Raw genomic sequence first — 55,235 nt, 5'->3', positions numbered from 1 at the left:
CCCCCCCACGAACAAAACGAATCGGATTAAAGAATTGGTTATTGGTGGTATAACGGTTAATGACTCTGCGGGCGTACCCCCTTTGTCCACAAGCAAAAGCAGATAAGTTTTGCGCCCCCGCGGATACCCCTAGGAGTAGATCAAAAGGATCAAATTGAGAGCGCATAAATTCATCAAGAACACCGGCAGTAAAGATGCCTCGCTGTCCACCGCCTTCGCAAACTAATGCAACTTTGCCTTGTGGTAAGGATGATTGAAATTCAAGTGCAGTAATATTATTTAATGTAACCGGTATATACTTCCCCATAGAGTCTCCTTAATACAACCTTATAAGGATACTCGCACCTGTTTTCAAGGTCATTCTTTTTAATCACTAATTAAAATAAATTAAGTCGCTATTAAGTTAGCCTTGAATATTCACTGATGATTCAACGCTTTTTACACCATCAATTTTTTCAATGATCTGAATGATTTGTTTTTCCTGATCTGCATTTTTAACAAAGCCGGCAACTGTGACATGACCAAATTCAGTACGAACTGAAAGTGATCCACTGTCAATGGAGGGGTTAGGTAATAGTGTTTCTTCGATTTTTTTCGATATTGCCGTATCGCTTAATTCATTGTTAACATTACTGGTAGTTTTATCAATTTCGTTATACCACGATGTCTCCGCAATAGTTGCTGTACTTATCATTGTCACTGTCATACCCGTGACTAGCGCTAATACTAATTTTATTTTTTGTTGATTCATTGCTTCCCCCTGCTCATAAATTAATCATGACAGGAAATGTGTGTATTTTTTATCAAATTATTAACAAGTACTTCAGTTACACTACTAAGTTATGAGTAGCAAATAAAGTAATAAATAGTAAATAAAGATAACTTTTTGTAATTTTAATCTGAAAAATAGCCATTTATATGTAAAAAGTTTTTATTTTATTTATACAATGAGTATAAAAATATCATTATTAGGATAGCAGAGAATAGAAAGAGTAATAGCTGATTAAAGGGTAGTTTTTATTAGAATATCGACGGAATATAAATAGTATAGATAAGATTATTGAGTAAACCTAAACAGATACTGGGGTTGATTTTACAATATATTATTGTGAAAAAAGCCATAAAAAATATGGCTTTTTATATGATTTATAACAGAAAATTAGTGTTCACGCGTTTGATGGAACTCAATATCAGGATAGCGTTCACGGGTTAAATTTAAGTTAACCATCGTTGGTGCAATATAAGTTAAGTTATCACCACCATCTAATGCCAGATGTTGCTCATTTTTACGCTTAAATTCTTCGAGTTTCTTTTCGTTACTACATTCAACCCAACGAGCCGTCGATACATTCACAGATTCATAAATGGCTTCAACGTTATACTCACCTTTTAAGCGTGCAACCACGACATCAAACTGTAGCACCCCAACTGCGCCAACAATTAAATCATTATTAGCTAGGGGTCTAAACACCTGTACCGCACCTTCTTCAGATAATTGCACCAGACCTTTTAACAATTGTTTTTGTTTTAGCGGATCACGTAGACGAATACGGCGGAATAATTCCGGAGCGAAGTTAGGAATACCGGTGAATTTTAACATTTCACCTTGAGTAAAAGTATCTCCAATTTGAATGGTACCGTGATTATGCAGGCCAATAATATCACCAGGATAAGCATGCTCAACATGAGAACGATCCCCTGCCATAAAGGTCAATGCATCTGAAATCACCACATCTTTTTTCGTGCGTACTTGGTGCAGTTTCATCCCTTTATCATACATGCCTGACACCACCCGTAAAAAAGCAACACGGTCGCGGTGTTTGGGATCCATATTAGCTTGAATTTTAAAGACAAAACCCGTGAATGTCTCTTCAGCCGCTGTCACTTCTCGCATATCAGTTTGACGAGGCATTGGCGCTGGCGCCCACTTCACCAAACCATCAAGCATGTGATTAACACCAAAGTTACCTAATGCGGTACCAAAGAAAACCGGAGTCAATTCACCCGCTAAGAAAGCTTCATGATCAAACTCATGTGATGCACCTAACACCAACTCTAGCTCATCACGTAATTGAACGGCTAAATCATCACCAATCGCTTCATCTAACTCAGGATTATCCAACCCTTTGATTACTCGTGAGTTTTGGATAGTATGACCTTGGCCTGTTTGATAAAGATAGGTTTCATCTCTTAAGATATGGTAAACCCCTTTAAACAGTTTTCCACAGCCAATCGGCCAAGTAACAGGACTACAGGCAATTTTTAGCTCAGTTTCAACTTCGTCCATTAATTCCATCGGATCACGAATATCACGATCCAATTTATTCATAAAGGTCAAAATTGGCGTATCACGTAATCGAGTCACTTCCATTAATTTACGGGTACGATCTTCGACCCCTTTTGAAGAGTCAATGACCATTAAACAACAGTCAACGGCAGTTAAAGTACGATAAGTATCTTCAGAGAAGTCTTCATGCCCTGGGGTATCAAGTAAGTTAACTAGACAATCTGCGTAAGGAAACTGCATAACAGAAGTGGTAATGGAGATACCACGTTGTTTTTCCATTTCCATCCAGTCTGATTTAGCATGCTGATTTGAACCACGCCCTTTTACTGTTCCTGCACGTTGGATAGCTTGTCCGAATAACAACACTTTTTCAGTGATGGTTGTTTTACCCGCATCGGGGTGGGAAATAATGGCAAAAGTTCTACGACGAGCAACTTCTTGCTGAAAAATAGGATTAGACATCAATAGTGATCTTCTAGTTGATAAACAAGTGAATGCACTGCACTGAGATATTTCTATAACGACTTATTAAAGTGACTATAAAGCACATTCACCCGTAAGTTAATCTTAGTTGGCGCTTATTTTCGCCTATCTTGGCTTTATAAACAATCAATGGTTATCTATTTATTCTCAGCATTGTGCCAATGCTCTGTTGTCGTTGTTTGCAATCGTTGTTTTTTTAGCTGATGAACAACCTTTTAATCCTCCCCACAAATCAAGTAAACAAATTTTACACTTTTTAGTGTCATTTTTGTAAACTTGTTTCACAAAAAAACTAAGTGTACAATTATGACATGTTTAAGTGTTATTTTTGATAACTAAAGGTGTATTGTGAAAAAGATTGAGGCAATTAAAAAGCTCTTAGAATATGACAAGCGCGGTCGCTGCGTTTTTACTAATTCAGATCTGGCCAACATCTTTCATCAAGATAATGAACGAGCATTGCGTGCAGGAATTAAACGTTTGCAAGACGATGGCTTACTCACTAGGATCATTAATGGTGTGTACTTATACAATTTAGCGCAGTCAAAAGGCAGCGATACGTTGGAGCAAATTGCTAAAACTATTCGACGTGGGGAATATAACTACATTAGCTTGGAGTCTGCCCTTTCTGATTTTGGTGTTATTTCGCAAATTCCAGTAGATCGCTTAACTGTTATGACAACGGGACGTTCCGGTGAATTCAAAACGCCTTTGGGTACAATTGAATTTACACATACAAAACGAGCTCCAATCGACATTATAGAGAATACCACTTTAGTCGGCAGACCACTTAGATTAGCAACAAAACAAACTGCATACAGAGACTTAAAACGAGTCGGCCGAAATACACATTTAGTAAGCAAGGAGGAACTATATGAAAATTGATCAAGAAAATTTCGCGCTATTGGTGAATAAAGCAATGCAGGTCGGAAATGTATCTCACATGCGTTCCGTGATAGAGAAAGAACTCTTACACTACGATATTTTATTTGCGCTAGAAAAAGGTGGACTTCTAAACAAACTGACTTTTCAAGGTGGCACTTCATTACGTCTTTGTTATGGTGGTAATCGTTTCAGCGAAGATCTGGATTTTGCTGGCGGGAAGGATTTTAGCTCAGCAATGTTGGCAGATATGAAACATTGTATAGAAAAATACATTGGCGAACGATACGGGCTAGAAGTAACAGTAAAAGAACCAAAAGATCTAAAGCAAGATCCTAAATATTCTGAATTGAGCATTGATAAGTGGCAAATAGCAGTAGTGACTTCTCCTGAGAGAAAAGATCTACCAAAACAAAAAATCAAAGTAGAAGTGGCAAACATTCCAGCCTATACAAGAGAGCCCCAACCTCTGCAAATAAACTATGATTTTTTGCCTGATGGATACAGTGATATGCTAATTTTGACAGAAAGTTTGGATGAAATCATGGCGGATAAAATCATTTCTTTGCCAGCCACTACAAGGTATGTCCGCCACCGAGATATATGGGATTTAGCTTGGTTACAGCAACAAGGCGCGACACTCAATATGGACTTAGTTAAAAATAAGGTATCAGATTATAAACTTGAGCACTTCAACAAAATGTTGGAAAACTTTCTCGAACGACTTCCTAGTATTGTATCTAGTGAAGCATTCATTGCAGAAATGAAACGTTTCTTACCAACAGATGTATTTGATAGAACCCTCGCTCAGGATAAGTTTCAAGTTTACCTGCAAAATACTTTGGCGAAACTATTTAAAACTGTGAGTAACGAATTACTAGGCAAGGTCACTAATAGTGAATTTAGAATGTAAATTAATAAATGGCTCAACTTGATGGGATTCACTTCAGTATTTTCCTATCTTAATAGGCTTTTTATAAACTAACAATAAATTTAAGAACTAAAGTAAACATGCGTTTTACTTATTTTAACGCCCATCATATTGTCTTTATTATTCTCACAATATGTTTTACTAAATAACCCCTGTAACTAAAGTAAAATTATTTACCAAAATATCCATTAGGTAAAATTTAAATAAAAGAATAAAAGTCTACTCACTTCACATAAAATAAAAAAAGACGCCTAATAGAAGACGTCTTTAATTTAACTTAAATAAGTATTTAATTAGAATTTAATTGGATAAGCCATGATTATCGCATCTTCTTTTCCCGTTGCTGTTGGATAATAATTCTTACGTACAGATACTGAATTAAATCCTATAGATTCATAGAGATTAGATGCTTTTTGATTGGATTCTCTTACCTCAAGCCATAATGTAGCAATATCTTTTCTTTCAATATTATCAATAAGTTCTAATAACAATGCTTTTCCATAGCCTTTACCTTGATAATCAGGATGTATCGCGATATTAAAAAGCGTTGCTTCATCTAATATTAATTGCGTAATAGCAAAACCTACCATAATATTATCAATGCAAATTTTTAGATTAAAATAATGATCACCTTGGTTACTATAGAATGTTTCTTCGCTCCAAGGGAATGAATGACTTAGTTTTTCAATTTCCCATGCTAAAGGTAAATCAGCAGGGTTTAATGGGGAAATGGTCTTCATGTTGATAGATTTGTTTCCAAAGATCGCGTTTTGCATTGGCATCAAAATATAATTGATGTAATGAAGGGCTTCTCAGAGAAGTATATTGAGCAGGTAGAGTGATATCAGTACCTAATAGCCAACAGGCTGGTGTAAATGATCCTGTGAGCAGGCTCACATCCTCTGAGGTAATACAATAGATTTCACTTTTATCTATTCCCATAGTGCTAAAAATATCAGAGAAAAGCCCGTTATTTAGATCAACAACATCATCAGTAATGATAAGTAAACGAGTGGTATCCGGAAATTGCACAGAATGTTCGCCTTTTAATACAGCAGGCTTACGAAGTACCCATTGACGAATTCCAAGTTGGGCTAACATTCTGTCTTTACGGCTCATGATATTTACCTATCAAGTGTAGAACAACGGTACATAGTATCAGAGGGCATAAACTACGCCAATAAATAGCGTCAGTTTCTTTATATCTGATATCATGCGTTTTATGTTTTTTAAGGAGTAATAATCATAATGTCCTCATTGTCCCCTGCCAGCGAAGTTATTCTTCGTCATCTAGATCATTTCGCAGACAGGCACGTGCTCATAGCAGGTGATCTTCAAGACACGCTAGCATCACAAATTCAGGCCAAAAGTGTTAGAGCCTATACAAATCAATATCACCAGTGGCTACCGCTACTCAAATCCATGGGTGATAATGCATTTTTTGGTTTAGCGGCAGATCAATCATTCGTAAAATATTGCGACACTTTGATTTATTTTTGGCCTAAGAATAAGAATGAAGCAACTTTTCAGTTACGTAGCTTATGTGCAAGTTTATCTGTCGATACTGAAATCTTCATCGTCGGCGAAAACCGTAGTGGTGTAAAAAGTGCTACGGAATTAATGAATGGTATAGCAAAGCTAAAAAAAATAGATTCAGCACGTCGTTGTAGCCTCTTTTTTGGTTCACTAACCTATCAAACACTCTTTGATCGAAATAACTGGTGGCAAACTTATCGTTATGACGATTTAACGGTGATGGCATTACCCGGTGTTTTTAGTCAAACCGCATTAGATGAAGGCAGCCGATTATTACTCTCTACATTTGATGATGCAATGGTAGGTGACTTACTGGATATGGCCTGTGGTTGTGGGGTGATTGCCACGGTATTAGGCAAGAAAAACCCGATGTTAAAACTCACACTCTGTGACGTCAATGCAGCCGCTATTTCATCCAGTATTGCCACGTTAAACGTTAATGAATTAGAAGGACGGGTTATTGCAAGCAATGTCTATTCTGCGGTAGAAGAAACTTATGATTGGATAGTCTCTAATCCTCCTTTCCATGATGGCTTAGGTACCAGCTATCAAGCTGCAGAAGACATTATTCGTCTCGCGCCTAACTTTTTGAAAAAAGGCGGTAAACTGCGTATTGTTGCCAATGCTTTCTTACCTTATCAAGATATTCTTGATCACGTGTTTGGCTCTCATGAAGTGCTTGCATCAACAGGTAAATTCAAAGTTTACCAAGCAACCAAGAAATAGTAATCACCAGCACTATTATAAAAACCGCCAGTAATTGATTTTTCAACTACTGGCGGTCTTCTGTTTATAACTGAAAACAGTCATCTAATAGCAGACACTTTTATTTTCAAACGAAATTATCATTTTTTTGAACCAATAACCTGACCACTTTTATCTCTGTAGATGGTAGTACCATTACTGTCTGTACGAGCTGAACCTGTGACTTGACCACTTTTATTGAGATAGATGGTCTCACCGTTACTATTTGTACGGGTAGAGCCTGTGACTTGACCACTTTTATTTAGGTAGATGGTATTACCATTATTACTTCTACGGGCGTAACCAATAACTTGACCACTTTTATTTAAATAGGTGATCTGACCGTTATTACCTGTACGGGTTGAGCCAATAACCTGACCACTTTTATCTTTGTAGATTTCCGCATATACATTACTTGATATAATCACAGACAAGATAACAATCAATATATTGATTTTTTTCATAAAAAACCTCATAAACCTACTGCATAATCGGTTTTGTCATAATTATTTATCTTAGTTCTAAAAATAGAATCTATCTATTTTATATTATAACTCTCGCTGTTTTATTTTTATCTCCAAGATAATCTATTGATAAAAATAATTGACGCCAAAATTAAAAAGCATAAAATTCGCCGACTATCTATTAAGATATTGTGTTTTGCGAGAGTGGCGGAATTGGTAGACGCGCTAGCTTCAGGTGTTAGTGTCCTTACGAACGTGGGGGTTCAAGTCCCCCCTTTCGCACCAAAACAGACTGATGAGTTAAACCCTACTTTATTTACTTCCTTCCTTTTTATTATCAGCAGGTTATCGTGCCTTTATTTACGGTTATCTACCCATGATAGGTTAAAAAAAAGGTCATTAAGCTATAGGTGATCACAACGCCGGCGGGGATCATCACCCACATTTGTAATTTCTTATGAAATAACATAATGGTAGATAGCAACATAGAAATAACAAGAACCAATGTAAATGCTGCTGTTCCTGCAATAGAGTGGGTGATCACAGTAAATAACGAAGCAACGGCCAACATTTCCCATAAACTAATACGAGATGTCCAAGAAGAGACAGAGGAGATACGTGTTGATTTAGCCATGAGAGTCACCATTCGTTAATGATAATGATTTTCATTATTATATAACACATTGGTTAACTCAATGTCTATCAAGAAAAAAAAGTAGCCATAACCTTAATTTTAAAGAGGTTAAACAAAAAACGCTTTACCGCTGCCAACGATAAAGCGTTTTAGAGTCATCAAATGATGATGTAAAATAAGTGATTAATCTTCTTTATTAAAATTAAGCACTAAATGAATATCTTCAGGCTCTCTTTCATAAAGCTCAGTATCAGGCACATCAATTAAACGACAGCCCATATGCTGATAAAAATTAACACTATTTTCAGAAGGCGTTGAGGATATATATAATCCGCTAGCCCCTTTTTGCTTCGCATATTCCACACAATAATCAAACAATATACGGGCTAATCCTTGCCCACGCTGCTGGTGGCTAATATGTAAGAAAGAGAGCTGTAACAAGGTGTTATCTTGGCCTCGCCACTGTGGATCAACACTGGCAGCAGCGACTAACTTGTCATCTTCAAAGACTCCCCAAAAAGGGGCACCGCGCTCAGCGCTTTCAAGTAAAACAGGGGTATAATGTTCTGCCTCACCTTCAGGCCAGCCTTTCATATCAAAACGCTGTTCAGATAACACCAATTGCCCTTGTTGTAAAACATATAGCCTTTCAATCAGTTCTGTTCTATCAATTTCCCAAACGCGAGGGATTTCATTATGTGTTAATAGACGAATATTTTTTTTCATTGTTGAAGATTAACCTGTTCTGAAGAAGATCCGCTCCGCTCTAATGCGTGGTAAGCCACTGCACAGAATAAGGAGTTCAACCGTTTCATATCACCCAACAAACTGGTATGCAGCGAACTGGTTTCAATACTTTGCATATTATGCAAATGAAGACGTTCTACATGAGCAAACGAGTAACGTTGGTTGAGTAAACGGAATCGATGTTTTGCTCGGCGTAATTTACGCGCATGCTCCATATTGCCGGAAACAAACACCGACATCGCCAGATTCAGATTACTTTGCAGACGCTCAAGGAGTGTCTGTAATTCACGACGTCCTTCCTCCGATAAATTTAAGTGATGATCTAAACTTTTATTCACCACCTCACCAGACATACGCGCTATGATAGCGGAAGATTGTTGCAAATTCATCGCGGTATCAATAATTTCTGCCCAGCGACGAGAGTCTTCAGTACCAAGATCATGCTGCTGAATTTGTGCCATATACAATTTAATACTGCTATGGAGCAATTCCACTTCCTCTTCTAGCTGGCTAATCTCCCTTTTTTGCAGACGATCCCCTTCCATTAAGGCTTGAAAACGTTGCAACATCTGTTCAACCACATCCCCTAACCGTAATGTCTCTCTGACTGCATTAGCAATAGCTAAAGAGGGAGTATCAACGGCAGATGGATCTAAATAACGAGGTGCAACTTCTGTCCCAGTAACCGGTAATTCCGGCACTAATTTTTGACATAATTTCGCCATTGGCCCCACAAACGGCAACATCAACACACAGCGCACTAAGTTATAAATCACATGAAAATAGATAATCACTTCCGCAGGGGAAAAATCATATTGTTGGATTTTTGTCGCAATGATGGTGATCCACGGCAATACCAGCAAGGCGCCAATTAATTTAAAAAACAGACTTCCTATGACGACTTGACGTGAACTAATACTTTGACCACGGCTACTGATTAATGCCAACAATCCACTACCAATATTAGAACCAATAACAATACATAAACTAATATATAAAGGCATAAAGCCTGTTGCACTTAATGTTGCGGTAAGTAATACCGCCGCTAAGCTTGAATAACTGACCATCGCAAAAATAGCGCCGACCAGTAGTGCTAAAATCGTATCCCCGCTCAAAGAGGTAAAAATAGCTTGTACTGCACTGGCATGGGTTATCGGCTCAGCAGAAGTCACAATCAGTTGTAATGCTAAGATAATTAAACCAAGGCCTATTCCCACTCTACCCAGTTGCCCGATACGCTCTTTTTTACGACTTAAAAAAGTCATGACACCCAGTAAAATCAGTAACGGTGATAACCACGAAAGATCGAATGTCAGCACTCGCGCCATTAGCGCTGTACCTACATCAGCCCCTAACATAATCACCAAAGCGGGTGTAATAGAAATAAGACCTTGAGTGACGAACGAAATCACTAGCAATGCCGTAGCATTACTACTTTGTACTAAGGCAGTAACACCGACACCGGCAAGAAAAGCATTCGATTTTTTATTAATACTTTTACCTAAAATTCGGCGTAAATCAGAGCCGAACACTCGCATAATACCGGTGCGAACAATATGTGTTCCCCAGACTAAAAGTGCCACGGATGAGAGTAAATGAAGCAGTGTTAGCATAGAAATTAGTCACCTTATTTTTTATCGTTGTTTATTGGCTCATTTCTCCTTCAATGCCATAAAAGAGAGAGATCCTACGCAGATAACCATATCTGAAAAATGATTTTTATAGATAACGCCCTAATCAAAACGACGTTATTAGGCAAAAAGATATTGCGACTTAAGTGCAATAATCAATGGAGAAGTTAAGAATAGTATAAGAATATCATTGTAAATTCTGTTAATTATAGCAAACAAAAAGCAACTTTCAAAATCAGACTGTAAATAACGTCTTGATTTATTATCGTTTTCTTATTTTTTGTAAAGAAATCATAGAAAAAAACGCGACTTGAGGGTATCTCTCTAAGTCGCGTGAAAATACAACAATTTTAGTAAGACAATTCAACTACATTTCAGACAGACTACAATTCAGTCACCTTATCAAGGTTATTTCAATCCCATCGCATCGCGCATAGTAAAGAAAAGATCTGTTTGGTCTGTTAACCCTACGACATTAGCAGCATGTGGGCCATAAGCGGCAACGCGTAATTGCGCGCCAGTATGCTCTTGTGAATCCGTTTCTGAGTTACCATAATTCACCACCATGACAGCGCCATCTTTGGTAATCAATGCTTGTGTTAAGCCACTTGATTTCACATCAGCTTCAATAATTTGACTAGAGTGAGCGTGATCTGCGGTCACTATAATAAGCGTATCACCATTTTGTTTAGCGAAATCTAAACCAATTTGTACCGCTTCATCTAATGCCACCGTTTCACCAATTTGACCACAAGGATTAGCATTATGATCTTGTTTATCAATGGAGGCGCTTTCGACTTGTAAGAAGAAACCATTTTCATTCGTTTTCAGCAAATCAATCGCTTTTTTGGTCATTTGCGCTAATGTTGGTGCATTCGGGTCTAATTTTGAATTCGGTTTACACTCTAAAGGAGGATTCTTTAAATTACCTTGATAAGTGGCTTTTGGCCCTTCCCAAGCGACGGCCATATTACCATCATGAAATAGGCCTAACACAGGTTTATCTTGGTTTGCTAGCGTAATCGCCTCTAACGATTTAGCATCTTTCACAATTTGATAGCCACGCTCTATTGCTTGTTGCTCGAGCGTTTTCCCTTTATATTCACCGGCCGTTGCTGTTTGAGCAAAACTTTTCGCGCCTCCTCCCAGTGTAATATCGGCACGAGTCACTAACAATTGCTCAGAGATTGAACCTCTACCGCCATTTTCTAGCGCATTCGTTGAGCATTTTGCTAACGTTTCTACAGGCCCATAACACTTACGCCCAGTAACATGTGAAAATAGCGCAGCCGGTGTTGCATCTTGGATTTCAGAGGTAGTGACATTCCCCGTCGCTTTACCATTCGCTTTTGCTAATTCCAAAATCGTTTGGTGATCTTTACCAAATACATCAATCCCTAATGCCCCATTATAGGTTTTAACCCCTGAAGCCCATGCTGTTGCTGATGCGGCCGAATCTGTTACATAATTAGGTTTTTGTGTTTTTCTATCTAAAGAATAATGAGTATATTGGCCGGTCATCGGTAACGCATCAATTCCTTTAAAGAAGCCACCAGCCCCTTCGGCATAGTTACGTGCTACCGTTATCTCAGAATCCCCCATCCCATCACCGATAAATAGGATCACATTTTTAGCTTGATGATTATTAAGTGCTGCTTTTAATGCTTCAGTTTGATCTGAGGTTATACGACGAGCACCACCAAATTCCGTAATATTACCTTTTGCTGCGCGATCTTGCGCCAAAATAGTATCGGCAGTGACGGGGGCTGCAAAAGAAGAGAAACCCACGCTTGTAAAGAGTGTTGCGACGACTACAGATAACGCAGAACGTTGATAACGTAGAGACATAGCTTTTTCCTTGCACGCAAAAAAAATAAAGAATTTTGGGGTTTATGTTTTAAGTCACCAAGAGCTTACGAGAGTAAAATGACAAACAGATGAAAGAAAAAAGCGATTTAGATGACAGCTTTATGGCAAATAAATGACAAATTAGCCTAAAGAAAAAGGATGTGTGGTTCACCACCACTCACATCCCTTTAAGATAAAAAAGATGAATAATTAATCGTTAGTTAACGCTTTAGTGCCGATATAAAGCGCCTCACACCAAGAGATATAATCATGCCCGCTCGCCATCTCCAGCGATTGCACAGGATAGCCCCTTTGCTGTAAAACCTGCTTTAATTGGCGATTATTATTTAATATTCCTCCAGTGCCTTCACGAGACTCAAATAACCCAGCCTCTAAGAAAAACTGTAATGGTTTTTTATCCGCCTGTTGATATTGGCTAATTAACCATTCTGGGGCTTCGTTTTCTGGCGCCCACCAATAAGAGCCGGACATACTAAGCACTTTCCCAAAGCGATCAGGACGGTTAAATGCCACCCATGCAGAGGCTAACCCCCCATAGCTTGAGCCTGAGACTATAGTTTCCTTAGCGGCTACTTGCAGGCCTTTCTCTTGCTCTAACCAAACCAAAAGTTCATCCGCTAAAAAGCGGTGAAAATCAGGATTAGGTGGTAATTCAACACTACGACGATCACTATCGATACTATCGACAAATAAGATAGCAATAGGAGGTAATTTCCCCTCTTCAATCAACTTATCAAAAAACTGGTCTATGCCATATTGTTGGCGATAAATTTGTCCATCAAATAGCACCAATAGCCGCGGTGTCGTCATTTTCTGTGCGGGTAAATAAAGCGCAATCTCTCGATCATTATTTAAAATTTCACTATGAAAACGACTGATTGATGTATTGCCATTCATTGCCCTATCTAAGATATCTGGCAACTGGCATTCACGGGGATAATCAAGTGACAGCAATGAAAAGTAATTATAGCGATCGTCCGCTTTACTTGGTGAAGGGTGAAGATTAAAAGGATCGGCCTGTGCCGTCGTTAAAATAGCACGGCGCTGCTGTGCAGCTGTTGCATTTTCAATGACTGGCACATCTGGTGCTAATTTATATTGCATTAATGTATCGTTAGGCACGATATAACTACGATACCAAATATCACTATTGGCTAAACGCGTTAACGGATCATGATCACCTGCAGGCGATCCCAATAGATATACATTAGATTGCGCACCTTGCCATAAAAAAGTCACGCGCTTGTTATGATTATCGTAAGGTTCAACAAGGGGAGTTCCCTCTTGCTGTATCTGTTGCCAGAATAACTGTATATTGCTGGCGGTGAGATCTTGTGCCAGCATTTGCAATCTAGGGCTAGTTAATGCTATACCCGCATCTTTATCTAAAGGCTGATAAGGGTATGTTTTCAGTGTGATATGCCACTGTACCCCAACTTCTCCTTGGGCAATAAACTGATAATTTGCCGTTTCAGGTAATAGGAAGCGTATCTTTTGTTGTTGTCCATCAACGGGCACATCTTTTAATAAGCGACGAATATGAGTGCCATCTTGGTTTGCTAATTGCAGATTTTGTATACCTTTAACATCTAACTCAGCATAACGCTGGCTCTGTAAATGTGTAGTAAAACAGAGTGCCTTATCGTGATTAAACTGACCTGATATTTCTTTATTTTCTGTTATTGATAAGCAATTGGCAAAACTAGAAAAAGAGGCCATCAATGCGCAGATCATTAGAGGAGTTCTCACTGTATGTTCTCATTATAATTTAGGTAAGAACTTATAGTAATGATAATTGTTATCAATTCAATAAGGATTTATTAGTGTATGAATTTGATCACTTAGAATAATAAAAAAACTCCACAATCTTTTAGTTTTCTTGTGGAGTTTTAGTAGCAAAATAATATTCAAAAGGTCTATCAACGTTCTTCTAATGGATAACTACGGAAGCTCCATAATCCCAATACTTTTAAGCCATCGCGATAAATACCTTGTAAATCAGATTTTGATGTTTTTTGTAATTCAGCTAATGGCTTATCGGGGGCTACAACCGTTAAATAAGTGATATCACTGGGGCCACTTTGCCAACTCGCAACCGTAAAAATAACATCAGCACGACGAACATGACTACCAGAGCTAATAATCACCGCTGTTTTAATTCGGTGTTTAGTTAATGCATAACGGCTAAATAACGCATTCTCCACCGTTGAGCGTGCATAATTGTCTTGGAAAATTCGCTCTGCGGGAATACCTTTTTTAACTAACCAATCCGCCATTAATTTACCTTCAGTTTGATGTGCTTTCGGCACACCACCTGTCACAACAATCATTGCATCAGGTAACTGTTTTGCGACTTCAAGGGTTTTATTTAAACGATCAATCAAGATCTGATTCATCGTACCATCTGGATTAAGTGCATAACCCAATGTCACAATGGCATTATTTCCTTTGGTTTTATTTAGCGTTGCCAAATCTGCTGGCGTTAACTTATCACTTAATGGCATTTTGCTTACACGATCAACTTGAGCAAAAAAGCGGCTTAGCTCTTCAGCTTTTGCCGGATTAAGGGATTTTAACTTGTTAAAATAGGCTTCACTTTCTTTATCTTTACCTTCAAAACGCGTCCAAGAAGTCACATAAATTAATGCATCAATATCATCCGGTGCGGCTTCTAAAATTTGTTTATAAATCGTTACCGCGCGCTCTATTTGATTGTTATAGACATAAGCACTGGCGGCACTAAATAGTAAATCTAAGCGATAAGGCTCTAATTTATAAGCTTGTTGTAGCTTTTGTGCTACGACTTCCATATTAGAAGGTAGTTTTCCCGTAAATCCAGCGTCAGAAACACGCGCTGGCGATTTAAATGCCTCTAATGCATCTTGGATCAACATATCTACCGTTTGGCGCTGAGAAATATATTGCTGATAGCTATTATCGGGTTGATGGACTTTTTGATAAGCCAATGCAGAAGAGGAAGCCGTAAAGCCTAAAGCAGCAATGGCTAATGAAATAACTGTTTTTTTGATCTGAAGTGAAATACGGGAAGGTTGCGCCATTATCTTGTCCTTTTGCGAAAATAAATCTGTTTCTTCAATTGGTTAAGCTTATGAAGACAAAGTGTGTGACTCCTCACACTTAAGAGAAAAAGAAATACACACCGATATATCTATACCTAACTTTTATCATAGAGATCTACCATTAATTTGCAGTAATTATTTTCACTAATTTGAAAAAAATAGCATTATTATGCTAATCGCTTAATGAACAGCCGTTTTTATCCATACTTTAGGTTTAAACAAAAATTTCATTCTTATTGTGACTATATAGCTAGCTATAAATAAAAAACGCCAATTAATGGCGTTTTGAAAAATACTTATTCGATATGCTTTGATTGCATCATCAGCAATTCCCTGACTAATTCGACACAACGAAGAAAGCGCTCATCATAATCAGGAGGATCTACTTTGACATATTCAATATTGTTTTTATCTAACATCTCTATCAACAATGTTTGAAAACGACGGCGCTCTTTATCACTCCCTAAACTACGTAAACCATCGACAACCCATGGCGTATTGTTCTCTAGCAGAATAACTAAATCAAAACGATATTCATCAATCAATGCCTGTACAAAAGGATGTTCTTTTCCTTCATAACGTAAACAAAAAGCCTGTGTTGTTACAAAATCAGTATCGATAAATGCAACTTTATTAGCATATTTAACTGCAAAATCAATATATTGGGCATGACCTAAAGCGATTTTATCATAATCAGAATACTGCAATGCCATTTCGTCTCCTCCTAAATGAGAGAAGACATAATCACGGCCATATTCCCACGCACTGGTTGTATTAAAAATATTGGCAAGCTTATTTACTAAGGTCGATTTGCCACTCGATTCACCACCTAATATAGCCACTGTACGCACGAAAAAAGGTTTTACTTCGGTAGGAATATATTCCCAATATTTAAATGGCGCTTGACGGATTTGACTACCGCTAATATTCATAAACGAGCGCTCAGGATCGACCAGTACCGTTTCAATACCTAAAAATGCTTCATATTGACTGGCGTCCTCTCGTTCACTGGTATAGATAAAATCCGGCGCGATTTGTTTTTCTTGTAGAAAGGCTTTGATACCCTCACTCCACATTTCCCAACCATGAGGTTGAGGCTCTATACCATGTTCATTAAACTCATGAATACGAATATTTTTCTGATACTTAAAAGTTTGTAATAACCAGCGCAACCTATCACTTACCGTCGGCTGTTGTGACATCGCACTATTGATAAATAGCTCTTTATCACGAGGTTCGTCATGACATAAAATGACATGCAATTCATCCACTTGACTACAAGCTCGTTGAATTAAATAAATATGCCCAGTATGAAGAGGATAGAATTTACCAAAAATCACCCCAATGGTTTTCTGTTGTAATGGATATTCTAATCCCAAAAATTGGTGTAATGCGGACATTTTTTGTGCACTGGGGCTTTTGATTTTGTTATTAATAAGCTGGCTAAGATAGCCCTTTGTCATCTGACTTTCATCGGCAACTTGCTGTAAGGTATAGCCATTCTTTTTTATTGCCTGTTTGATATAATCAAAAGATCCCATGATTTACTCCTTTAGAAGTCGTCCAAATCATCAAGTACAGATAACGCATCTGATAGTTTCTTCACACCATACACTTTCATATCAGGTGGATTTTTCTTTGGCATATTCGCATTAGGCACAATAGCACGTTTAAAACCGTGTTTTGCTGCTTCTGCAATTCGCTCTTGTCCACTTGGTACAGGACGAATTTCTCCCGCGAGTCCTACCTCACCAAAAATAACTAAATCACGCGGTAAAGGACGATTACGAAAACTCGATACTAATGATAGTAATAAAGCTAAATCTGCACTAGTTTCGGTTACTTTGACACCGCCAACGACATTAACAAAGACATCTTGATCAGACATCTGTAAACCACCATGACGATGCAAAACCGCTAATAATATTGCTAAGCGATTTTGCTCTAATCCCACCGCAACACGGCGAGGATTTGATAACATAGAGTGGTCGACTAACGCTTGGATCTCCACCAGTAATGGCCGTGTTCCTTCCCACACCACCATAACAGAACTACCTGAAGTCACTTCATCACCACGACTTAAAAAGATAGCCGATGGATTACTCACTTCGCGTAAACCTTGTTCGGTCATGGCAAAAACACCTAACTCATTCACCGCACCAAAGCGGTTTTTATGACTACGCAATGTTCTAAAACGTGAGTCTGTTTCACCATCAAGCATCACTGAACAGTCAATACAGTGTTCTAATACTTTAGGTCCCGCTAATGTGCCATCTTTGGTGACATGACCCACCATAATAATGGCAATATCATTCGTTTTAGCAAAACGAGTCAGATAAGCGGCTGTCTCTCGTACCTGTGCCACACTGCCCGGGGAAGATTGAATATCGGCCATATGCATTACTTGGATCGAGTCAATGACCATTAATTTAGGTTGCTCTTGAGCGGCAATTAAACAAATTTGTTCAATACTGGTTTCTGACAACATATTCAATTCGGTTGTCGGTAAACCTAAGCGGTGCGCCCGCATGGCAACCTGCTGTAATGACTCTTCTCCCGTGACATACAAGGTTTTCATTTCAGTGGCTAAACGACACATGGTCTGTAGTAATAGTGTACTTTTACCTGCCCCCGGATTTCCGCCAATTAAAATGGCACTTCCCGGCACAACCCCTCCGCCTAACACACGATCAAATTCTTTAAATCCTGTCGAAAAGCGTGGTAATGCTTCAAGGCTAATTTCAGAGAGCTTTTGAACACGGCTTATTCCTTTCGCATCTCCGGCAAAACCACTAAAACGATCGTTACGGGCAGAAGGTGCCGCCGCAAGGCGCACTTCCGTAATGGTATTCCACGCATGACACGCAGAACATTGTCCTTGCCAACGCGGGTAATCGGCACCACATTCATTACATACAAAGGCTCTTTTGGCTGCTTTTGCCACACTGCTCTCCCCGTTATTTTCTTGACTGAAAACTTATCGTTCTTCGTGCTTTAATCCTGCACTTAAAATACACATCACACCCATTAAATCAGCATGACGAATAGCTACTTTGGCTTGTGCATATACTTTAGGTTTGGCATGGTAGGCAATACCTAAACCCGCCTTTCTAAGCATTTTAAGATCGTTTGCGCCATCACCTATCGCAATGGTTTGTTCCAGCGGTATATCTAAATCTTTAGCTAAGCGTGTAAGCACTTGCGCTTTATATTTAGCATCAACAATAGGGCCTTTGACTTTGCCCGTTAATTTACCATCTTTAATTTCTAGCTGATTAGCAACCGCTGCAACTAAACGTAATCGCTGTTTTAGGTTATCAGCAAAATAAGTAAATCCCCCTGATGCAATCGCAATTTGCCAATCCATTGCCTGAAGCTTACGCACTAAACTTGTTAACCCGGGCATCAGAGGTAAATTATCCATTACTTTTTGTAAAATATTCGCATCAGCTCCCGCTAATTGTGCAACACGCAATTTTAGGCTTTCACTAAAATCCATTTCACCTTGCATCGCTTGCTCCGTTATCTCGGCCACTTTATCACCGACACCGGCCAGTTTAGCGATTTCATCAATACACTCAATTTGAATAGCCGTGGAATCCATATCCATCACTAAAAGTCCCGGAGAGCGTAAACGTGGGATCTGCCCAAAGGGTACAACATCTAAACCACATTCATCAGATAACCGACGAATACGACGAGTTAAACTTCCCGCAATACGTACCACTTGGTAATCATCAATACGCCATGAAGAAACCACCACAATAGCCACACCTAATTTATGCTGGAACTCACTTATTCTTTTTTTATCAAGTTCTCGTCCATAAAGTAACCATCCGCTATCGCCTGCACGATAATCCAGTGGCATCACTTCTTCACCACTGAGTGATAGCGGTAGACCTGGCCATTTACGGATCTCATCCGGTAAATAGCAATAGGTCAGACTATTTGACATACTTATTCTCCTGTTTTCCCCTGTCTGAACAAAATAATTGTTATTCAGCCTATTCTATCTGTGACTCATCTGGCAACATGCACATACTTGCTTACGCAAAAGGTTGAACATGCTTAAAGATAAACTAAAATTCAAACTACAAAAAACCGCGATTATACTGATTTGTATCGCATTATTGGCTTTTTTGATGCAAGGCGCCTCTTATTTTAGCCGTGCAAATCAGCACGCCCGTATCACCCAGTTTGAAGAGCTTGCCAAAACACTGGCAGAACAAGTTGCCTTCTCATTATCCAATTATATGGATGACAGTAGCAAAGATAACGTAAATCCACACATTATAGCTAATTTAAATCATCTAACTCACGATAGTCGGGTACTGGATGCAAGTCTTTATTGGCAAGATGGCACACAAATAGCGCATAGTGGTGAAAATGTGACGGTAAAAGAGCGATTGGCCTTAGAAGGACAAAAAAGTGGCGGTTCTTTTAATCATCAGCTGGTGGTACCTATCCCTGGTCAAGATCAGCCAAAGGGTTTTCTAAGATTGACGTTAGATACACACCAACTTGTCACAGAATCTGGCCAAGTCGATAACACCACCAATTTATTGCGTGTGATGCTATTGGTTGCTCTGGCGATTGGTTTTTTACTGTCCCACAGCTTATTGCAATTAACACCAGTGCATTGGCAGCAATCGCCCTATTTATTAACCGCAAGTTTACCCACTCGTCATGAAAAAGAAGATGATGAACAAAAAAGTGATCAGCAAAAAGAAACAGAAAATAGATCTGAAGTTAAATAACACTGCCACAAATTAACATAATAAGGTGAGTCATTAGTACTCACCTTCATGTCTATGTTTCTATCTAAAATAGGTTAAATTATTTTAGATATATCTAATTTATACGTATTTTCGTGCTATTCCCTTAAACTTTGAATGGGCTTTGTTTAAAATCACAGTAAATCTCAGTCAATTTATTAACCTAATGCGATAAATAAATCTTACATCTTTCTTTTGCTCTTGAGTTGCTGAGGTGGTTATGACTGAACAATCTGTTATCCAACGTTGTCAACAAATCGTAGAAAATCCAACCCTTTCCCCCGAACAAAAACGTCATTTTCTAGCATTAGAAGCGGAAAATATGTTGCCATACCCGACATTATCTAACGAGGCGAGCCTTGCGCTAAATGAACGGGTTATCTGCGATATGTATGAAGGTCATGCCCCTTATAAACCACGTTATGTATTACCTGATTACGCGAAATTCTTAGCACAAGGCTCGCGCTATTTAGAGCTTGAACCTGCCCAAGATTTTGATGATGCGCTAAATATGCTGACTATCCTTTATCATCATGTTCCTTCAGTCACTTCAATGCCGGTTTATTTAGGTCGTATTGATAAAATCTTACTACCTTATGTGGGGAATTTGACGCAAGAGCAACTCTATCCAAAATTAAAGCGTTTCTGGCGCTATCTTGATAGAACCCTTCCTGATGCCTTTATGCACGCTAATATTGGCCCCGAAGACTCTATCATTACACGTTTAATTCTTAAGGTAGATGTTGAACTTCAACAAGTAGCCCCGAATCTCACCTTTATTTATGACGCGGCACTAACACCTTCTGATTTATTGCACCAAGCAATCACCAATATTTGTCATAGTAGTAAACCCCATATTGCTAACGGTACATTGCAAGATGCTGTATTTGGTAAAGATGAATACGGTATTGTTAGTTGTTATAACTCTCTACCGCAAAGTGGTGGCGGTAGCACTTTAGTTCGTATCAATCTCAAAGAAGTAGCAAAGCGCAGCCAAAATAGTGCCGACTTTCTAGAGAATGTATTGCCGTTTTATATGCAAAAACAAATCGAGATCATCAATGCTCGTTGCGAATTCCTCTATGAAAAATCAAACTTTTTTCAACAAAGCTTTTTAGTAGAAGAAGGTTTGATCTCACCCGATCGTTTTGCCCCGATGTTTGGCATTTATGGTATGGCTGAAGCAGTTTCTCTTTTACTTGAGAAAGAAGGTCATACAGCAAACTATGGTCATAGCGAAGCGGCCAATAAACTTAGCTATATTATTAGTGAAAAACTGGCCCAATTTGTTGCACAGACTCCTGTAAAATATGGTTGGAAACAGCGTGCCATGTTACATGCTCAATCAGGCATAAGTTCTGATATTGGTACTACACCGGCGACCCGAATTCCTTATGGAACAGAGCCTGATCCTGTTACTCATTTAATGACCGTTGCCCCCCCACCATCAATTTTATACTTCAGGTATTAGTGATATTTTAACCGTGGATGAAACTATCAAACAAAATCCTGATGCCTTAATGCAACTGTGCTTAGGGGCGTTTTCTTGCGGATTACGTGAATTTACCGCTAATGTGGGTGGCAATGATTTAGTCCGTGTCACTGGGTATATGGTGCGGTTATCTGATTTAAAAAAATATAAAGAAGAAGGCTCTCGCCTAAATACAACTTGGTTAGGAGATGAAGCAACAACCAATTGCCATATTGCTGAACGAAAACCACGAGTGATTAGCCATGAACAGCAGATGCGCTTCGATAAATAAAATACTGCCTTTTTCTTGTGTTGATGGCCCAGGCAATCGCCTCGCCATCTTCCTACAAGGATGTAATTTACGCTGTAAGAACTGTCACAATCCCTACACTATGGGGATTTGTGATAACTGCGGGGATTGCATTGCCACTTGCCCACAGCAAGCGCTTTCATTACAAAACGGTGTAATAAATTGGAACGCTGACAGCTGTGAGCAATGTGATACTTGTATTCAGCAATGTCCTCGCCAATCAAGCCCTATGACATTGACCTATACGGTTGATGAACTAATTGCAATTACGCGTAAATATGCCGCTTTTATCAATGGGGTAACAGTTAGTGGCGGGGAATCTACGTTACAACTTCCATTTTTAATTGATTATTTTAAAGCAATCAAAGAAGCCCCTGATCTTCGACATCTTACCTGTTTAATTGACAGTAATGGCACTCTTTCACTTAATGGTTGGCAAAAAATCGCCCCCTTTATGGATGGAGCGATGATTGATTTAAAAAGTTGGAGTGAAGAAACACATATTTATTTAACCGGACGTAGTAATCAACGTATTAAAAAATCAATCAAATGGTTAAGTGAGCATAATTTACTTGCAGAATTACGCCTTTTATATATTCCAGAAAAAACCGATTATTTAGAGAATATAGAACCGCTTTCTCATTTTATTAATTCACTTGGTGAATCAATTACAATTCGTATTAATGCGTTTCATCAGCATGGCGTATATGGTGAAGCGAAGAATTGGCGTTCCGCAAATAAAGAACAAATCATAAATCTACAAAATGAATTAATACTTAGAAAAGTAAATTTAATTAAAACACCAAATATATATACATAATAATAATTCCTTACTCATTATTATATATTAAATTCATTTCATTTTATCCAATTGACTTTAATTAATACAGAGGTTAACCTCCAGTTAAAATCTTATTTTTGGTATATAAAATGAAAATGAAAAATAAATCAATATTATATATATTGTATCCTCTCTATATATGGCCTATTAATTGCTACAGCAATTATAATATAAATGATATGGGAGACTCAATTTATAACCCTTTTAGTATTGCAAATAATGCAAGTCAATATTATGAATTTACTCATAATAGATATGAATACATTAAACATCTCCACGGCCGTATCTTAGATAAGCATAGTTACAACCAACAGTTAATGACGCCGTTTGGAAGCACTTACATATATGCAACAATAAGTGATGATACACTTTCATTATATAATCGTATAGCTGATGAAGGTGAACGTAATATTCAAAAAAAGATACCTAATTATAATATTAGAGAAACCGTTTATTTCTCAGAAGAACTCTTACCAAATGAATTATTTATTAGTATAGATGGCGGAAAAACCATAAAAAAAATAAATAAAGAAAATAATCCGCAATTAGATCTTCTTTACCTTTCCCATATTTCAAAAAATAGTAAAACTGTTGTAGGGTATGCCTTTGCAGGTGCTAGAGCCAGATTAGAGCAGATGGTTAAAAATAATAGTATTTTTGAAGATACTATCGGTTGTGGTACATACAATGGATGTTATGTATTTGCCTATAACGTATATAACAATACATTTTCTATTTTAGATAGAAACATGGAGATTAGATATTTAACGAAAGATGGTAATTTTATTTTATATGAATACAAAGGTGATGAGAGAAAGAAGCTATATATTTATGATATCTATAAAAAAGAAGACTTCGAATTAACATTCGATAACGTTAATAAGTATTTAGCTAATCATCCAGAAAAAGCAATTTTACTTTCACCAATTACTGAATATCCTTTCTTAAAGGGAATAAAAAGAAGAGGTGTTGATATTCAAAAAATCAGTGATAATGGTCAAGTCTTTATTGGCCAGCTAAACCGAGATTTGCCTAAAAAGAAATTACTGGATAGAGAATATCCTAAAGTTGCCTTTATCACAACAGCATCAGGCCCTATACGAGAACTTAGTCTCTCTGAATTTGGATCGACAAAACTTGCAGATACCTCAGCAGATGGGAACTATAGTGTTGGCTGGGGAGATGTTTGGCATTATAATTATGCAATTAAGTTACCTACTAGAACAAAAACTTCTTCAGCAATTTTTAGTCAAGCACTACTCTATGACTTCTCTAATGATAAACTCATCAATATTGGTAATCTTTCTAAAAAAGAAGAAGAAGCAAGATTTAGAAATGCCAGAGCACTTGATATTACTGCTGATGGTAAATATGTTGTAGGGTGGTCTGAAACTGATGAGTATAACTTAAATACCATTCCAAAAGATCTAACAGGCACTGGTCCTCATGCCTTTATCATGTTTCATCGTCATGGTTTTATTTATTTCAATAATCATATGTATGACTTAGGAACACTTGACGGGGGAAAAGATTCAGAAGCACATGCCATCTCAGATGATGGAAGAATCATTTATGGTGTAGCCACTAATGAACGTAATAACTGGCGTCAAGTTATTTGGAGAAATGATGAAATCGATAATAAATATTTCAATACTGAACAACAAGAAATTGCAGATGAAAAAGATAAGCAAGCTGAGCAGGAAAAAACGGAGCAAGAGCGCCTAGCCAAACTGCAAGCTGAGCAAAAAAAGGCGGAGCAAGAGCGCCTAGCCAAACTGCAAGCTGAGCAAGAAAAGGCGAAGCAAGAGCGCCTAGCCAGACTGCAAGCTGAGCAGGAAAAGGCGGAGCAAGAGCGCCTAGCCAGACTGCAAGCTGAGCAGGAAAAGGCGGAGCAAGAGCGCCTAGCCAAACTGCAAGCTGAGCAAGAAAAGGCGGAGCAAGAAAAGGCGGAGCAAGAAAAGGCGGAGCAAGAGCGCCTAGCCAGACTACAAGCTGATAAAGAACTTCCCCCTGTAGAAGATGAACAAGTACAACAGGCTAAAGAAAAGGTAAAAGAGAAAGAAACAGCAAAATCATCGACAGCTATCAGTAAACCAATCGATGTAGAAAACAGCTATAAATCAATGCAATTAATGGCTGAAAACGGCTATAAACTTATCGATATGCAACAAGGGCAATTGCGCTATCTCGCTTCTGCCACCTGTTCTGTCGGTACTGAAAAAGCATGTCTTAGTGGCTTCTCACACTATCAAAATATTGATAAAGCCAACGCTATACAAACGGGCATTAGTGGAGCTTATCGTTTTGATATCAATCAAACACCATTAGTGGTTGGTCTTGCTATTGATAGCGATAGCTACTCTTCTTTACCGACAGGCTATGAATATCAAGGATACCCTTTACCGTTAATTGGTTTTAGCGTTGATTTAATCCCGTCACTAAACCCAACCTCGAATGGCAATGCATTACATCTTTCATTAAAAGGGGCATATGTAAACCGCAAAGTCACGATTAAAAGACCAATATTAGATAATACCGAAGCGGGTAAAGGCCACGCAAAGATCTCCGGTTATTATATTGATTTACAAGGATATTATCCTTACACACTCAATAACCTTATCACTGTAACGCCTTTTGCAGGACTTACTTTTAATCAAACATCACGCTCTGCTTATAGCGAAACACAAGGGACTAAACTTGCAGTCCATTATCAAGAACTTAATGCACATTCATTGCTTGCAAAAATAGGATTAGGAATAGAGTATACAGTCAATGCCAAACTCAAACTGGACAGCAAAGCGGGTTTATTATGGCATTTATCACATCACCAAGGTGACTTCCAAAGTCATATTGATTATCTAGGTCAGCAAAAAATTAACTATAACGACAACAAAAAACAGTTAGCACAGCGTCCATTTGCTAGTGTAGGGCTAACTTACCAACTAGATAAACAGTCATCTGTTAATACGACAACAAATTGGCAAATGACCCCTTATCGTAATCAAGATATTCATATGGGTATTGGTTATACATATCGTTTTTAATTCCTTATTATTATTATTATAATTAGTAGTAATAGTTTGCTTCCTATATTTCAAAATACAGGAAGCTTTTTTTTATTAAAATCGCTCCAGTATCCTTTTTACTATCAACATGTTTTTTCCTTATCTACCCACCATATTCTGGTAGATACTTTTTCTAGTAAGGCTTTATTGTGACTAAAGATAATTAAACTTAAAGGACGTTTTTGACTTTCATCGATTAATACTTGCCAAATTTTGGCTTGGATCTGTGCATCTAATTGTGCAGTCACTTCATCTGCAATTAATAATTGTGTTCGAGGATCAAGTGCTCGTAGTAATGCAATACGTGCCAATTCTCCTCCTGATAACTCATTAGGCCTACGGGTTAACCACTCTGGCTCTATCATCAATTTTTCAAGCCACAGGCTATCAGGCACCCATGCATCACGTACACTCTCTCCGGTTGTTCTAAATGGATTAAAACATTTATCAGGATGTTGCGGAACCAATTGAATGGGACAATAACCTTTCTTAGGCAGAGGTTGCTGATTAAAAAGAATTTGCCCACTAGTCGGCATTTGCCATTGTGCTAATACACGACCTAACGTTGTTTTTCCTCTACCACTTGGCGCAGAAATGCCTAAGCGCTCTCCCGCCTCTAATGAAAAAGAGAGATCATGCCATAACATCTTACCGGCTTGTTGCACAGAGAGTTGCTGTAGCGCTAAAAGTGGCATAAAAATAACCTCAAAAATAGGGTTCTCTAAGAGAAAAAGGTATATAAAGAAGATAATCTATCACTACTCAATATGGGTATGGGTTGCAAGCCCCCTCTTGTAGATCTAAAAACTGCTGTTCAGGCAGTGCATTCCACAATGTTTTTAGCCACTCACTCCCACCATGATGATAAAGCGCTTTAGCAGCGACTATCTCATTTAGCTCCCCTTGCCTCAACACAGCAATGGTATCGGCATAACGAGCAGCCAAAGCTAAATCATGGGTGACCCATAGGACTGATTTACCTTGGTGACATAACTCTTTTAAATGCTCTAGCAATAAACAAGCGTGTTCATCATCAAGCCATGATGTTATCTCATCAGCCAGTATATATTGTGCATTAGATAATGTTGCATTGCAGGCGAGTACTCGCTTAGCCATTCCCCCCGATAATTTTGCGGGGTAAGTTTTCACTAACGAGCTAGAGAGGTGATATAAACCAAATTGGTGTTTAATATCTTCATAGGTGATATCAGCACCACTTAACCGCGCTGAACGACCCAGTTGTTCACCAATGCTAATTAACGGATTAAGCGCTGTTACACCTTGAGGAATATAGCAAAAAGTATTACCACGATAAGCAATAAGCTCTCGCTCGGTTAACGGATGCCCATTAAGTTTAATTGTGCCTCGGGTTCGCATATTAGCAGGTAGTAGTCCCAATGCACTTTGCAGGAGTAAACTTTTACCTTCACCGCTGCCCCCCACTAAAGCCAGCATTTTGCCAGGTTTAATATCAAGAGAAATAGATTTTAATAAAGGCTGCCAAGTGCGCTTTCCTAACCAACGAAACTGCGCAATATCAATGGAAAGCTGTTCAAAACTTAACATCCTGCCCCTCTTAACCATAGTTGCTGCATGGCTTTAGCAAATTGATCAAATATCAATACCAAGCACATTAAAATTAATCCGGGAAAAAACACCATCCACCAAGCACCGGTACTTAAATAACGTAAGGCATCCGCTAATAGCAATCCAAGAGAAGGCTCATGCGCTGCTTGCCCAAAACCTAAAAAGCTCAACGCAGCACTATGCAATACCGCATGTGGAAACATAAGCAACGTTCCTACAATCCATTGCGGTAATAACATTGGGATATAGTGTTTTTTCACACACTCAAAAGGTGTATTGCCAATACGGCGAGATAGCATCACATAATCTGCTTCACGAATACGTTGAATTTCACCACGTAAAATTAGGGCTAATTTGGGCCAATGGGTTAATGCAACAGCCCAGATAACACCTTGCTGTCCCCCACCTAAAGTAAAACAGATCAAGATCAACAACAGTAAATGAGGTAATGCTAACAAGGCATCAACCACCCCTCTGACCAATAAATCACAATGGCGATTAATGGAGGAGATCCCAGCAAATATCAAAGCAATCGCACCACTGACAACAGCACTAGTTACACCGATATTTAAGCTACTTAACATACCTTGAAAACAGCGTAACCACAGTGAACGGCCTAAATTATCCGTGCCAAACCAGTACTGAGTAGATGGCGCTTGGTTTCTAGCTAAAAAATCCATCACAATATCAGTATGAGAAACAGATAAGCCATAAATAACCAGCCCCACTAATACGATTGAGACAAATAGCAGTCTAAATAAAGGCTTATTGGGATCGTAAATCATAAGTCGCGCAAAATTCCTTTATTAATTCGTCGTAACAAGTGGTTAGAGATACTGTTTCCAAAGAAAATGAGAATTGTGCTAAATACAACAATCCCCATTAATAGGGGGATATCCCCACGCAATCCGGCATCTACTGTCGCTTGCCCTAATCCCGGATAAGCAAAAACCTTCTCCGCCAATAATGAACCACCTAACAATTCACCAATTGATGCAAACTGTAAGCAAAGTGCGGGAGTAATGGCATGACGTAGAACATGAAAAAGCATCATAGCCCAACCTTTATCACCTTGGGCTTTAGCAAAATGAATAAATTCACTGCCCATCACTTCAGCAACTTTTGCGCGAGTATGCAGTGCGATATTACCTGTACCTAATAATCCTAACGCTATCATAGGTAAAATAAGATGCGAAAAACGTTGGCCCAATGTGGCTGCTTCAGCACTACTGCCCATCGGCCATGCACAGCAAATGGGTGCCCAGCGTAACGTTACCGAAAACAGCGATAACAACAGCAATCCAACCCAAAAAGTCGGTAATGAGGCCAGCAAATAAGAGAGGGTTGAGATGATCCTATCAGGCCAACGATTAAGATATCGTCCTGCCACTAACCCCATTAACACCCCTATTACACCTGAAAATAGCCACGCAGAAAAAAGCAGGATAAACGAAGGCCCTGCCCGTTGGCGAATAACATCAATAACCGGCATGTTATAGAGCATGGAATAACCAAAATCACCTTGGATTATCTGGCTAAACCAGAGCCAAAAACGCATCCATAGTGGCTGATCCATCCCCCAGCGAGCCGCTATCAGCGGATACTGCTCAGGCGGAACGTTTAGCAAATCACTACCGATATAGGCCTTGATCGGATCAATCGGCGAAAAACTTAATAAAATAAAAACACCTGCTGTTGTTACCAGCAGCAGGCATAATAATCGCAGGAAAAATCCTACTGTTTGACGTATTACTGACAAGTCCACTTCCAAGTATCTACGCTATTTAATAATGACCATGAACCGTGAATTTCCGGAGCGCCAGTGCCTAAATCAACACAAGGATCGGTTAAGTAAGTATGCTGAATATTCATTAACCAAGCCCAAGCAGCATCACCTTTGATACCGACGCCATTTTTACCATCCCACTCTACCGCTTGCCAATGTGGGACCGCTTGTTGCCATGTCGGTGCATCTAATGCTGCTTGTAAATGTTTTTCAACGGCAGGATTTTTATAATACCCAGGATTATAGTAACCCACACCTGCGGCATTCATACTATAGTGATGATAGAGCTCCATCGGATCAAGACTTCCCCAACCAAACAAAGTCGGGTTTGAGTGCATATAACGCTCTACGGTATCCCAGCTTCCTGACTTAAGATCCATTTGAATGCCAAGAGGTTGCACTAACGCACGAATTGATTCAGCTAAATCGCGACGAGTTGCATCACCACTGGTGTACCAGAGTGTTAATTTCGCTTCTAGACCGTCTTTTTCTCGAATGCCATTTTTATTGAGTTTCCAACCCGCATCATCAAGAATTTGTTTGGCTTTTTCAATATCACCATCTTTAAATGCGGCCTCGGTTTGATCCCAAGGTAATCCTTTTACGCCGGTATAAGCAGGAACTGCATATCCATCTAATACTTGCTCTGCCAGTAATTGGCGGTTAAGGGCATAGTTAATCGCTTTACGGATGGCGATATCTGCAGTGATATCATTACCGATATCATACCCTTGTGCATTTTTCTCACCTGATTTCACCATAGGAAAGACGATACCACGATTTTCAACACTGGCTCTTTCCCACAATTTTACATTAGGCAAATTTTTAGCAATGGCTGCGGTGGCAGGAGGAATACGAACAACCCCTAGTTGTCCACTTTGAGCGGCAGCAAAAGCGGCATCTTCATCAAGAAAAACAAAGATAAGCTTTTCGAAATCATTTTTCTTACCCGCATAATAAGGGTTTGCCTCAACGATGAGTTGCTGACCCGGTTGAAAACTGACCATACGATAAGGACCGGCACCAATCGGCTTTTGTGCATAGGTTTTTTCATCATATTTATCAGCTGAAACAATGCCTAGCGAGCCTAATACATTAACAAAAGTACTTTGAGGCGCTTTTAAAGCAATAGTGACATGTAAATCATCATCTGCCGTTGCAGAAAGAAAGTTTCCCATATCCACTTTACCGCCACTTGCCGCAGCATTGTTATAGGTAAAGGCAACATCTTTTGCGGTTAAAGGGGAACCATCAGAAAATTTCAAATCTGGTTTTAACGTCAGCTTCCATGTTGTGCCCTCTGCACTAGGCTGATAATCACTGAGCATATTGCTATACCAAGTCAGATCTGCATTTTGCTTTAATAATGGGCTGTGTAGCAGTAAGTAGCTACCATGGCTCCACCCTAACATGGGATCAAAACCTTCTGTCGGCTCTTCACCAATGGCTAATTTTAAGGTTTGTGCTGAAGTAGTAACAGGAACACTAAGTGCGGCTAAGCAGGATAAAGCAATAAACGATTTTCGCCAACTAAACCGAATAGACATAAATATTCTCCGATTTTTTAGATACGACTTATCATCAGTCTCAATCTGTTTGAAAGAGACAGAAAAGAAATAAGTTAACTGTTGTTATTATGATGTTCTGCACATTGATGCAGACAAAAGGATTAATTGCTTGGCATCATAAAAGCTTTTCTTGAATTACTCGAATAATATCCAACATTTTATTGATTTTACATAAACTTTCATCAAGCAATAGCGTTCAATATGACAAAATTTTAAATAGAGCACAGTTTTTTTCTAATAAATCAGTTATATAGGTTATGCTCATTCTTAATTGTGAGCATATAACAAAATAAATTGCTATTTTTACGAAATAACCTAATTTTACGATAAGTATATTAATGAAAAAATAAAGGGTGCAAATTATTACACCCCTTTATATTTATTCTGCTAATATTTTTTTCAGTCGAAAATAACGCCGGCCTAAACGCCATTTTAATCTAAAATCTTTCGCATTTTTCCAAATTAAGGCCCAAATTCCCCGCTCAAAAAATACCTTAACTATCTGTTTTTTGGTTTCTGGTGAACTAATCGCATCAATAGAATGAATAATACCTAAACCTTCTTTGGCTATTTGCCAATAACAAGCATTGATCGTTTTTGCTATCTCAGCATGGCGTTGATTAATAGCATCCAGCATCTCAAGTATTTTCATATAGTTATAAATTGTTCTTACATGAATACGATCATCGGGTGTCGTATGCGACACGGAGCCAGAATGAATAAAATAGTCGTAATAACGCTCATCGATATATTTTACCCGTTTCGCCGTTAATAACACTTCTGTCGTCCAAGGAATATCTTGGTGATGCAAACCCGGCTCAAAGTAATAACCATGCTCCAATAAAAACTGACGTCGATAAATATTTAGCCATGTAACATGTAAGAACTTTTTCGATTCAAGAGCACGTTCAAGCCATTGAGGCCCGGTTAATACCTCTGTGGTTGTTAAACGCGTTGAAGGAAAGATAGGGCGTGTTGGTCGGTTTTTATCATCATAAACATAATTCCCATTACAGGTTGCTACATCCAAATTATCGGCTTGGGCAATTTCAAGTAATCGGGGATACATGCGTTTATCTATCACATCATCAATATCAGGAAAAGCAACGTATTCCCCCTTTGCAACAGCAAATCCTGTATTACGCGCAACGGAAACACCTTGGTTTTCTTGTGTTAAAATAGTGACATTGGGAAAGTGTTTTTCCCATTTATCTAAGATCTGACGAGAGTTATCAGTAGAGCCATCATCAACTAAAATAAGTTCCCAGTTTTCCAGTTGTTGGGCATGTAAACAATTAAAAAACTGTGGTAAAAATTTTTCACCATTAAAAACCGCCACCACAATACTTAATTGGGGAAAAGAAGAGGACATACCGAACCTTTTATTTTTTTAATAAGACAGAAATATTTTGTCGTGAACATTTTTGCTTAAGGGCATTAAGGGTAGCAAAGATAGTTAGCTTAATATGAAGCTAATCTTGCTATGTTACACTTAACATTAATCAAAAAGTGCGCTTTTTGAGCCAATTAGGCCTCTAAAATTCACTAGTTAGGCTAAGTATAAGTAATTTTGTCTTGATACTGATGAAGAAAGGGTTAAGGATGTGCGTTTTTTAAAAAAGATAGGCTCGAGATGACTGTTTATCCATGAGTGATATAAGTTACAAAACTGTCTTTTTTTAGCGGTTATGACACTTATATCACTCATTAATATAAAACATCCGCAGAACGGATGTTTTTTACTTATGGATACTTATTTATACTTTATGTTTTTTGTACTTTAATTTTTCTATTCTTCGATATCGTCTTCATCACAGACTTCAAGCTCAGGAAAGTAATCAACTCGCCAAGACTTAATGCCTTGATAAACTTTATCAACAGCGTTTCTTACCGCTTCGGTCATTGGGTAATAGAATCCCACCAGATCGGGCTGGATCCCCAAGAAAGTAATATCGGGGATATCGTCCTTTAATTGATCTATCAGAAAATTTAACGGCATGTTATGGGTGCTCATAATAAACATTTCTGCAATATAATCAGGATCTATTACCCTTATTTCACCAGGTTTTAAACCAATATCAGCCGCATCAACAATGACAACACATTGCGGTTGTAATGCTCTTATTTGATAAGAAACATTCTCTGGCGCACTTCCCCCATTGATAACCATCCAACCATCAATCGGGTTTGCTTCCATTAAATCCGCTAACAGAGGACCGGCTCCATCATCCCCCATCATGCTATTTCCTACCGTTAATACGACCTTAGGTGCTGTCATTGTTTCACTCATGGTTTTCTCTTTACTATCAAATAAATCGCTGGCTCTATAACAATTTCACCTAATAAATTAATCAGCGTTTGGCTCCACTCACCAAAAAGTGGATCATCACTTTTGGCAATAGGATCGAAAGCTAAAGCTAACATGTGAGTATGTTCAGAATTGATATTGATCTCACCGAAAGTCAGCAATCCTTGCATTTTTCGTTTTGCTTCCCCCTCAGGTAATAAATCAATCCATGCTTGATATTTTTCTAAAGGACAAACCAACTCTGTTTTTAAGCAGTCAATCATGCCGACGTGATGACCAATCGCCAACGAGTAGTACATCACTTGTTGCGCCTGCTCAGGTATATCATCATCGCTATCAACAAACTTTTGTCTTAATGACCAAAAGTAAACTTTAGCGTCATCAGACATGAACGCCTCCTTGGTTTAATGAATGCACCAGTCGTTTTACAATTTCCGCTAAACGAGGATCATTCGCTTGGCGTAACCATTCATCAACACGCCCACTGACTTCTTGTACTGTGGCACCATCAAGTAAAGTGAGGAAATGATCACTAATTTGTCGCCCTTGATAATAACCAGCAAGACGACGAGCTTCACGCTCTATCATTACCCGAGTATCAAGAGGGATCGACGGCAGTAACAGTGACGCTTGCTCATTATCCACTTCAGTGTGATTTTGGCCTTTTAGTTTTTGATCTAATAAGCCTAATGCCACAGCAAAACCATAAATAGTTGCTGCAGGTGTCGGAGGACAACCAGGTATCCACACATCAATAGGAACGATGGTTTCACTCCCACCCCATACACAATAGAGATCGTGGAATATCCCACCACCACAACCACAAGCCCCATAAGAGATACAAATTTTGGGATCTGGTGCTGATTCATAAGCACGTAATGCCGGTACACGCATTTGGCGTGTTACGGCACCAGTAAATAACAAAATATCAGCATGGCGAGGTGAAGCAACCACCTTGATACCAAATCGCTCGGCATCAAAAACAGGTGTAATTGCAGAGAAAATTTCAATCTCACAACCATTACAACCACCACAGTCAACACGATAAACATACGCGGAACGTTGAATATCTTTCAATAACGTTTTTTTCAGCTTTTTCACCTGATCACTTAATGTGATAGGTTGGCTGACATGATGATTGATGGGAATTTCTGGTAGACTCATTTTTTCACACTCCCGACATTGCCCATACTAATATTTTCTTGACCATCAGAGAGTAGGTTATGTTTACGTTTACACTCTGGGCAAGTTTCAAATTGTGGACGCATTGCCTCAACAGTTTGTGCATCCCAACCCGATTGCACCAGCAGTGCCATAGCGTAATCAACAGATTTTCTAGGTGTAAAGGGTTGATGACACTCACGGCAGCTTAATAATTTAAATGTACCTTTAATATAAAGATCTGATTTTTGTGTGACTGCCGTTTCAAACATATCTGATAATACAATTGCCCGAGTTGGGCAGACTTCTTCACAACGGCCGCAATAAATACAACGACCAATAAATAACTGCCAGTGACGTTCACCCGTTTCGAGGTTGGTTTCCATGGTCAGTGCATTTGCAGGACATGCAGAAGTACAAGCCCCACAAACAATACATTGCTCAGGTGAGTACTCAGGTTTTCCTCTAAAACCATCAGGGAGTTCTAATGGTTTAAAAGGATATTTTGTTGTTGCATCGCCTGTTTTGATAATGGTTTTAAACAATTTTAACATCGTTCAGTCCCTCACTTGAGCGGCGAATTTTTACGTTCGATGCTATAACGTTCAATTTCTTTATAAGAAACTGTTTTCGATTTACGTTTTTTCACATCGACAAGCGTTACCCTGTCAGCACAGGAGTAACAAGGATCGAGGCTACCGATAATTAATGGTGCATCAGAAACCGTATTTCCTTGTAACATATAACGTAGTACTGGCCAGTTAGCGTAAGTGGCCGCACGACAACGCCAACGGAATAATTTTTGATTATCACCCAACATACTCCAGTGAATATCTTCACCTCGTGGAGCTTCGGTAAAACCAAGTGCAAATTTATAAGGTTGGTAGGTAAAGCCTTCTGTTAATAACGGTCCTTCCGGCAGATTATCTAAGGCATATTCAATCATTGCCATAGAATCAAGCACTTCCTTAATACGCACCATCACACGTGAGAAAACATCCCCACCTTCATAACTAAATAGGGTTAATGGTAAGTTGCCATAATCTGCAAATGGGTGATCAAAGCGTACATCACGTTTAAAACCACTGGCTCTGATCATGGGGCCTACCGGACTGAAATCACGCGCGACTTTCTTATCTAAAATCCCGACCCCAACGGTACGCTGTTCCATATTTGGCGCAGAAAGTAAGATGTCGACTAATTCAGTGACTTCTTTGCGCATTTCTCTGACTAATTGGATAGTTTTAATACGTTGATCTTTTAAAATATCGCGACGAATACCACCAATTAAGTTTAAGCCGTAGGTTTTACGTGCTCCCGTCAGCATTTCAGCAATCTGCATGGATTTTTCACGAATACGGAAGAATTGCATGAAACCGGTATCAAATCCGGTAAAGTGACTTGCTAAACCGATATTTAATAAATGACTATGTAGACGTTCAACTTCTAATAAAATAGAACGGATAGTATGAGCGCGACGAGGCACTTCAATACCTAACGCATTTTCAACAGAAGTGGTATATGCCACGCTATGTGTAAAGCCACAAATCCCACAGACACGGTCTGATAGGAAAGTCACTTCATTATAGCCCATACGGGTTTCTGCCAATTTTTCCATACCACGGTGTACATAGAACATGCGATAGTCAGCATCAACAATATTTTCACCGTCAACAAATAAACGGAAATGTCCCGGTTCATCAGACGTAATATGCATAGGGCCGATAGGAACGACACGCGCATCTTGTTTGCCTTCGTTCACAAACGGATAAGTTTCTGTTTCTGTGGTTGGCGTTGGACGTTGGCGATAATCCATGGCATCTTTACGTAACGGATACATATCTTCAGGCCAATCATCTGGAAGCACTAAACGACGCTCATCCGGTAATCCCACAGGAATAAGACCATACATATCACGAATTTCACGCTCTCCCCATACTGCTGCAGGAACTCGTGGGGTAACAGAAGGAAATTCAAGTGTAATAGGACTAACGTGTGCTTTAACGACTATCCAGCACTTTTCACCCTCTTCCATCGATAAGGCGTAATAGACGGCATAATCACCATTTAAACTACGTTCATCGTTACCAAATAAAACAGGTAACCAGCCTCCTAAACCGTAATATAGATACTCCACCACTTCAGGCAGTGATCCCGTTTTAACTGTTATCGTCAATTGATCAGCGGTTTGTCGCTCTTCATCAAGAATAGCTGATGGGAATTTTTCTCGAACTTTAGCAACATAACCCGCACCGAGTTCGTTTCCCTCTTTTCTACTGACATAATTTTGATAGCTCACGTTACTTCTCCTGAACCGATATTGATGGATTGCTGATTAACGTTGTTGGCCATGTATAATTTGGTGATCCACTCTCATCGATATTCATCACGATATTGGCTGCGTTCTCCAATAACTCACTGACTGGCTTAGGAATATGTGTTCCCATTAACAACATAAGCGCAATCAAAATGATCATCGGTAGTGTGGTTAACAGACCTAATTCACCTTTGGCAACCACATCCGGTTTTGGACCAAATACCGTTTTAGCTACCATACGAACTAATCCACCTAATACTACGGTTAATAACAATAATAATAGAATTGTTAATCCCATATGCTTAGCTGCTAAGCCTGCAACAACAATCATAAATTCACTGATAAAGACATTAAATGGTGGCATACCCCCTAATGCCAAAGCACCGCCAGCAAATAATGCAGCACTTAATGGCATTACTTTAAACATGCCTTTCACGACATTTAGATCCCGTGTACCGTATTTCAGTAACACGTTACCAGAGCCGCAGAACAGCAATGCTTTTGCTAAGCTGTGGTTTAACGTGTGGAATAAAGCCGCCAAAATCCCAATCGGGCCACCAATACCCAGAGCCACTGCAATTAACCCCATGTTTTCCACACTGGAGTACGCTAATAAGCGTTTCATATCGCGCTGGATCAGAATAAAGAACGCGGCGATAGCAACAGAGAGGAAGCCAAAGATTAACAATAGGTTACGAGTGAATTCAGTGCCTATTGCTGCATCAATAATAATGTAGTAACGAATAATGATTAACAGCGCACAGTTTAATAACACCGCAGATAACAGCGCACTAACAGGGCTTGGCGCTTCACTGTGAGCATCTGGTAACCATGCATGCATTGGGAATAACCCGGTTTTGGTACCGAAACCGATCAAAATAAATACAAAAGCTAAATGCATCAGTGTTGGATCTAACTGATGTGTATATTTCAACACTTCTATCCAGAAGATGGCCTGATCAGGATCAGGCATAAAGCTTGCTGCATTGGCATAAACTAAAATTGTGCCAAAAAGACCAAATGCGACACCGACACTACAGATAATAATGTACTTCCATGCAGCTTCTAATGAAGAGCGTTGACCATAAATCCCTACTAAAAAAGCAGAGCTTAATGTTGTGGCTTCAATCGCGGCCCACATCAAGATCAAGTTATTACTGGTGATCGCTAATAACATGGTGAAAAGGAAGAGGTGGAAGAAACCATAGTAGTTACATAAAGTACGAACAGAAATTTCGCCCTCATCCACTTCATGATTCATATAACCAATAGAATACAGGCCGGTTAAAAAACCAATGATGCCTAAAATGGCTAGAAATAGTGCCCCTAAACTATCAACATGAACCCATTTCGCTGCCGCCAATATTTCGCCATGGGACATCACATCAGCAACAGTGCCTAACGCGGCAATGACTAAGACAAAAATACCTATAGTATGAATGCCTGTAACGATAGGACGTGCTGCTGCTTTCAATAATGGGCTTAAAAATGCCAATATCGAAAATACCAGCGGTGCAAACATTAAGATTGTTAACATGGTTGTTTGATTCATCTCCTCACCCCTTCAGCGCGGTCAGTTGATCCACGTTCAGTGTGTTGAGCGTGCGGTAAATCTTACGCGCCAATACTGCCATGACAATCACAGCAAAAATGGCATCCGTTGCTATACCAATTTCTACCAACTCTGGTGCCCTCCACGCTAATAAAGCGAGTGTTAAGTGAGAGCCGTTTTCCATTAAGCAGTAACCAAATGCTTGTTTTAGGATATTTCGTTGAGTCACAATACACAGTAGACCTAGCATAAAATGGCCTAAAGAGACCGCTAATGCAGGTTTCAATTCCGCCACCATAGGTATTTGAATTGGCTCAACCACAAACCAACATAAAATCACAATCACGGCGGCTAATAACATCAATAATGCTGGTTTAATGACACTGATATTGGCGCTCGGATCGGATAATTTGCGGAAGGCAAATCCTAAGATAAGTGGAACGAGTAGAACTTTGGTAAAGAAGGCGGTTATCGCCCAAAGTGTCAGTTGATGTGCATCTAGCGTATTTGCTAAAGTGACAAAAATCATCACCAAAACAAAGGATTGCAGAGCATAAAACCAACAGGAAGCAATAGGCTTTCTTGCGCCTATCACCAGTAGCGAGGTGATCATCATTAACCCCGCTAAATTATTAACAATAAGTGCTCCAGTCATGATTTATCCCCTTATCCTAGCCAAGTCACAGCAATAACACTGGATGCGAAAGACATAATAATCAGTATTCCAATCACAATTTGCATTGCCATAGGAACCGGTTGTCCTTGCGCAACTTCTTTACTTGGTTCTCCTGGCACCACACGGCCAAACCAGTAGATAAACCAAGTGAAACTTGCAACAGATTCAATCAGCACCAGAACCATAATAGGTGTCATTACCCAGAACACACTCGATAATTCAAAGCCTGCTGCAAAGATAGGGAATTTACTAAAGAAACCATTGAGTGGAGGTACACCTGCAATCGCTAACGCAGCAACACAAAAGCCCACACCCAGCAATGGATATTTATTAATTAACCCTTTTAAGCGCGGTAACATACGAGTACCACAGCTATAACTTAGAGCACCTGCGACTAAGAAGAACAAACTTTTAGCAAAAGCGTGGTTAAAGATATAAGCCACACCACCATTAAAGGCTTCACGAGGTCCAAAGATTGAGATAGATAACGCGAGGAAGATATAAGAAAGCTGTGTAATGGTTGACCATGCTAACAGACGTTTCATATCTTTTTGTGGCAGATACATCATAAAGCCATAAATCAGAGTGATAACCGCCATGGCGATCCCCACCCAACCAATGATATGAGGGACATCACCGGCTGAAATAATGGCACGAGCAAAGATATACACACCCACTTTAACCATTGACGCAGCGTGTAAGTAAGCACTTACAGGTGTTGGTGCTTCCATTGCGTCAGGTAACCAAGCTTGTAAAGGAAGCTGTGCTGATTTACCCCAAGCAGCAAACAGAATACCGCCAAAGACAATCAGTTTTGTTGGCTCATCTAATGTTGCTATCGCAGTTAGTTCAAACGAACCCGTACTTACAAACAAGGTTGCTGCTGCAAGATACAGACCGATTGACGCAACATGAGTAATTAACAATGCCTTCATTGCCGAACGCAATGACTTCTCTGATTGGTAATAACCAATTAATGCCCAAGAACAACCACCGGTAATTTCGAAAAACAGCAGTTGCCCTAAAATGGTAGATGACAGTACTAAACCTGCCATAGCACCAATAAAGATCAACAGGAAAGCATAATAACGACGAGTCCCATCATGGGGATGCTCACGGTTACCGTTAGTGAGATAACCCGTTGAATAAAAACTAACGAGTAATCCTAAGAACACAACGGCAAAAGCAATTAAGGTACTGACGCGATCAATGGTAAAACCAAATAGCGCAACATCACCATATTGTACTAGCGTAATTGTGGTATCGACTTTACCTTCAGCGAGGAACTGCCAACCTAAAACAACAGTACCTAATGTGGCTAATAAAGCGAACAGTGTACATAACCACTTCGCCATCCGATTTGGCAGTATGGACGTAATTAACGCCCCTGCAAATGGGATGAGTAAGGTCGCAAGAGCTATATTTTCCATTGCAATCATCGCTCCTTATAGACCAGTTAAATAGAAAACAAAAGCCAGTGCCGCAACACCGAACCCTAACCATGTCACATGCTGAGTCAGTAAGAAGCGACCACGCGCTAAACTGTTTTCAACTAATGACGCTAATACAAACACGACCAGCAATTTCACGGCCATTAACACTAAGGCGACAAGAAGCGCGACAAAAGTAAATTCAGTCGCTTTGCCAAAAGGAATAAATACGGCAAGGAACAGCTCAGCAATCACCACTTGTTTTAAACCAATACCCAGTTTAACCATGGCAAAACCAGAGCCGGAGTACTCGGTTAGTGGTCCTTCTTGTAATTCTTGCTCTGCTTCCGCGACGTCAAAAGGCATTTTGCCCATTTCAATAAATGCCGCAAAAGCACAAGCCAATAAGGCTAAAAGTGTAGCTGTGGGTGATACCCAACCTTGGGCGAGTGTCGCACTGATAGTGCCGACATTGGTTGAACCCACAATCAATGCCACCACAATCAACGAAAGCACTAAAATAGGCTCAACTAATACACCCAATGTCAGTTCACGGCTGGCCCCAATACCCGCAAATGGACTACCTGAATCCAAACCCGATAAAGAGAAAAAGAAACGAAATAGCGCAAACAGATAAATTAATGCAATTAAGTCAGCTGCACCGCCAAACAAAGAGGTTGCCGTAAAGACAGGCAATGCCATTGCCACTAATAACATACTGCCTAATAACACATAAGGCATCACTTGGAAGATCACGCCAGATTGCTCAGGGGCAACGGATTGACGTTTAAGTAATTTAAAAATATCTCGGTAATCCTGCCAAATACCAGGACCTTGACGCGAATGCATCTTGGCACGAATTTGGCGAGAAATACCTGTACATAATGGGGTTATCGCCAGCAGAAAGAGTGCTTGAATAACCGCGAATATTCCCATCATAAACGAAGGTGTTTCTTGGAAAGTCATCATTCCCTCTCCTTACGCTGCGATAACTAAAAGTAAGATGACCAGCGCTGCCACCACGTATAGACAATAGAGTCTGAAATCGCCGCCTTGTAGGCATTGGATACGTTTAGCAAAACGTTGGATACCACGAACCAATGGATAAATAATGCTTTCATCCCAGAATGGTTCGACCTTTTCAGCACCGCGCTGTGTTTTATTAAAGCCACGTGAAAGCCAAGGTGATGGATCAAGCTGTTTACGCATACGATAAAGTGGTGCAAACATACTACGTAGTGCTTGAGTAAAGCCCCCAGCGGACACCGCCATGTCTTTTTCCCAGACATAACCACAGGCCCATGGATTACCTTTACGGCGAAATGCAGGTTGACCACCTTTTAAGCCGAGATAAATTAAGAATGGAATTAGTGGTAAGGCGATTAATAAAATAAATGTTAAGGCAGGAGAGAACATCGCTTGTGATGCACTATCAGGGACTAATATCGCACCTTGAGTCACTGTTAATGCACTGGTTTCGCTAAGTGACATTGCAATATTGGCAATAATTGGCGCAACAAAAGCCGCACCCACACCTAATACAACACAGAAAAGTGCTAATAACCCCATAGCAATGGTCATTGGCAACGGTACTTCTTTAGCTTTAGTCGCTTGCTCACTACGTGGGCCACCGCAAAAACTGACGCCATAAACTTTGACGAAACACATTGCCGCTAATGCCCCGGTAATTGCCAACATAATAATGGCAATAGGACCACTTAAGCGCATGACAAAGTTACCATCGTAACTCATCGTAAATAGTGATTGATAAGTATACCACTCACTCACAAAACCATTTAATGGCGGTAATGCTGAAATTGCCATACAACCAATTAAGAATGCCGTTGCAGTGTAAGGCATTAGTTTGGCTAATCCACCCATCTTATCCATATCACGAGTGTGAATTTGATTAATAATGGCTCCGGCACCTAAGAACAATAATCCTTTAAATACCGCGTGGTTTAATAAGTGGTATAACGCACCAAGCAGACCGAGAGCGGCAATCACTGGATGATCGGTTGCCATACCTACCATACCAACTCCCACGCCCATCAAGATGATGCCGATATTTTCAACGGTGTGCCATGCAAGTAGACGTTTTAAATCGTGCTCTGCTAATGCGTACATAACCCCTAATACAGAAGAGACAGCACCGAATGCGAGAACGACAATTCCCCACCACATTTGTGAAGCACCTAATAAATCAATGCCTACTTTGATGATGCCAAAAATACCAATTTTCACCATCACCCCAGACATTAATGCTGAAGCGTGAGAGGGTGCTGCGGGGTGCGCTTTTGGCAACCAACTGTGTAATGGCAACATACCGGCTTTGGCACCAAATCCGAAGAAGCCCAGTAAGAACACCACAGAAGCCATTGCAGGGGAAAGAGAAAGTTGACGGAATGAATCAAAATCAAGGCTACCGCTTTCACGCCACATTAAGAAGAAGGCTATCATGATTAGCACAGAGCCTGCGTGAGCGATAAAGAAGTAGAGTAAACCGGCGTGGATAGATTCGTCATCTTGGTCAGCGATGACTAAGAACCAAGATGCTAACGACATCATTTCAAATAGGATAATAAAGTAAAACGCATTATCCATAACAATCAGTCCTACCATGGAAGCAATAAAGAGATTCATAAAAAATCCCATACTCCATGCGCCGCGACCTTTGTATTCTTGAACATAAGAGAGTGAATACAACGCACAAACAGTGACGAGTAAAGAAATGACAAACACCATAAAGGCGCCAAGCATATCCATACGCACCACAAAAGCGGCGAAATCAAATGGCCCAGCCATAGCAAAACTGATTGTTTCACCATTTAAAATAACCGGTAATGCGCTTAAAACACCTAATACACCACCGATGATTGCGCTGATCCCCGATATTAGGATTGCCAATCCTTCCTGTTTCTTTAAAAACAGTGCAATAACGCCACCAACAACATACAGGATGATTGACCACATCAGTAACTGAAGAGGTTCCATATTACTTGCGCTCCTGTGTCAACGTAGATAGATCATCAAGACTTGTCATAGGTTCCATCACAGAGTCTAAACGACGCGCTTTCATCTGCTCTTCAAGGCTATCTTCTTCAACTAGATGTAAGGCATCTGTCGGACAGACTTTTACGCAAGCAGGCCCCTCATCTGAGAAAGCACACAAGTCACATTTCACTGCTATTGCGCGAATACCCGCATTCCATGCAAGGAATGGATTGGTAGTAGGAAGACTTGCGGGCACATCTGCCAGCATCTCTTCAGGCACAAAATGGTCAAACACAGCCGGTAAGTTAACGGGTTTACTGCCTGATGGTGTAATCGCACCAAAAGGACATACCAAACCGCATAACTTACAGCCAATACACAAGCTCTCATTAAGAAAGATCATATTATCTTCATGAGTAATGGCATTGACTGGGCACACACTAGCACAAGGAGCATCCTCACAATGCCGACAAAGCATCGGGGCGGTCTGATCCTCCACTTTTACCACTGTAAGACGCGGATGCGCCTGTAATCCCACAGCTTGGTGTACTTCCGAACAAGCTGCCATACAGGTATTACACCCTATGCATCGTTGTGGCTCTGCAATAACAAAGCGATTCATTCGCCACATCCTCCGAGAAAAACGTTTAACAGCTCACGACTGTCGTTAATTTTTCTCTAGATGAAGCATATTTCATGCCAAGAGCAGTAATATTTTATTTTTGTTAAAAATCAATGCGTTATAAATAAAAATTAATTTACTTGATGACGTGTCGACAATTATGACGTTGACACTTAAGTGGTGGGAAAGAGTGATATGATTGAAAAAGCCTGCAAAAGCAGGCTTACAAAAAAGGGATTAGTCGGTATAAATGCGCTTTTCAACCTCTTTCATGGTCTGTAAGCCACATTGTAAATCATCTGGGGTCGCTTCAGAAAACCCTTGTGTAAAGGTTGCAGATAAATAAGCATCTACCATCATATTGGCTTTAAAGGGAGTAATCAGTAAACCCCCCATGGCTAGCATATTGCAATTATTAATCACTTTACAAAAACGCGCAGTGGTAACACTCTCACAAACCCCGCAATAAACATTTTTATGTTTATTAGCACTAATACTTACTCCCATCCCTGTGCCACAAAAAACAAAACCAATATATTCAGGATGTTCTGAAATAATAGCGCCAACTTTATCACCAACATCACAATAACCAATAGGCCCTGATTCGGTAATATCTTTTATTGTGTAATTTTTTGCTTGTAGATGAGATTTGACGGCATTTTTAAGCTCATAACCTGAAGGATCTGCCCCCATAACAATTATTTTCTGTTCCATATCGCCTCCTAAATAAATTGAGAGTCATGGTCAAAGAAAAGATATCTGATTGATAACCATTAAAACCAAATAAAAATATCTCACTCAATGAGTTGTTACTTATTAAAGTATAGACGATAAATATTTTATTTATATTCAAAAATTTTAAATTTCTCTGTAATCAATTTAGAGAATTTTAAATAACCATCATAATCATAAGGTTTTATTTTTGATGAAAATCAAAAAAAATTAATGACAATAAAATTGTGTTTATAGGATAGAAAAAAATTTTTTTAAAATAATATACTAATCTGATTATGAATTTACACTTAAGAGAATTTACGTATAGAAAAAAGACCAAAAAGCATCAATCTAGTATAAAAAGTGCTAATTATCAGATAAATAAGAACGAAACATAAGAAAAGAAAAAATAAAAGAGATATTTTAGATATAGTATTATATTGGAAATAGTTTCCCTAGTACAAAAAAATAAAAATAAATATCAATAATATTACAGGATTACAGTTTTTATCTATATTCTTCAATATCTCTAAAAGGAAAGGTCAAAATAAATTAAATAAATATTGCTGTGGATTATCTTTACCAAAATAATCAACAACTACATTGTAAAAAAATGGCTATTTTTTACCAATTCCAATCTGGCATTGCTCATGCTGTTTTGGCATAAATAAAGAATGAAATAATATATTGATTTTATATTATATCACTTATCTATATAACGATTTTATAAAACACCGTATTAAAGTAAATTAATCAATTTTTTTAAAGATAATTTGTTATATTTATCAAATTTTTTGCGTATAAAATAAAAATACCACAATCAAGAGAGCATATGTGGTATTTTATATTGGTATAAACGTTCGGGAAAATAATCGCGATGATTATTTTACGCGTGATACATATTCACCAGAACGCGTATCCACTTTAATCACTTCACCGATTTGTACGAACAGAGGTACTTTAACCACAGCGCCAGTGCTTAATGTTGCTGGTTTACCGCCTGTACCCGCAGTATCCCCTTTCAGACCCGGATCGGTATCAACGATTTCTAACTCAACAAAGTTTGGTGGAACAACAGCAATAGGACGATTATCCCACAGTGTAACGATACACTCTGCTTGGTCAATCAACCATTTAGCATTTTCGCCAACCGCTTTTTCGTCTGCAGCTAATTGTTCAAAGGTTTCGTTGTTCATGAAATGCCAGAACTCACCATCGTTGTACAGGTAAGTTAAGTTGATATCCATGACATCTGCACCCTCAGCAGAATCAGTAGATTTGAAGGTTTTTTCCAGTAATTTGTTAGAAATCAGTTTACGCAGACGCACACGAGCAAATGCCTGACCTTTACCTGGTTTCACAAATTCACATTCAGTAATGACGGCTGGCTCGCCATCTAACATGATTTTAAGACCTGAACGAAAATCGTTGGTATTATAAGAAGCCATGAATATCCTCTAACTTTTTTAATTTAAAATGGCATAGCCAAAAATGGCACACATTGTAACTCATAATCACACCACCAGAGAAGTCTGGTTAACACAACTCGCGCAGGCAATCAGTGATCCTGTTGAATTACTCCAACTTTTAGCGCTGGAACATCACGCTGAACTACAACGGGGTGCTCAGGCGAGACGACTTTTTCCTTTACGGGTTCCCCGTGAATTCGTTGCGCGCATGAAAAAAGGCGATCCTAACGATCCATTACTTTTACAAGTATTAACTGCACATGCTGAATTTACCCTAACGCCGGGATTCTCTACGGATCCATTAGATGAGCAACAAAATGCGGTGCCGGGTTTATTACATAAATATCAGAATCGTGCATTGCTTTTGGTCAAAGGTGGTTGCGCTGTCAATTGCCGTTACTGTTTCCGACGCCATTTTCCTTACGAAGATAACAAGGGAAACAAAGCTAACTGGCAAAAGGCAATAGAGTATATCAAAAATAACCCAAAACTCGATGAAATCATCTTTTCGGGTGGCGATCCGCTGATGGCCAAAGATGACGAGCTAGATTGGTTAATTACTCAGCTAGAAGCCATCCCCCACATTAAACGTTTACGTATTCACTCTCGTTTACCTGTGGTGATCCCTGCGCGTATTACTCATAGGTTATGTCAGCGCTTACAGCAGTCACGTTTACAAAATATTATGGTATTGCATATCAATCATGCAAATGAAATTGATGATGCGTTAAGAGAAGCTTGCTTAAAACTAAAAAATGCCCATGTTACGCTATTAAACCAAGGGGTATTACTGCGAGGGGTTAACGACAATGCCCAAACCCTTGCTGATTTAAGTCGTGCACTATTTGACGCAGGCATCATGCCTTATTACCTTCATGTGCTAGATAAAGCACAGGGAGCGGCTCATTTTATGGTACCAGACAGTGAAGCGCGCGAAATAATGAAATCATTAATGAGTCTTGTCTCTGGCTATATGGTTCCTAAACTCACGCGTGAAATTGGAGGAGAGCCAAGCAAAACCTTGCTTGATTTAGGCTTACGACAAGTATAGTGGATAGGAACTTATAAAATAACATTGAATACCGTTATTTGGCCTAGACAATAGGCCTATCCGGTAAAAATAGTAGTACCTCATAAAAAGCAAATAAGAATGATCGCGTTCTTATTTGCCCAATATTACGTTAATGCATATTACTCGACTAAAATCGCTACATCGACACTGCCCGAGTACCTATCTGCGGGAATATTACCATTTGCACAAAGATTAAAATATAACGTTTGATTAAAAACTTTGGGCATAGCATTAACTAATTTATTACTACCGACATAACTTAATGCATCACTGGAATTAGGTTCACAAATAGTATTTTGTTGTTGGCTAGTTAGCGAAGTCACCACATAAGGCAATGCATTACCGCTTTCCTGCGCTTTAGTGCCGGTTAATTCCATTCCCGTATTACTGCCTTTGACTAAGATATTAAACGGTCTTAATGTGATATGTACATTCCCAGCATAGGGACAATCAACATTTATACTGGCAATATTCTCATCAAGTTTAGTCGGTGTAGCAAAATTTTGTGCTATTTGACTACGGTAATTAATCGATGTTGCTGTTTGTGGCGTCACATCGCAGGCTTTTAATGCATGGACTGTTATCTTTGTACTAGAATCTAAAAAATAAGGCCTAGCACCAATTGAAAATCCAGAACTAATAGCTACATTAATTTTCAAAGAATGATCTCTGGCTAGACTATAATTTCCCGGCTCTAACGCACCAATAGCGTAAACTGAATATCCACTAATAGTGCCAATAGAAAGTAACAATACATTTTTTTATTTGCGGGAACGTCATTACTCTTTGCCTTTACATAACAGCATTGCTGATTATCACCTTGTTTAACTTAATAATAATTATAAAAATTATTGACAATTAACGGTCACCATTCTTATTGGGTTTTGTTGTGATACTTCAATCTTTTCAAGCTCTGAATAACTAAATTGACATGAATGTTTGCCCGTATTGTTATTCCAAGTCACCACGACATTCCCATCATTGGGTAACCCACTCATATAAAGAGATTGATAGGCATCGATAATACCGGTATTTACCTGTTTATCTTTTTCATCTGTCAAAGAAGCCATTGCACCAAAAGGTATCGCTATATTTTGCGCTGTTTTTATATCAAAAATAACCTGATAACCCACTTTAGTTTGAAATTGTCTTGCTAAAATAGCCCCTTCGGTTGGATAGACTTTCATTGACGTTTCATTAAGTGTCACATCATCAGGTAATGTGCTGACATTTACGCTAATACTGTTTGTATCATAAGGACTTAATTGAGGGACAATGGCATTACCAAATGTATCTATTTTCACATTTCCATTGATTTCTGCGCCCTTTGCTTTATCTGCGCTCACTATGGCAATACTGTCACCTAACATCCTTGATAATGTCACTCCTTTTGAGTGAAGAACAACACCACCAATAAGGCTACCATTAAAGCTATTTCTATTTTTCCCATAGCTATAACCCCCAGAAAGCGTTCCTTTACTTCCTGAATAACTCATATTCATATTGCCACTATAACTATCTGCCTTGTTATCTGTATTTTGGTAGATACCATAAGAGAGTTGATTATCAAATGCAGAGCCATTTAAACCGGCTTGTTGCGAAGTTCTTCCATCATTGCTATGTGTCAGAAGATAGCTTGCATTCATATTTTGCAAGCCACTTGCATTTGAGAACACACTCAGTGGCATATTCATATTAAAATTAATTTGTCTATTTTCTGGCCATGTATTGTCATCACTTTTTAGGCGAGAAATAGAATAATCTATATTAAATGCAATACCTTTCAGAACAGTGTTATAGCCTAATGTGACACTATTATTAACACGGCTATTCCCCCAATAACGGCTGGTTTCACCACGAAGATACATGGAACCGTATTTTCCTAATGATTGTGAAATTGAGGTTTGAAAACTAGATTTCTGACGTTGGCTTAACCAAGGTGCAATACCTTCTCGCAATTCATAACCTGAGTTATTGTAATCACTAAAGTCATAGTAATCTTTAGTTGAATAACGTAATGCGGTTAAATCAAACGAAGTCCCTGTAGATAATAAACTCTTAGAATAACGAACCCGATATGATTGACCGTGATAAGTTTTATCCAAATTAGCTCTGGCGAGAGTGACGTCCGCAGATAAGGCACCTAATAACCCAAGAGAAACACCAGAACCGATAACACCAGAGGTATAACCATTGGCAATTAATAAACCACCGTATGCAGTAATTGAGTTATTGATACCATAACTAAACGTTCCTAAAGCAAATTTACTTTTTTTGGAATCTGTCGTGATACCACCATCATATTGCCCCGCACTAAACTCATACTCAAATTGCCCTTCACGCAACATGATAGGCAGCGATGAATAGGCTTGTGTATATACACGCTTAGAGCCATCTTCTTCTTCAATGGTTATTTCAAGGTCCCCACCAATACCACCGGCGGAAATATCATTAATAATAAAATTCCCAGGAGCAACAAAAGATTTATAGATAATTTGACCATTTTGACGAATGGTAACGGTTGCATTGCTGTTGGCAAAACCTCTTACCACAGGAGCATATCCACGCATACTACTTGGTAACATTTGTTGGTTAGTGGCTAAAGAAATCCCCTTTATCGGAATACTTGAAAAAATATTCCCTCCAGTGGTAATTTCACCAATTTTCAGCATTGATTTTAAATAAGCGATATTTCGCATTACATAGGTATTACTAAATTCAGAATCACTTGAAGAACGCTGATCTGAACCACTCGAATTATTATAAGAATAATTTGTTCTTAAACGCCAAGGGCCTATATTTACACCACCATTAAGATTCAAGAAAAAGTTGTTATTATGGCTTGAATAATCACCTGTCGTTCTATTTTTAATAAAGTTAGCCATATAATTAAGGATAACAGCACTCACGCCATCATCTAATAATTCTGCGGGAATTTCACCTTGAAAGCTCTTATCCATATTAACTTGGGGAAAAGATGCATTTAATGTTAATTTATTAATATTAAAGGTTAGCCTTGAATTAGGAATATACGCTTCTATATTATCAATTTCTGTATCTTCGGGTAGATCACTTAGCTTACTTATCGCTGAAACATTAACCCCAAATAGCTTCAAATCTTTGATTGTAACAACTGGGACAACTTTACCTTCTTTGTTTGCTTTAAATAAAATTGTCTTTTCACCTAATGGCTCAGTATTAACAAAAACGCTTAAACTATAGTCTCCTGGTGCAATGTAGTCTTCTTTGCTGAAATTACTTAAATCAATATTGTCGTTATTATTTAGTAAAAGATTCGGATCAAAGTAATTATCAGACAATGCGATTTTCGGCATTGCCACAGATAAAACACAAAGATTGATACAAAGAATTTTATGCAACATAGGTTTCATAAACCACCCCAAAGACCACCCATAAATAAGAATTATTGTTAAGTTAATATTCTTTATCTTTTATTATAAAGAAATTTTCATCATTGAATCTCCAACTCAGCTTTCCTTGAACATTTTTAGGTGCTTCAACTGATACTGTAGAGAATGGTTTTACCGTTATTGCTCTACCATCATTTTTTATTTCAACCTCGCCCACTTTTAAATATTCAAAAGTCATATAAAGTGGTGATTTATTATTTATAACTATGTTCTCATTTACCTTTTCAACAATAACATCATCAATAACATCTTTATTTTCCAATGCCATTATTGACTCAGGTCTATAAATTAATTTGAAGAAGAAAGTAGGTGTTATCGTTAGTGACACAGATTTCTTTTCCTCAATTTTACTATCCTTAAGAGGAACTGCTCTAAATGCAATCCAAAATAAGCTTTCTCTGTCTTTTGGTAACGCCATATCATTAGAACCTTCACTAATACGACGAATATTCCAGCTATATTCACTAGAGGGTTCTAAACGATACAAAGGTGGTAAAATCATAAAAGGTGTTCTTTCACGATCTTTATTCACTATAGGTACATTTTTATCATCATCATTAAATAAAATAGAGCTATTAATTAAATAAGCACTATTGTTATTATTTTTTAAAGAGATAGAGATACCTTTTATATCACTTTCCAGATAGATATATCTTTTTACTACAAAAGAAAAACCATTTTTCCCGAAATCTGTTAGATCCACAGTATCGTTTTCTATTTTTTCAACTGCTTTCGATGTGACTGAATAAGATAGAAAAAATAGGCAGAATATGACTATCTGGATAATATTTTTTTTCTACCTCTTAAAAAAGATAACATTTAGTCACTCCACAATTATTTTATTTTCAAATGTATTTGATAATCCACCAAAATCATCAATATATTGCCAACTAACCTGTTTAATTGATTTATCTATAGCTAAATTGAGTGACGAAAATGGCGCAACCATAGGTGCATTTGCTGATTGATAACTTTTGCCATCGAATTTTAAATTTGATACCGTAAAATAATAAGGTGTTGGGTTATTGACTTGCACATTATTACCTACTTTTTTAAAGGTTATCTTCTTAGCATGACTATCTAGTGATGTTATGACTAATTCATTTGGTCGATAAAATCCTTTTATGATAATTTTTGTTACCATATTAATTTTTAGTGATAAATCACCACTATTATTTTGTTGCCCTCTTTTTGTTTCAGGTATCAAATATGCAGTGAAAAAAAAGAGTGATTCCCGATCACTTGGTAATGTATCTAAAGAGCGTGGTAAAATTTTTATAGAAACCGATGACTGAGGCTCTAATCGTTTTAACGGTGGCAATACAATAAAATGCTCATCTTTTTTGCCATCTAAATCAGCCGTTATCATATTTTGAGATAAATAAAGATTATCTGTATCATTATTTATTTGTACACTTTGACTTTTATCTCCCTCAGAAAATATAATGCGACTTTGTGACAAAGATAGCCCTGCATAACTATATGATGCAGAAAAAATAAAACAGCTAAAAAGTAATGAAATCGTTTTTAATATATTCATATTTTAATCAATCAGAAAAAAAGCTAAGCACTACTGTTGCCGTAAAAGGGCCAACCTCTGGAGTACATCCCTCTTTTTGACAACGCAACTTTGCTGTTAATGATTTAGTCGAGCTTTCTGAGGTTATATTATCCCACACAACAGAATCATCAGAAGGTTTAAAAACAGAGCTATTATTTACTTTATATGTTTTACTACCACTGTCGTCTGTAAGTTGAACACCAAATGACCCAGAAACATTGTTATTAAAAAAATCTCGAGTTCCGGTTAAAGTAACACCTTGAGATATATAAACGCTCGTTCCACTTAAAGAACTTGTTGAGCAATTAGTTAACGAGATAGGGATCTGTTGACTAATTTTATTATTTTTTATGTCATTAGCACTAACAGAACTAGCCCCTTCACCACTAGTGAAAGTAATATTATCTGGAACAACAATTTCACACGTTTTAGCGAGAAAAACGACTGAAAAATTATATTTCACTGATTGCGCTGCAACTGAAGCCCAGCTCGTCAATAATAAACAAAGACTAACTATTAATATTGACACTTTTTTTGTCTGCATAATTAATCCTGAATATATTCAAATAAAATAGTCGCCGTTGAATCACCAGGTGTCATTTTATTATTGTTACGTCTAACAAAATCGACGATGTAGTTAATACTTATCGCTGAATTAGAGTGAGAAGAAAAAGATAACTTTTTATTGTTTTCTAGAATTTGGCAACTCGCATTTTCACCTTCAAGACAGCCTTTTACTAAAAAACCGGTTTGGGTCGTATCGCCTTTTCCATAAAAAACCTGATCTGAATATTCAGTATTCGCGCCTGTTTTTACATTAATCGTGATTTTTTTCTCACTATCAGGTTCATACTCTTTACAATCGATAAGATAAGTAAATTGCTTAGTGCCGAGACTCCCTTTAATAGGCGCCTTTATTGGTGTGTCTTCTGCATCACCAATAGTAAAAAACTGTTCAAATGAGACATGTTTACTCAGCTCATTACTATCGCTAAATTCACAAGTGCCACGTGTTACATTAGCAGAAAAGTTGAGAGTACCATTATTTGCGGATTGACAGTTTACTGCATACACCATCATCGCTAACAATACTGTTCTTTTAAAGTTTTTTATTGTAGACACTTTCTCCGCCTAAATCGTTGATAATATGAATATTAACAGCACCTGTTTTATTACTTACCACATAGTTTTTAGAAGAAAATGGTTCTATCATATTATTAATTTTATTTAATTTTATCGTTTCATTTTTAACGGTAATCTTAAAAAGATTAATATAATAAGGCGTAGGGTTCTCAATACTGATCCCATTAGGCGTTGCTTTTACAACTAATTTATCACCGGCTTCTTTTGGGTTTATCGCTAAATTAATAGGGCGATAAAATACCTTGATAATATTTTCCATCGCTATTTTTATCCCATCTTCATTTTTATTTGTTGATGGAATATTTCGCGAGTGGAAGTAATAAAGTGATTCTCTATCTTTAGGAAGATTTGTTGGTATTATTTGAATTTTTATTGTATTTTCACTTTCCGGAGCTAACCTGAAAATGTTTGGAGTAATAACAAACATACCACTCAAAGGTGGTGATGAGGTATCCAGTTTTTCGGTTATAAAGTTAGAGACTAAATAAGGTTGTGCATTATTATTTCTAGCGCTAATAGAGGCTGTATTAGTATCCCCATTAATAATAATACGAGTCTGGCTTAAACCGACACCGGCTTGAACCTGAAATGATAAAAATAATACTCCTAAAACACACAACGAAATATATTGAAAAAAGCGTATTTTGTTTACCATCTGCCTATCACCTTATTGCACTGCAACTTTACTATTGGTAGTAAAACAAAATTATGGAAAAGGAATAAATTCCTTTCCCATAACATACTAATATTAGTTATAAGCAACACTAAAGGTTACTGGAACATTAATATCTTGTGCTTTCAGTGAGTCACCAGTTTCTGTAGCAAATAAACCTGCTTTCATAGGAATAATCAGGTTACCTTCACCTTCTGCTTTTAAGTTTTGCAGTTCTGTTGACTCATTTGGTTTCAGTACTACAGAGTTCATTGCAGTTAACTTGATACCAGCTTGAGTTGCACCAGCGCTAGCAAATAATTGCTCATTACCAACTAGGCCATTACCGCTTGCTAATAATTCAATATTAGATACAGTTACAGCAGGATCTTCACCTTCAGCTGGTTTACCAATCTTAGTACAGTTGTTTAACACTAAGTTGAAATCTTTTTCAGATACAGCTTGGTTAATATTTTGAATATCAGTAGTTGCATAAGTACCTAAATCAACACGATCTTGGCTTGCGCTGATATCACAAGTTGCTGCAACTAAACGTGCAGAAAATGTAACGTCTGCGTTTTTAGCGGCCATAACTTGAGTTGATAAAGAACCCATAAGAAGTGCACCAGCAACCATTACGCCTAATTTATTGAATTTCATATTAACTTCTCTTATAAAATAATCTAAAAATTATCAATATCGTAATAATTTAGACCCAACGTATTGTACTAAGCCAACATGTGATCCTTACTATATAAATGATATTGATCCTTACAACGATTGTTTATAACCCATTAATAAAACTAACTTTACATCAAAAATAACATCATATAATGTTGCATTTCTCAGTATTTATTTTTAGCTCATCAGAAAAATGACAAAAATAAACATTGAAATCACAGAAACATCAAATATATATACTCACTCACTGTATAAAGTAAGCATAATATATTTTTTGAAAAAACAGCGGAGTTATTTAAATCACATAATTAAATCTCACCATATTAAAATATTATTTTAAGCCAAGTTAAAAATTTAATGAGAAATATTAATTCTTAAATCAGTATATTCTCTGAGTTGGGGAAAGTAAAGCAACCACAATAGAAAAAATTACATTTACTTATATATAAATTTACATTATATACATACGATAAAATAAAAAAATAACCTTTAAAAACAAATGGTTATGATTTTAATTTTGTTTTTTTTATTAAAATAACCTTCTGATAAATATTAATTAGATTATCTTTTATTGATTATAAATAAATAATAAAAACCAAACCACTCTAATTTAAATAGTCATATTTTGTTATTTCTTATAATTTATTAATTTACTTTTATGACGCTTATATAAAATATCTTATATAGATAATCTAATTATGATATATTTTTAATTTTATCCATTAAAATTACAATAAAAAAATAATCAGCATCTATACACC

At 38.2% G+C, this 55,235-nt stretch carries 49 protein-coding genes, 1 tRNA gene and 1 pseudogene; 9 read left to right on the top strand and 42 right to left on the bottom strand.

Annotated elements, in window-relative coordinates; all coding sequences use genetic code 11:
* The 3 genes from ACYUCW_RS12570 to prfC form a co-directional block, all read right to left on the bottom strand.
* A partial coding sequence (locus tag ACYUCW_RS12570; protein WP_460408721.1) for a patatin-like phospholipase family protein occupies nt 1–307 on the bottom strand: 307 nt, incomplete at its 3' end.
* Between the two features lie 96 nt (nt 308–403).
* Nucleotides 404–751: a BON domain-containing protein gene (locus ACYUCW_RS12565; RefSeq protein WP_460408720.1), complete on the bottom strand. Its 348-nt coding sequence runs from the start codon at nt 749–751 to the stop codon at nt 404–406.
* Nucleotides 752–1,159: 408 nt separating this feature from the next.
* Complete coding sequence (gene prfC / locus ACYUCW_RS12560; protein WP_004245645.1) at nt 1,160–2,749, bottom strand: peptide chain release factor 3; 1,590 nt, start codon at nt 2,747–2,749, stop codon at nt 1,160–1,162.
* Between the two features lie 369 nt (nt 2,750–3,118).
* On the opposite strand from prfC, the gene abiEi reads away from it, so the two are divergent.
* A complete protein-coding gene (gene abiEi / locus ACYUCW_RS12555) occupies nt 3,119–3,655 on the top strand; it encodes a type IV toxin-antitoxin system AbiEi family antitoxin (RefSeq protein WP_004249304.1) in 537 nt (178 codons plus the stop codon).
* A complete protein-coding gene (locus ACYUCW_RS12550) occupies nt 3,645–4,565 on the top strand; it encodes a nucleotidyl transferase AbiEii/AbiGii toxin family protein (protein WP_004249303.1) in 921 nt (306 codons plus the stop codon). Before abiEi ends, ACYUCW_RS12550 begins: the two co-directional genes overlap by 11 nt.
* A 311-nt stretch (nt 4,566–4,876) precedes the next feature.
* Here the strand turns inward: ACYUCW_RS12550 and rimI are convergent, their stop codons facing one another.
* Nucleotides 4,877–5,323, bottom strand: coding sequence for a ribosomal protein S18-alanine N-acetyltransferase (gene rimI / locus ACYUCW_RS12545; protein ID WP_004245652.1), 447 nt, complete (start codon nt 5,321–5,323; stop codon nt 4,877–4,879).
* Entirely contained in the window at nt 5,292–5,702 is a 411-nt protein-coding gene (locus ACYUCW_RS12540) for a DNA polymerase III subunit psi (protein WP_004245653.1), read from the bottom strand. Before ACYUCW_RS12540 ends, rimI begins: the two co-directional genes overlap by 32 nt.
* A gap of 129 nt (nt 5,703–5,831) precedes the next feature.
* Between ACYUCW_RS12540 and rsmC the strand changes: the two genes are divergently transcribed.
* Nucleotides 5,832–6,845 carry a 16S rRNA (guanine(1207)-N(2))-methyltransferase RsmC gene (gene rsmC, locus ACYUCW_RS12535; protein WP_004249302.1) on the top strand — a complete coding sequence of 338 codons (1,014 nt, stop codon included), beginning with the start codon at nt 5,832–5,834 and terminating at the stop codon, nt 6,843–6,845.
* A 119-nt stretch (nt 6,846–6,964) separates the two neighbouring features.
* Here the strand turns inward: rsmC and ACYUCW_RS12530 are convergent, their stop codons facing one another.
* Complete coding sequence (locus ACYUCW_RS12530) at nt 6,965–7,327, bottom strand: hypothetical protein (protein WP_163748284.1); 363 nt, start codon at nt 7,325–7,327, stop codon at nt 6,965–6,967.
* A gap of 198 nt (nt 7,328–7,525) precedes the next feature.
* Here ACYUCW_RS12530 and ACYUCW_RS12525 point away from each other — a divergent pair.
* A tRNA-Leu gene (locus ACYUCW_RS12525) sits at nt 7,526–7,612 on the top strand.
* 85 nt (nt 7,613–7,697) lie between these two features.
* Here ACYUCW_RS12525 and ACYUCW_RS12520 read toward each other — a convergent pair.
* The 9 genes from ACYUCW_RS12520 to serB all read right to left on the bottom strand — a co-directional run bounded on the left by ACYUCW_RS12520 (nt 7,698) and on the right by serB (nt 19,243).
* The gene (locus ACYUCW_RS12520) at nt 7,698–7,961 is read right to left on the bottom strand and encodes a DUF1435 family protein (RefSeq protein ID WP_004245657.1); all 264 of its coding nucleotides are present in this window, start codon (nt 7,959–7,961) and stop codon (nt 7,698–7,700) included.
* Nucleotides 7,962–8,144: 183 nt separating this feature from the next.
* Nucleotides 8,145–8,687 (bottom strand): GNAT family N-acetyltransferase, encoded by a 543-nt coding sequence (locus ACYUCW_RS12515; RefSeq protein WP_004245658.1) that lies wholly within the window; start codon nt 8,685–8,687, stop codon nt 8,145–8,147.
* Nucleotides 8,684–10,321, bottom strand: coding sequence for a Na/Pi cotransporter family protein (locus ACYUCW_RS12510; protein WP_004245660.1), 1,638 nt, complete (start codon nt 10,319–10,321; stop codon nt 8,684–8,686). Before ACYUCW_RS12510 ends, ACYUCW_RS12515 begins: the two co-directional genes overlap by 4 nt.
* Before the next feature lie 426 nt (nt 10,322–10,747).
* Entirely contained in the window at nt 10,748–12,187 is a 1,440-nt protein-coding gene (gene phoA / locus ACYUCW_RS12505) for an alkaline phosphatase (RefSeq protein ID WP_004249299.1), read from the bottom strand.
* A 210-nt stretch (nt 12,188–12,397) separates the two neighbouring features.
* Entirely contained in the window at nt 12,398–13,957 is a 1,560-nt protein-coding gene (locus tag ACYUCW_RS12500) for an alpha/beta hydrolase-fold protein (RefSeq protein WP_460408715.1), read from the bottom strand.
* Nucleotides 13,958–14,127: 170 nt separating this feature from the next.
* On the bottom strand, nt 14,128–15,267 hold the full coding sequence (locus tag ACYUCW_RS12495; RefSeq protein ID WP_071233902.1) for a YdcF family protein: 1,140 nt from the start codon (nt 15,265–15,267) through the stop codon (nt 14,128–14,130).
* Between the two features lie 317 nt (nt 15,268–15,584).
* Nucleotides 15,585–16,829, bottom strand: a complete 1,245-nt coding sequence (nadR, locus tag ACYUCW_RS12490; protein ID WP_460408713.1) for a multifunctional transcriptional regulator/nicotinamide-nucleotide adenylyltransferase/ribosylnicotinamide kinase NadR — start codon at nt 16,827–16,829, stop codon at nt 15,585–15,587.
* An 11-nt stretch (nt 16,830–16,840) separates the two neighbouring features.
* The gene (gene radA / locus ACYUCW_RS12485) at nt 16,841–18,232 is read right to left on the bottom strand and encodes a DNA repair protein RadA (RefSeq protein WP_004249295.1); all 1,392 of its coding nucleotides are present in this window, start codon (nt 18,230–18,232) and stop codon (nt 16,841–16,843) included.
* Between the two features lie 33 nt (nt 18,233–18,265).
* Nucleotides 18,266–19,243: a phosphoserine phosphatase gene (gene serB / locus ACYUCW_RS12480; RefSeq protein WP_004245668.1), complete on the bottom strand. Its 978-nt coding sequence runs from the start codon at nt 19,241–19,243 to the stop codon at nt 18,266–18,268.
* Between the two features lie 109 nt (nt 19,244–19,352).
* Here serB and ACYUCW_RS12475 point away from each other — a divergent pair, with 109 nt between their 5' ends.
* The 4 genes and pseudogenes from ACYUCW_RS12475 (at nt 19,353) to ACYUCW_RS12460 (ending at nt 25,729) form a co-directional block, all read left to right on the top strand.
* Nucleotides 19,353–20,045, top strand: a complete 693-nt coding sequence (locus ACYUCW_RS12475; RefSeq protein WP_004249293.1) for a YtjB family periplasmic protein — start codon at nt 19,353–19,355, stop codon at nt 20,043–20,045.
* A 238-nt stretch (nt 20,046–20,283) separates the two neighbouring features.
* Nucleotides 20,284–21,826 (top strand): annotated as a pseudogene (locus tag ACYUCW_RS12470) (YjjI family glycine radical enzyme).
* Complete coding sequence (locus ACYUCW_RS12465) at nt 21,798–22,664, top strand: YjjW family glycine radical enzyme activase (RefSeq protein ID WP_036895610.1); 867 nt, start codon at nt 21,798–21,800, stop codon at nt 22,662–22,664. The pseudogene ACYUCW_RS12470 and the gene ACYUCW_RS12465 overlap by 29 nt, the downstream one beginning before the upstream one ends.
* 200 nt (nt 22,665–22,864) lie before the next feature.
* Complete coding sequence (locus ACYUCW_RS12460) at nt 22,865–25,729, top strand: autotransporter domain-containing protein (RefSeq protein ID WP_460408710.1); 2,865 nt, start codon at nt 22,865–22,867, stop codon at nt 25,727–25,729.
* Between the two features lie 104 nt (nt 25,730–25,833).
* Here the strand turns inward: ACYUCW_RS12460 and ACYUCW_RS12455 are convergent, their stop codons facing one another.
* The 19 genes from ACYUCW_RS12455 to efp all read right to left on the bottom strand — a co-directional run bounded on the left by ACYUCW_RS12455 (nt 25,834) and on the right by efp (nt 45,913).
* Nucleotides 25,834–26,445, bottom strand: coding sequence for an ATP-binding cassette domain-containing protein (locus ACYUCW_RS12455; RefSeq protein ID WP_004250173.1), 612 nt, complete (start codon nt 26,443–26,445; stop codon nt 25,834–25,836).
* A 67-nt stretch (nt 26,446–26,512) separates the two neighbouring features.
* Nucleotides 26,513–27,316, bottom strand: coding sequence for an ATP-binding cassette domain-containing protein (locus ACYUCW_RS12450; RefSeq protein WP_004245678.1), 804 nt, complete (start codon nt 27,314–27,316; stop codon nt 26,513–26,515).
* Complete coding sequence (locus ACYUCW_RS12445; protein ID WP_004245680.1) at nt 27,310–28,122, bottom strand: ABC transporter permease; 813 nt, start codon at nt 28,120–28,122, stop codon at nt 27,310–27,312. Before ACYUCW_RS12445 ends, ACYUCW_RS12450 begins: the two co-directional genes overlap by 7 nt.
* A complete protein-coding gene (locus ACYUCW_RS12440; protein ID WP_460408708.1) occupies nt 28,119–29,102 on the bottom strand; it encodes an ABC transporter permease in 984 nt (327 codons plus the stop codon). The genes ACYUCW_RS12445 and ACYUCW_RS12440 overlap by 4 nt, the downstream gene beginning before the upstream one ends.
* The gene (locus tag ACYUCW_RS12435; RefSeq protein WP_004249286.1) at nt 29,087–30,670 is read right to left on the bottom strand and encodes an ABC transporter substrate-binding protein; all 1,584 of its coding nucleotides are present in this window, start codon (nt 30,668–30,670) and stop codon (nt 29,087–29,089) included. Before ACYUCW_RS12435 ends, ACYUCW_RS12440 begins: the two co-directional genes overlap by 16 nt.
* 400 nt (nt 30,671–31,070) lie before the next feature.
* On the bottom strand, nt 31,071–32,063 hold the full coding sequence (locus ACYUCW_RS12430; RefSeq protein ID WP_012368418.1) for a glycosyltransferase: 993 nt from the start codon (nt 32,061–32,063) through the stop codon (nt 31,071–31,073).
* A gap of 417 nt (nt 32,064–32,480) precedes the next feature.
* Entirely contained in the window at nt 32,481–32,981 is a 501-nt protein-coding gene (gene hycI, locus ACYUCW_RS12425; protein ID WP_004245684.1) for a hydrogenase maturation peptidase HycI, read from the bottom strand.
* The gene (locus ACYUCW_RS12420) at nt 32,978–33,388 is read right to left on the bottom strand and encodes a formate hydrogenlyase maturation HycH family protein (RefSeq protein ID WP_460408707.1); all 411 of its coding nucleotides are present in this window, start codon (nt 33,386–33,388) and stop codon (nt 32,978–32,980) included. The genes hycI and ACYUCW_RS12420 overlap by 4 nt, the downstream gene beginning before the upstream one ends.
* Nucleotides 33,381–34,163 (bottom strand): NADH-quinone oxidoreductase subunit B family protein, encoded by a 783-nt coding sequence (locus ACYUCW_RS12415; protein WP_004245686.1) that lies wholly within the window; start codon nt 34,161–34,163, stop codon nt 33,381–33,383. The genes ACYUCW_RS12420 and ACYUCW_RS12415 overlap by 8 nt, the downstream gene beginning before the upstream one ends.
* Nucleotides 34,160–34,714, bottom strand: coding sequence for a hydrogenase 4 subunit H (gene hyfH / locus ACYUCW_RS12410; protein WP_004245688.1), 555 nt, complete (start codon nt 34,712–34,714; stop codon nt 34,160–34,162). The genes ACYUCW_RS12415 and hyfH overlap by 4 nt, the downstream gene beginning before the upstream one ends.
* An 11-nt stretch (nt 34,715–34,725) precedes the next feature.
* Entirely contained in the window at nt 34,726–36,459 is a 1,734-nt protein-coding gene (locus tag ACYUCW_RS12405; RefSeq protein ID WP_460408704.1) for a hydrogenase large subunit, read from the bottom strand.
* A gap of 1 nt (nt 36,460) precedes the next feature.
* Nucleotides 36,461–38,029 carry a hydrogenase 4 subunit F gene (locus ACYUCW_RS12400; protein WP_004249284.1) on the bottom strand — a complete coding sequence of 523 codons (1,569 nt, stop codon included), beginning with the start codon at nt 38,027–38,029 and terminating at the stop codon, nt 36,461–36,463.
* Between the two features lie 4 nt (nt 38,030–38,033).
* The gene (hyfE, locus tag ACYUCW_RS12395; protein WP_004245691.1) at nt 38,034–38,684 is read right to left on the bottom strand and encodes a hydrogenase 4 membrane subunit; all 651 of its coding nucleotides are present in this window, start codon (nt 38,682–38,684) and stop codon (nt 38,034–38,036) included.
* Between the two features lie 11 nt (nt 38,685–38,695).
* Complete coding sequence (locus tag ACYUCW_RS12390) at nt 38,696–40,144, bottom strand: hydrogenase 4 subunit D (protein ID WP_012368420.1); 1,449 nt, start codon at nt 40,142–40,144, stop codon at nt 38,696–38,698.
* A gap of 6 nt (nt 40,145–40,150) precedes the next feature.
* Entirely contained in the window at nt 40,151–41,101 is a 951-nt protein-coding gene (locus ACYUCW_RS12385) for a respiratory chain complex I subunit 1 family protein (protein ID WP_012368421.1), read from the bottom strand.
* A gap of 12 nt (nt 41,102–41,113) precedes the next feature.
* Nucleotides 41,114–43,129, bottom strand: a complete 2,016-nt coding sequence (gene hyfB / locus ACYUCW_RS12380; protein ID WP_004250169.1) for a hydrogenase 4 subunit B — start codon at nt 43,127–43,129, stop codon at nt 41,114–41,116.
* A gap of 1 nt (nt 43,130) precedes the next feature.
* The gene (locus tag ACYUCW_RS12375; RefSeq protein WP_004245695.1) at nt 43,131–43,751 is read right to left on the bottom strand and encodes a 4Fe-4S dicluster domain-containing protein; all 621 of its coding nucleotides are present in this window, start codon (nt 43,749–43,751) and stop codon (nt 43,131–43,133) included.
* A 237-nt stretch (nt 43,752–43,988) separates the two neighbouring features.
* Nucleotides 43,989–44,465: an RpiB/LacA/LacB family sugar-phosphate isomerase gene (locus ACYUCW_RS12370; protein ID WP_004249279.1), complete on the bottom strand. Its 477-nt coding sequence runs from the start codon at nt 44,463–44,465 to the stop codon at nt 43,989–43,991.
* 881 nt (nt 44,466–45,346) lie between these two features.
* Nucleotides 45,347–45,913, bottom strand: coding sequence for an elongation factor P (gene efp, locus ACYUCW_RS12365; RefSeq protein WP_004245698.1), 567 nt, complete (start codon nt 45,911–45,913; stop codon nt 45,347–45,349).
* Between the two features lie 43 nt (nt 45,914–45,956).
* Between efp and epmB the strand changes: the two genes are divergently transcribed.
* Entirely contained in the window at nt 45,957–46,985 is a 1,029-nt protein-coding gene (gene epmB / locus ACYUCW_RS12360) for an EF-P beta-lysylation protein EpmB (RefSeq protein WP_460408701.1), read from the top strand.
* Between the two features lie 140 nt (nt 46,986–47,125).
* Here the strand turns inward: epmB and ACYUCW_RS12355 are convergent, their stop codons facing one another.
* The 8 genes from ACYUCW_RS12355 to ACYUCW_RS12320 form a co-directional block, all read right to left on the bottom strand.
* On the bottom strand, nt 47,126–47,758 hold the full coding sequence (locus tag ACYUCW_RS12355; RefSeq protein ID WP_004249277.1) for a hypothetical protein: 633 nt from the start codon (nt 47,756–47,758) through the stop codon (nt 47,126–47,128).
* A 96-nt stretch (nt 47,759–47,854) separates the two neighbouring features.
* Nucleotides 47,855–50,398: a fimbria/pilus outer membrane usher protein gene (locus ACYUCW_RS12350; protein WP_049209835.1), complete on the bottom strand. Its 2,544-nt coding sequence runs from the start codon at nt 50,396–50,398 to the stop codon at nt 47,855–47,857.
* Between the two features lie 43 nt (nt 50,399–50,441).
* The gene (locus tag ACYUCW_RS12345) at nt 50,442–51,140 is read right to left on the bottom strand and encodes a fimbrial biogenesis chaperone (RefSeq protein WP_226693047.1); all 699 of its coding nucleotides are present in this window, start codon (nt 51,138–51,140) and stop codon (nt 50,442–50,444) included.
* Between the two features lie 120 nt (nt 51,141–51,260).
* Complete coding sequence (locus ACYUCW_RS12340) at nt 51,261–51,977, bottom strand: fimbrial biogenesis chaperone (protein WP_049209836.1); 717 nt, start codon at nt 51,975–51,977, stop codon at nt 51,261–51,263.
* 7 nt (nt 51,978–51,984) lie between these two features.
* On the bottom strand, nt 51,985–52,542 hold the full coding sequence (locus tag ACYUCW_RS12335; RefSeq protein ID WP_004245710.1) for a fimbrial protein: 558 nt from the start codon (nt 52,540–52,542) through the stop codon (nt 51,985–51,987).
* A 2-nt stretch (nt 52,543–52,544) separates the two neighbouring features.
* Entirely contained in the window at nt 52,545–53,120 is a 576-nt protein-coding gene (locus ACYUCW_RS12330; RefSeq protein ID WP_004245711.1) for a fimbrial protein, read from the bottom strand.
* Nucleotides 53,098–53,796, bottom strand: a complete 699-nt coding sequence (locus ACYUCW_RS12325) for a fimbrial biogenesis chaperone (RefSeq protein ID WP_004249271.1) — start codon at nt 53,794–53,796, stop codon at nt 53,098–53,100. Before ACYUCW_RS12325 ends, ACYUCW_RS12330 begins: the two co-directional genes overlap by 23 nt.
* 93 nt (nt 53,797–53,889) lie before the next feature.
* Nucleotides 53,890–54,453, bottom strand: a complete 564-nt coding sequence (locus ACYUCW_RS12320; RefSeq protein WP_004245713.1) for a fimbrial protein — start codon at nt 54,451–54,453, stop codon at nt 53,890–53,892.
* Nucleotides 54,454–55,235 lie beyond the last annotated feature (782 nt).

Source organism: Proteus sp. MB838 (assembly GCF_054767435.1).
This window is presented reverse-complemented; position numbering and strand designations above follow the sequence as displayed.

Bases quoted from the DNA above. Each gene is read 5' to 3' on its own strand.
- ACYUCW_RS12530 (WP_163748284.1), bottom strand. From the start codon at position 7,327: ATGAAAAAAATCAATATATTGATTGTTATCTTGTCTGTGATTATATCA.
- epmB (WP_460408701.1), top strand. From the start codon at position 45,957: ATGGCACACATTGTAACTCATAATCACACCACCAGAGAAGTCTGGTTA.
- ACYUCW_RS12450 (WP_004245678.1), bottom strand. From the start codon at position 27,316: ATGTTAAGTTTTGAACAGCTTTCCATTGATATTGCGCAGTTTCGTTGG.
- ACYUCW_RS12510 (WP_004245660.1), bottom strand. From the start codon at position 10,321: ATGCTAACACTGCTTCATTTACTCTCATCCGTGGCACTTTTAGTCTGG.
- ACYUCW_RS12435 (WP_004249286.1), bottom strand. From the start codon at position 30,670: ATGTCTATTCGGTTTAGTTGGCGAAAATCGTTTATTGCTTTATCCTGC.
- ACYUCW_RS12340 (WP_049209836.1), bottom strand. From the start codon at position 51,977: ATGAATATATTAAAAACGATTTCATTACTTTTTAGCTGTTTTATTTTT.
- ACYUCW_RS12475 (WP_004249293.1), top strand. From the start codon at position 19,353: ATGCTTAAAGATAAACTAAAATTCAAACTACAAAAAACCGCGATTATA.
- hycI (WP_004245684.1), bottom strand. From the start codon at position 32,981: ATGAGTGAAACAATGACAGCACCTAAGGTCGTATTAACGGTAGGAAAT.
- ACYUCW_RS12460 (WP_460408710.1), top strand. From the start codon at position 22,865: ATGGGAGACTCAATTTATAACCCTTTTAGTATTGCAAATAATGCAAGT.
- rimI (WP_004245652.1), bottom strand. From the start codon at position 5,323: ATGAAGACCATTTCCCCATTAAACCCTGCTGATTTACCTTTAGCATGG.
- ACYUCW_RS12390 (WP_012368420.1), bottom strand. From the start codon at position 40,144: ATGATTGCAATGGAAAATATAGCTCTTGCGACCTTACTCATCCCATTT.
- ACYUCW_RS12370 (WP_004249279.1), bottom strand. From the start codon at position 44,465: ATGGAACAGAAAATAATTGTTATGGGGGCAGATCCTTCAGGTTATGAG.
- ACYUCW_RS12335 (WP_004245710.1), bottom strand. From the start codon at position 52,542: ATGCAGACAAAAAAAGTGTCAATATTAATAGTTAGTCTTTGTTTATTA.
- nadR (WP_460408713.1), bottom strand. From the start codon at position 16,829: ATGGGATCTTTTGATTATATCAAACAGGCAATAAAAAAGAATGGCTAT.
- serB (WP_004245668.1), bottom strand. From the start codon at position 19,243: ATGTCAAATAGTCTGACCTATTGCTATTTACCGGATGAGATCCGTAAA.
- ACYUCW_RS12415 (WP_004245686.1), bottom strand. From the start codon at position 34,163: ATGAGTCTACCAGAAATTCCCATCAATCATCATGTCAGCCAACCTATC.
- ACYUCW_RS12375 (WP_004245695.1), bottom strand. From the start codon at position 43,751: ATGAATCGCTTTGTTATTGCAGAGCCACAACGATGCATAGGGTGTAAT.
- ACYUCW_RS12550 (WP_004249303.1), top strand. From the start codon at position 3,645: ATGAAAATTGATCAAGAAAATTTCGCGCTATTGGTGAATAAAGCAATG.
- phoA (WP_004249299.1), bottom strand. From the start codon at position 12,187: ATGTCTCTACGTTATCAACGTTCTGCGTTATCTGTAGTCGTCGCAACA.
- ACYUCW_RS12400 (WP_004249284.1), bottom strand. From the start codon at position 38,029: ATGAATCAAACAACCATGTTAACAATCTTAATGTTTGCACCGCTGGTA.
- efp (WP_004245698.1), bottom strand. From the start codon at position 45,913: ATGGCTTCTTATAATACCAACGATTTTCGTTCAGGTCTTAAAATCATG.
- ACYUCW_RS12520 (WP_004245657.1), bottom strand. From the start codon at position 7,961: ATGGCTAAATCAACACGTATCTCCTCTGTCTCTTCTTGGACATCTCGT.
- ACYUCW_RS12350 (WP_049209835.1), bottom strand. From the start codon at position 50,398: ATGAAACCTATGTTGCATAAAATTCTTTGTATCAATCTTTGTGTTTTA.
- ACYUCW_RS12455 (WP_004250173.1), bottom strand. From the start codon at position 26,445: ATGCCACTTTTAGCGCTACAGCAACTCTCTGTGCAACAAGCCGGTAAG.
- hyfB (WP_004250169.1), bottom strand. From the start codon at position 43,129: ATGGAACCTCTTCAGTTACTGATGTGGTCAATCATCCTGTATGTTGTT.
- ACYUCW_RS12565 (WP_460408720.1), bottom strand. From the start codon at position 751: ATGAATCAACAAAAAATAAAATTAGTATTAGCGCTAGTCACGGGTATG.
- hyfH (WP_004245688.1), bottom strand. From the start codon at position 34,714: ATGTTAAAATTGTTTAAAACCATTATCAAAACAGGCGATGCAACAACA.
- ACYUCW_RS12495 (WP_071233902.1), bottom strand. From the start codon at position 15,267: ATGGCGCAACCTTCCCGTATTTCACTTCAGATCAAAAAAACAGTTATT.
- ACYUCW_RS12320 (WP_004245713.1), bottom strand. From the start codon at position 54,453: ATGAAATTCAATAAATTAGGCGTAATGGTTGCTGGTGCACTTCTTATG.
- ACYUCW_RS12540 (WP_004245653.1), bottom strand. From the start codon at position 5,702: ATGAGCCGTAAAGACAGAATGTTAGCCCAACTTGGAATTCGTCAATGG.
- ACYUCW_RS12515 (WP_004245658.1), bottom strand. From the start codon at position 8,687: ATGAAAAAAAATATTCGTCTATTAACACATAATGAAATCCCTCGCGTT.
- ACYUCW_RS12465 (WP_036895610.1), top strand. From the start codon at position 21,798: ATGAACAGCAGATGCGCTTCGATAAATAAAATACTGCCTTTTTCTTGT.
- hyfE (WP_004245691.1), bottom strand. From the start codon at position 38,684: ATGACTGGAGCACTTATTGTTAATAATTTAGCGGGGTTAATGATGATC.
- prfC (WP_004245645.1), bottom strand. From the start codon at position 2,749: ATGTCTAATCCTATTTTTCAGCAAGAAGTTGCTCGTCGTAGAACTTTT.
- ACYUCW_RS12325 (WP_004249271.1), bottom strand. From the start codon at position 53,796: ATGGTAAACAAAATACGCTTTTTTCAATATATTTCGTTGTGTGTTTTA.
- ACYUCW_RS12385 (WP_012368421.1), bottom strand. From the start codon at position 41,101: ATGACTTTCCAAGAAACACCTTCGTTTATGATGGGAATATTCGCGGTT.
- ACYUCW_RS12430 (WP_012368418.1), bottom strand. From the start codon at position 32,063: ATGTCCTCTTCTTTTCCCCAATTAAGTATTGTGGTGGCGGTTTTTAAT.
- rsmC (WP_004249302.1), top strand. From the start codon at position 5,832: ATGTCCTCATTGTCCCCTGCCAGCGAAGTTATTCTTCGTCATCTAGAT.
- ACYUCW_RS12445 (WP_004245680.1), bottom strand. From the start codon at position 28,122: ATGATTTACGATCCCAATAAGCCTTTATTTAGACTGCTATTTGTCTCA.
- ACYUCW_RS12420 (WP_460408707.1), bottom strand. From the start codon at position 33,388: ATGTCTGATGACGCTAAAGTTTACTTTTGGTCATTAAGACAAAAGTTT.